The sequence below is a fragment of the Pseudomonas oryzihabitans genome (assembly GCF_032027545.1).
GTDB lineage: Bacteria > Pseudomonadota > Gammaproteobacteria > Pseudomonadales > Pseudomonadaceae > Chryseomonas > Chryseomonas oryzihabitans_F.
This window is the reverse complement of sequence record NZ_JAVSJB010000005.1, coordinates 224,815-280,182: the sequence shown is the minus strand read 5'-3', so window position 1 is coordinate 280,182 and position 55,368 is coordinate 224,815. Positions and strand designations below refer to the sequence as shown.

Annotated in this window: 53 protein-coding genes (1 of these 53 only partly in view); 27 read left to right on the top strand and 26 right to left on the bottom strand. The window is 66.6% G+C overall.

Translation table 11 applies throughout. The features are described 5' to 3' along the window. Positions 1-44, top strand: partial view of a DUF1285 domain-containing protein gene (locus tag RND78_RS10835; protein ID WP_312728619.1) — the 3' portion only. Its footprint begins 517 nt before the window's first position; the window shows 44 of its 561 coding nt (coding positions 518-561); its start codon lies off the left edge, out of view; the stop codon is at positions 42-44. A 296-nt stretch (positions 45-340) separates the two neighbouring features. Here the strand turns inward: RND78_RS10835 and RND78_RS10830 are convergent, their stop codons facing one another. Beyond that, positions 341-1,990, bottom strand: a complete 1,650-nt coding sequence (locus tag RND78_RS10830) for an electron transfer flavoprotein-ubiquinone oxidoreductase (protein WP_312728616.1) — start codon at positions 1,988-1,990, stop codon at positions 341-343. 294 nt (positions 1,991-2,284) lie between these two features. On the opposite strand from RND78_RS10830, the gene RND78_RS10825 reads away from it, so the two are divergent. The 5 genes from RND78_RS10825 to RND78_RS10805 all read left to right on the top strand — a co-directional run bounded on the left by RND78_RS10825 (position 2,285) and on the right by RND78_RS10805 (position 7,460). After that, a complete protein-coding gene (locus tag RND78_RS10825) occupies positions 2,285-3,037 on the top strand; it encodes an electron transfer flavoprotein subunit beta/FixA family protein (protein ID WP_312728614.1) in 753 nt (250 codons plus the stop codon). Beyond that, entirely contained in the window at positions 3,037-3,966 is a 930-nt protein-coding gene (locus RND78_RS10820) for an electron transfer flavoprotein subunit alpha/FixB family protein (RefSeq protein WP_312728612.1), read from the top strand. The genes RND78_RS10825 and RND78_RS10820 overlap by 1 nt, the downstream gene beginning before the upstream one ends. A gap of 220 nt (positions 3,967-4,186) precedes the next feature. After that, entirely contained in the window at positions 4,187-5,620 is a 1,434-nt protein-coding gene (locus tag RND78_RS10815) for a PLP-dependent aminotransferase family protein (protein ID WP_312728610.1), read from the top strand. A gap of 104 nt (positions 5,621-5,724) precedes the next feature. Then, positions 5,725-6,249, top strand: a complete 525-nt coding sequence (locus tag RND78_RS10810; RefSeq protein WP_312728608.1) for a hypothetical protein — start codon at positions 5,725-5,727, stop codon at positions 6,247-6,249. Between the two features lie 101 nt (positions 6,250-6,350). Further along, positions 6,351-7,460: a Gfo/Idh/MocA family oxidoreductase gene (locus RND78_RS10805; RefSeq protein ID WP_312728606.1), complete on the top strand. Its 1,110-nt coding sequence runs from the start codon at positions 6,351-6,353 to the stop codon at positions 7,458-7,460. Positions 7,461-7,726: 266 nt separating this feature from the next. On the opposite strand, the gene RND78_RS10800 is transcribed toward RND78_RS10805, so the two are convergent. After that, positions 7,727-7,894 carry a DUF2897 family protein gene (locus tag RND78_RS10800; protein WP_295461721.1) on the bottom strand — a complete coding sequence of 56 codons (168 nt, stop codon included), beginning with the start codon at positions 7,892-7,894 and terminating at the stop codon, positions 7,727-7,729. 48 nt (positions 7,895-7,942) lie between these two features. Then, positions 7,943-8,398, bottom strand: coding sequence for a multidrug/biocide efflux PACE transporter (locus tag RND78_RS10795; protein WP_312728603.1), 456 nt, complete (start codon positions 8,396-8,398; stop codon positions 7,943-7,945). 84 nt (positions 8,399-8,482) lie between these two features. On the opposite strand from RND78_RS10795, the gene RND78_RS10790 reads away from it, so the two are divergent. The 5 genes from RND78_RS10790 to RND78_RS10770 all read left to right on the top strand — a co-directional run bounded on the left by RND78_RS10790 (position 8,483) and on the right by RND78_RS10770 (position 14,127). Then, complete coding sequence (locus RND78_RS10790; RefSeq protein ID WP_312728601.1) at positions 8,483-9,358, top strand: LysR family transcriptional regulator; 876 nt, start codon at positions 8,483-8,485, stop codon at positions 9,356-9,358. A gap of 106 nt (positions 9,359-9,464) precedes the next feature. Further along, entirely contained in the window at positions 9,465-10,163 is a 699-nt protein-coding gene (pyrF, locus tag RND78_RS10785) for an orotidine-5'-phosphate decarboxylase (protein WP_312728599.1), read from the top strand. Between the two features lie 102 nt (positions 10,164-10,265). Next, positions 10,266-11,183, top strand: a complete 918-nt coding sequence (locus tag RND78_RS10780; RefSeq protein ID WP_295461713.1) for a MoxR family ATPase — start codon at positions 10,266-10,268, stop codon at positions 11,181-11,183. Then, a complete protein-coding gene (locus RND78_RS10775; RefSeq protein WP_409457039.1) occupies positions 11,153-12,136 on the top strand; it encodes a DUF58 domain-containing protein in 984 nt (327 codons plus the stop codon). Before RND78_RS10780 ends, RND78_RS10775 begins: the two co-directional genes overlap by 31 nt. Further along, on the top strand, positions 12,133-14,127 hold the full coding sequence (locus tag RND78_RS10770) for a DUF3488 and transglutaminase-like domain-containing protein (protein WP_312728592.1): 1,995 nt from the start codon (positions 12,133-12,135) through the stop codon (positions 14,125-14,127). Before RND78_RS10775 ends, RND78_RS10770 begins: the two co-directional genes overlap by 4 nt. 24 nt (positions 14,128-14,151) lie before the next feature. On the opposite strand, the gene RND78_RS10765 is transcribed toward RND78_RS10770, so the two are convergent. The 3 genes from RND78_RS10765 to RND78_RS10755 form a co-directional block, all read right to left on the bottom strand. Then, on the bottom strand, positions 14,152-14,331 hold the full coding sequence (locus tag RND78_RS10765; RefSeq protein ID WP_312728591.1) for a hypothetical protein: 180 nt from the start codon (positions 14,329-14,331) through the stop codon (positions 14,152-14,154). Positions 14,332-14,405: 74 nt separating this feature from the next. After that, positions 14,406-15,680 (bottom strand): methyl-accepting chemotaxis protein, encoded by a 1,275-nt coding sequence (locus RND78_RS10760; protein ID WP_312728588.1) that lies wholly within the window; start codon positions 15,678-15,680, stop codon positions 14,406-14,408. Between the two features lie 160 nt (positions 15,681-15,840). After that, the gene (locus RND78_RS10755; RefSeq protein ID WP_312728585.1) at positions 15,841-16,671 is read right to left on the bottom strand and encodes a TatD family hydrolase; all 831 of its coding nucleotides are present in this window, start codon (positions 16,669-16,671) and stop codon (positions 15,841-15,843) included. An 88-nt stretch (positions 16,672-16,759) separates the two neighbouring features. On the opposite strand from RND78_RS10755, the gene RND78_RS10750 reads away from it, so the two are divergent. Continuing rightward, positions 16,760-18,190, top strand: a complete 1,431-nt coding sequence (locus tag RND78_RS10750) for a transglycosylase SLT domain-containing protein (protein ID WP_312728583.1) — start codon at positions 16,760-16,762, stop codon at positions 18,188-18,190. Between the two features lie 154 nt (positions 18,191-18,344). Then, the gene (locus RND78_RS10745; RefSeq protein ID WP_295461699.1) at positions 18,345-18,650 is read left to right on the top strand and encodes a hypothetical protein; all 306 of its coding nucleotides are present in this window, start codon (positions 18,345-18,347) and stop codon (positions 18,648-18,650) included. Here RND78_RS10745 and RND78_RS10740 read toward each other — a convergent pair. From RND78_RS10740 to RND78_RS10725, 4 genes are all read right to left on the bottom strand, one after another. Next, positions 18,634-19,764 carry a GGDEF domain-containing protein gene (locus RND78_RS10740; protein WP_312728579.1) on the bottom strand — a complete coding sequence of 377 codons (1,131 nt, stop codon included), beginning with the start codon at positions 19,762-19,764 and terminating at the stop codon, positions 18,634-18,636. The genes RND78_RS10745 and RND78_RS10740 overlap by 17 nt on opposite strands. Positions 19,765-19,873: 109 nt before the next feature. Further along, the gene (gene greB, locus RND78_RS10735; RefSeq protein WP_312728577.1) at positions 19,874-20,377 is read right to left on the bottom strand and encodes a transcription elongation factor GreB; all 504 of its coding nucleotides are present in this window, start codon (positions 20,375-20,377) and stop codon (positions 19,874-19,876) included. Between the two features lie 3 nt (positions 20,378-20,380). Then, on the bottom strand, positions 20,381-22,891 hold the full coding sequence (locus tag RND78_RS10730) for an ABC transporter permease (protein ID WP_312728575.1): 2,511 nt from the start codon (positions 22,889-22,891) through the stop codon (positions 20,381-20,383). Beyond that, on the bottom strand, positions 22,888-23,562 hold the full coding sequence (locus RND78_RS10725) for an ATP-binding cassette domain-containing protein (RefSeq protein ID WP_312728574.1): 675 nt from the start codon (positions 23,560-23,562) through the stop codon (positions 22,888-22,890). The genes RND78_RS10730 and RND78_RS10725 overlap by 4 nt, the downstream gene beginning before the upstream one ends. Positions 23,563-23,695: 133 nt before the next feature. Between RND78_RS10725 and RND78_RS10720 the strand changes: the two genes are divergently transcribed. The 3 genes from RND78_RS10720 (at position 23,696) to RND78_RS10710 (ending at position 25,698) form a co-directional block, all read left to right on the top strand. Further along, positions 23,696-24,265, top strand: coding sequence for an arylesterase (locus RND78_RS10720; protein WP_312728852.1), 570 nt, complete (start codon positions 23,696-23,698; stop codon positions 24,263-24,265). A gap of 99 nt (positions 24,266-24,364) precedes the next feature. After that, positions 24,365-24,646 (top strand): hypothetical protein, encoded by a 282-nt coding sequence (locus RND78_RS10715; protein ID WP_312728571.1) that lies wholly within the window; start codon positions 24,365-24,367, stop codon positions 24,644-24,646. Between the two features lie 74 nt (positions 24,647-24,720). After that, positions 24,721-25,698 carry a L,D-transpeptidase family protein gene (locus RND78_RS10710; protein WP_312728568.1) on the top strand — a complete coding sequence of 326 codons (978 nt, stop codon included), beginning with the start codon at positions 24,721-24,723 and terminating at the stop codon, positions 25,696-25,698. A gap of 125 nt (positions 25,699-25,823) precedes the next feature. On the opposite strand, the gene RND78_RS10705 is transcribed toward RND78_RS10710, so the two are convergent. Further along, positions 25,824-26,075: an Lpp/OprI family alanine-zipper lipoprotein gene (locus RND78_RS10705; RefSeq protein ID WP_007160560.1), complete on the bottom strand. Its 252-nt coding sequence runs from the start codon at positions 26,073-26,075 to the stop codon at positions 25,824-25,826. A 442-nt stretch (positions 26,076-26,517) separates the two neighbouring features. Between RND78_RS10705 and RND78_RS10700 the strand changes: the two genes are divergently transcribed. Further along, positions 26,518-26,799 (top strand): GNAT family N-acetyltransferase, encoded by a 282-nt coding sequence (locus RND78_RS10700; protein ID WP_058790539.1) that lies wholly within the window; start codon positions 26,518-26,520, stop codon positions 26,797-26,799. Positions 26,800-26,854: 55 nt separating this feature from the next. Here the strand turns inward: RND78_RS10700 and RND78_RS10695 are convergent, their stop codons facing one another. Further along, entirely contained in the window at positions 26,855-27,934 is a 1,080-nt protein-coding gene (locus RND78_RS10695; RefSeq protein ID WP_059226708.1) for a 3-deoxy-7-phosphoheptulonate synthase, read from the bottom strand. 166 nt (positions 27,935-28,100) lie between these two features. Here RND78_RS10695 and RND78_RS10690 point away from each other — a divergent pair, with 166 nt between their 5' ends. The 3 genes from RND78_RS10690 to cysB all read left to right on the top strand — a co-directional run bounded on the left by RND78_RS10690 (position 28,101) and on the right by cysB (position 30,164). Next, positions 28,101-28,427: a thioredoxin family protein gene (locus tag RND78_RS10690; protein WP_312728562.1), complete on the top strand. Its 327-nt coding sequence runs from the start codon at positions 28,101-28,103 to the stop codon at positions 28,425-28,427. Between the two features lie 167 nt (positions 28,428-28,594). Further along, positions 28,595-29,077 carry a universal stress protein gene (locus RND78_RS10685; protein ID WP_312728560.1) on the top strand — a complete coding sequence of 161 codons (483 nt, stop codon included), beginning with the start codon at positions 28,595-28,597 and terminating at the stop codon, positions 29,075-29,077. A 112-nt stretch (positions 29,078-29,189) separates the two neighbouring features. Continuing rightward, a complete protein-coding gene (gene cysB, locus RND78_RS10680) occupies positions 29,190-30,164 on the top strand; it encodes an HTH-type transcriptional regulator CysB (protein WP_059226711.1) in 975 nt (324 codons plus the stop codon). 55 nt (positions 30,165-30,219) lie between these two features. Here cysB and RND78_RS10675 read toward each other — a convergent pair whose 3' ends face one another. Further along, positions 30,220-31,155 (bottom strand): LysR family transcriptional regulator, encoded by a 936-nt coding sequence (locus RND78_RS10675; protein WP_312728554.1) that lies wholly within the window; start codon positions 31,153-31,155, stop codon positions 30,220-30,222. Between the two features lie 102 nt (positions 31,156-31,257). Between RND78_RS10675 and araD1 the strand changes: the two genes are divergently transcribed. Beyond that, a complete protein-coding gene (gene araD1 / locus RND78_RS10670; protein ID WP_312728552.1) occupies positions 31,258-32,253 on the top strand; it encodes an AraD1 family protein in 996 nt (331 codons plus the stop codon). 152 nt (positions 32,254-32,405) lie between these two features. Then, a complete protein-coding gene (locus RND78_RS10665; RefSeq protein ID WP_312728550.1) occupies positions 32,406-33,983 on the top strand; it encodes an aldehyde dehydrogenase (NADP(+)) in 1,578 nt (525 codons plus the stop codon). A 550-nt stretch (positions 33,984-34,533) separates the two neighbouring features. On the opposite strand, the gene RND78_RS10660 is transcribed toward RND78_RS10665, so the two are convergent. From RND78_RS10660 to RND78_RS10625, 8 genes are all read right to left on the bottom strand, one after another. Continuing rightward, positions 34,534-35,682 (bottom strand): aldose epimerase family protein, encoded by a 1,149-nt coding sequence (locus RND78_RS10660; RefSeq protein WP_312728547.1) that lies wholly within the window; start codon positions 35,680-35,682, stop codon positions 34,534-34,536. Positions 35,683-35,803: 121 nt separating this feature from the next. Continuing rightward, positions 35,804-37,543, bottom strand: coding sequence for an IlvD/Edd family dehydratase (locus RND78_RS10655; protein WP_312728546.1), 1,740 nt, complete (start codon positions 37,541-37,543; stop codon positions 35,804-35,806). Between the two features lie 84 nt (positions 37,544-37,627). Next, on the bottom strand, positions 37,628-38,596 hold the full coding sequence (araH, locus tag RND78_RS10650) for an L-arabinose ABC transporter permease AraH (RefSeq protein ID WP_312728544.1): 969 nt from the start codon (positions 38,594-38,596) through the stop codon (positions 37,628-37,630). Between the two features lie 37 nt (positions 38,597-38,633). Next, positions 38,634-40,160, bottom strand: a complete 1,527-nt coding sequence (gene araG, locus RND78_RS10645) for an L-arabinose ABC transporter ATP-binding protein AraG (RefSeq protein ID WP_312728541.1) — start codon at positions 40,158-40,160, stop codon at positions 38,634-38,636. Positions 40,161-40,223: 63 nt separating this feature from the next. Beyond that, positions 40,224-41,228 carry a substrate-binding domain-containing protein gene (locus tag RND78_RS10640; protein WP_312728538.1) on the bottom strand — a complete coding sequence of 335 codons (1,005 nt, stop codon included), beginning with the start codon at positions 41,226-41,228 and terminating at the stop codon, positions 40,224-40,226. 219 nt (positions 41,229-41,447) lie between these two features. Beyond that, on the bottom strand, positions 41,448-42,317 hold the full coding sequence (locus RND78_RS10635) for an SMP-30/gluconolactonase/LRE family protein (RefSeq protein WP_312728536.1): 870 nt from the start codon (positions 42,315-42,317) through the stop codon (positions 41,448-41,450). An 82-nt stretch (positions 42,318-42,399) separates the two neighbouring features. Beyond that, positions 42,400-43,086 (bottom strand): FadR/GntR family transcriptional regulator, encoded by a 687-nt coding sequence (locus tag RND78_RS10630; RefSeq protein ID WP_312728534.1) that lies wholly within the window; start codon positions 43,084-43,086, stop codon positions 42,400-42,402. A 28-nt stretch (positions 43,087-43,114) separates the two neighbouring features. Beyond that, positions 43,115-43,867: a FadR/GntR family transcriptional regulator gene (locus tag RND78_RS10625; protein ID WP_312728532.1), complete on the bottom strand. Its 753-nt coding sequence runs from the start codon at positions 43,865-43,867 to the stop codon at positions 43,115-43,117. A 266-nt stretch (positions 43,868-44,133) separates the two neighbouring features. Between RND78_RS10625 and RND78_RS10620 the strand changes: the two genes are divergently transcribed. Continuing rightward, on the top strand, positions 44,134-45,444 hold the full coding sequence (locus RND78_RS10620) for an MFS transporter (RefSeq protein ID WP_312728530.1): 1,311 nt from the start codon (positions 44,134-44,136) through the stop codon (positions 45,442-45,444). On the opposite strand, the gene RND78_RS10615 is transcribed toward RND78_RS10620, so the two are convergent. From RND78_RS10615 to pabB, 3 genes are read right to left on the bottom strand one after another with little or no spacing between them, the layout of a single operon-like run. Then, positions 45,417-46,697: an MFS transporter gene (locus RND78_RS10615; RefSeq protein WP_312728528.1), complete on the bottom strand. Its 1,281-nt coding sequence runs from the start codon at positions 46,695-46,697 to the stop codon at positions 45,417-45,419. The genes RND78_RS10620 and RND78_RS10615 overlap by 28 nt on opposite strands. 54 nt (positions 46,698-46,751) lie before the next feature. After that, a complete protein-coding gene (locus RND78_RS10610) occupies positions 46,752-47,372 on the bottom strand; it encodes a phosphoadenosine phosphosulfate reductase family protein (RefSeq protein WP_132831947.1) in 621 nt (206 codons plus the stop codon). A gap of 48 nt (positions 47,373-47,420) precedes the next feature. Next, positions 47,421-48,764 carry an aminodeoxychorismate synthase component I gene (pabB, locus tag RND78_RS10605; RefSeq protein WP_312728524.1) on the bottom strand — a complete coding sequence of 448 codons (1,344 nt, stop codon included), beginning with the start codon at positions 48,762-48,764 and terminating at the stop codon, positions 47,421-47,423. Between the two features lie 153 nt (positions 48,765-48,917). Here pabB and RND78_RS10600 point away from each other — a divergent pair, with 153 nt between their 5' ends. The 4 genes from RND78_RS10600 (at position 48,918) to prpD (ending at position 53,260) form a co-directional block, all read left to right on the top strand. Then, a complete protein-coding gene (locus RND78_RS10600) occupies positions 48,918-49,619 on the top strand; it encodes a GntR family transcriptional regulator (RefSeq protein ID WP_312728522.1) in 702 nt (233 codons plus the stop codon). Between the two features lie 4 nt (positions 49,620-49,623). Next, a complete protein-coding gene (prpB, locus tag RND78_RS10595; protein ID WP_312728519.1) occupies positions 49,624-50,511 on the top strand; it encodes a methylisocitrate lyase in 888 nt (295 codons plus the stop codon). A 55-nt stretch (positions 50,512-50,566) separates the two neighbouring features. Then, positions 50,567-51,694 carry a 2-methylcitrate synthase gene (prpC, locus tag RND78_RS10590; protein ID WP_312728517.1) on the top strand — a complete coding sequence of 376 codons (1,128 nt, stop codon included), beginning with the start codon at positions 50,567-50,569 and terminating at the stop codon, positions 51,692-51,694. An 81-nt stretch (positions 51,695-51,775) separates the two neighbouring features. Further along, positions 51,776-53,260 (top strand): 2-methylcitrate dehydratase, encoded by a 1,485-nt coding sequence (gene prpD / locus RND78_RS10585; RefSeq protein WP_312728514.1) that lies wholly within the window; start codon positions 51,776-51,778, stop codon positions 53,258-53,260. A 113-nt stretch (positions 53,261-53,373) separates the two neighbouring features. Here prpD and RND78_RS10580 read toward each other — a convergent pair whose 3' ends face one another. Beyond that, the gene (locus RND78_RS10580; protein WP_312728511.1) at positions 53,374-53,703 is read right to left on the bottom strand and encodes a hypothetical protein; all 330 of its coding nucleotides are present in this window, start codon (positions 53,701-53,703) and stop codon (positions 53,374-53,376) included. Positions 53,704-53,729: 26 nt separating this feature from the next. Next, positions 53,730-55,325 (bottom strand): isocitrate lyase, encoded by a 1,596-nt coding sequence (locus tag RND78_RS10575; RefSeq protein WP_312728508.1) that lies wholly within the window; start codon positions 55,323-55,325, stop codon positions 53,730-53,732. Positions 55,326-55,368 lie beyond the last annotated feature (43 nt).

The window sequence follows — 55,368 nt, the reverse complement described above, 5'->3', positions numbered from 1 at the left end:
TCTGGAGTCGCGGCAGCTTCTTTCCCGTCGCGCCCGCTGAATAGCAAAAAGGGTCCCGGGAGGTAATGCCAGTCAGTTGAGGACTGATCGACACGGGGCCAGTGCCAGCCTTTTCGTGAATATCTGCTGGACCTTTACCGCTCAAGTCCTATCGCGGCCATGGGCCGCTCCTACGGGATAAATCGGTGCCTGTAGGAGCGGCCCAAGGCCGCGATAAGGCCCTCAGCGCAGCATCGGCGGGCGGCCAGGCTTCACTGTTGCCCACCACCCACTAGGCTGTTCCAGTACGCCATGCGAAGGCTTGGCTGATCGGCATTACTGCAAGGGGCCTGTTACTGGCTTACATATTGGGATAGTTGGGACCACCGCTGCCCTCCGGTGCCACCCAGGTGATGTTCTGCGCCGGGTCCTTGATGTCGCAGGTCTTACAGTGCACGCAGTTCTGGGCATTGATCTGGAAGCGCGGTTCGCCACCGTCGCGGACTACCTCGTAGACCCCTGCCGGGCAATAGCGCTGCGCCGGCTCGTCGTACAGCGGCAGGTTCTGGGCGATGGGGATCGACGGGTCCCTGAGCTTCAGGTGAACCGGCTGGTCTTCCTCGTGGTTGGTGTTGGAGAGGAACACCGAGGACAGCTTGTCGAAGCTCAGCTTGCCATCCGGTTTGGGATAGGCGATGCGCGGCGCCTCGTCGGCCTTCTTCAGGCAGGTGTGGTCCATGCGCCGGTCATGCAGGGTGAAGGGCAGGGCGCCACCCAGCAGGTTGTGTTCGACGAAGGCGAAGGCTGGGCCGAGCAGCGGCCCGAACTTGTGCATGGCCGGGCCGAAGTTGCGGCTGGCATGGAGTTCTTCCTGCAGCCAGCTGCCCTTGAAGCCGTCGACGTAGCCTTGGAGTTCGTCACCCTCACGGCCCGCGGCCAGGGCCGCGACGATGGCATCGGCAGCGAGCATGCCGGACTTCATCGCGGTGTGGCTGCCCTTGATCTTGGCCGGATTGAGGGTGCCCAGGTCGCAACCGATCAGGGCGCCGCCCGGAAAGACCATCTTCGGCAGGGAGTTCAGGCCACCCTTGACCAGGGCGCGGGCACCATAGGAGACGCGCTTGCCGCCTTCCAGGTACCGGGCCACCACCGGGTGGTGCTTGTAGCGCTGGAATTCGTCGTAGGGCGACAGGTGCGGATTGCTGTAGGCCAGGTCGACGATCAGGCCGACCACCACCTGGTTGTCTTCCAGGTGATAGAGGAAGGAACCACCCGGATTCTCCTTGTCCAGCGGCCAGCCGGAGGTATGGATCACCAGGCCCTGCTCGTGCTTGGCCGGATCGATCTCCCACAGCTCCTTGATGCCGATGCCGTAGTGCTGCGGATCGGCGCCTTCGCCGAGCTTGAATCTCTGGCCGAGCTGCTTGCCCAGGTGGCCACGGCAGCCTTCGGCGAACAGGGTGTACTTGCCGCGCAGTTCCATGCCGGGGGTGTAGACCCCTTCCTTGGGCTGGCCTTCGCGATCCACGCCGAGGTCGCCGGTGATGATGCCGCGCACCACGCCCTGCTCATCGATCAGCGGTTCCTGGGCGGCGAATCCCGGATAGATCTCCACGCCCAGGGCTTCGGCCTGCTGGCCCAGCCAGCGGCAGAGGTTGCCCAGGGAGATGATGTAGTTGCCCTCGTTATGCATCGGCTTCGGCACGAAGAAGTTGGGCACCTTGGTCGCCTGGCGCTCGTCCTTGAGCAGGTAGATGTCGTCACGCTTGACCGGGGTGTTGAGTGGCGCGCCCAGCTCTTTCCAATTGGGGAAGAGTTCGTCCAGGGCGCGGGGCTCGAAGACCGCGCCGGAGAGGATGTGGGCGCCGACCTCGGAGCCTTTCTCCACAACACACACACTGATCTCCTGGCCGTTCTCGGCGGCCTGCTGCTTGAGGCGACAGGCCGCGGACAGGCCCGCGGGGCCGGCCCCGACGATCACCACGTCGAATTCCATGTATTCGCGTTCCACGGCTCACTTCTCCTCAGGCAAAACTCACGATCTGGTTATGTATGTAGGGGTGCAACAAAAGACTTCATTATATCCGGGGTGCTTCCTGCCACCCATTCAAACGTTTGTTTAAATTTTCTGCAAGCCTGTTAGACTCGGTAGCTGCCGGCCCCTGACGGACTGCCGCGTTGACCCCTGCTGCCATGGAGGTCAACATAGGAAGAATTTGCAACAAGGTGTGGGCCGACAGGGGTCGTGTCCAACGCAAGGCCGCCTTGGCGTCCTGTTTATTCACCAGAATAAATCGAGGGATTCATGAAGGTTCTCGTAGCTGTCAAACGCGTGGTGGACTACAACGTCAAGGTCCGCGTCAAGGCCGACCAGACCGGTGTCGACCTGGCCAACGTCAAGATGTCCATGAACCCCTTCTGCGAAATCGCCGTGGAAGAAGCGGTGCGCCTGAAGGAAAAGGGGATCGCCAGCGAGATCGTCGTGGTGACCGCCGGTCCCGCCCAGGCGCAGGAGCAACTGCGTACCGCCCTGGCCCTGGGTGCCGATCGCGCCGTGCTGATCGACACCGGCACCGCCGAGCTGTCGTCCCTGACCACCGCCAAGCTGCTCAAGGCGGTGGTGGACAGGGAACAGCCGCAGCTGGTGATCCTCGGTAAGCAGGCCATCGACAGCGACAACAACCAGACCGGCCAGATGCTGGCCGCCCTGACCGGCTTCGCCCAGGGCACCTTCGCCTCCAAGGTGGAGCAGGCCGGTGACGGCCTCAACGTGACTCGCGAGATCGACGGCGGCCTGCAGACCGTGGCGCTCAAGCTGCCGGCGGTGGTGACCACCGACCTGCGCCTGAACGAGCCGCGCTACGCCTCGCTGCCCAACATCATGAAGGCCAAGAAGAAGCCGCTGGAAACCCTGACCCCGGACGCCCTGGGCGTGGCGGTGCAAGCCTCCTACGAGGTGGTCAAGGTGGAAGCCCCGGCGGGTCGCCAGGCAGGCATCAAGGTCAAGTCCGTGGCCGAACTGGTCGAAAAACTCAAGAACGAAGCTAAGGTGATCTGATGGCCATTCTCGTCATTGCCGACCACGACAACGCCAACCTCTTCGGCGCCACCCTGAACACCGTCGCCGCGGCCCAGGCCATCGGCGGCGACATCCATGTGCTGGTCGCCGGCCAGAATGCCCAGCCGGTCGCCGACACCGCCGCCAAGCTCGCCGGTGTCAGCAAGGTGCTGCTGGCCGACAACGCCGCCTATGCCCACCAACTGCCGGAAAACATCGCACCGCTGGTGGTCGAGCTGGCCGCCAACTACAGCCACGTGCTGGCCGCGGCCAGCACCAACGGCAAGAACTTCCTGCCACGCGTCGCCGCCCTGCTGGACGTCGACCAGATCTCCGAGATCATCGCCGTCGAATCCGCCGACACCTTCAAGCGGCCGATCTATGCCGGTAACGCCATCGCCACCGTGCGCTCCAGCGCGCCGATCAAGGTGATCACCGTGCGCGCCACCGGTTTCGATCCGGTCGCCGCCGAGGGCGGTGCCGCCGCCATCGAAGCCGTGAGCCTGGTCAAGGACGCCGGACTCTCCAGCTTCGTCGGCGAAGAGCTGGCCAAGTCCGACCGCCCCGAGCTGGGCGCCGCCAAGGTGGTGGTCTCCGGTGGTCGCGGTCTGCAGAACGGCGACAACTTCAAGATCCTCTACGCCCTGGCCGACAAGCTGGGTGCGGCGGTGGGTGCCTCGCGCGCCGCGGTGGACGCCGGCTTCGTGCCCAACGACATGCAGGTCGGCCAGACCGGCAAGATCGTCGCGCCGCAGCTGTACATCGCCGTGGGCATCTCCGGGGCCATCCAGCATCTGGCGGGCATGAAGGATTCCAAGGTGATCGTCGCCATCAACAAGGACGAGGAAGCACCGATCTTCCAGGTGGCCGACTATGGCCTGGTGGGTGATTTGTTCGAATTGGTGCCGGAGCTGGAAAAGGCCATCTAGGGTTCCAGGTCTGCACAAGAAGCCCGCCGCCCGGCGGGCTTTTTCATGGGCGCGGCGAACGGCGGACCAGGGCGAGTGGCGTCAGTGTCCAGGTCACTGACTCTTTGTCGTTTTTGGACATTGCCCGCGCAGGAACGGACGCGCTAAGGTCAGGCTCATCTGTACCGGTCCACTTGAAAAGTAGTCTGCTACTGTTGCGCCTCGTCCAGGAAGACGCCCCATGACCAACCTGTTGCTCTATCAGCGTATCGCCCAGCAATTGGCGAACGACATCCGCAAGGGTGTCTACAAGCCCGGCGAGCGGGTGCCTTCGGTGCGCAAGCTGAGTCAGCAACTGGGGGTGAGCCATGCCAGCGTCCTGCAGGCCTACGCGACCCTGGAGGACCAAGGGCTGATCCGTGCCCGGCCGCAGTCCGGTTTCTATGTGCACCAGACGCCGGCGCTGACCGCGCCGACGCCGGACATCGCCACGGTGGAGCGCCCGAGCCTGGTGACCCGCGCCGGCATCATCAACCAGGTGCTGGCCGAATCGCGCCGCGAAGGGGTGGTGCCCCTGGGCATGGCGGTGCCCCAGACCGATTACCTGCCGTTGCGGGCGCTGCATCAGCAGCTGTCCAAGGTCACCCGCTTCCAGGCCCGCGCAGCCTTTTCCTATCTGCATAGCCCCGGCTTCGAACCCCTGCGGCGCCAGGTGGCGATCCGTCTGCGCGATGCCGGGGTAGTGGTGGGGCCGGAGGAGGTGGTGATCACCCATGGCTGCGTGGATGCCCTGCAGATGTCGCTGCGCGTGCTGACCAAGCCGGGTGATCTGATCGCCACCGAGTCGCCGTCCTACTATGGGCTGCTGCAACTGGCCGAGGTACTGGGGTTGAAGGTGATCGAGATCCCCTGCGATCCCGAGACCGGCCTCAGTGTCGAGGCCTTGCAGCTGGCGGCCAGCCAGTGGCCGGTCAAGGCGCTGGTGGTGACGGCCCGCCTGAGCAACCCCATGGGCAGCAGCATGCCGGAGGCACGGCAGAAGCAGCTGCTCAAGCTGGCGACCGAACGCAACATCGCCATCATCGAAGACGACATCTACGGCGAGCTGACCTACGAGAGCGGCTCCAAGGCGCTCAAGGCCCTCGACAAGCAGGGACGCGTCATCTATTGCTCAAGCTTTTCCAAGACCCTGTCGCCCGGGGTACGCATCGGCTGGGTGGTGGCCGGCCCCTACCAGGACGACATCCGGCGGCTGCAGACCTTCACCACCCATTCGGCCTGCAGCGTGACCCAGATGGGAGTCTCCGCCTACCTGGAGAACGGTGGCTACGACCGCCACCTCCGGGCTATCCGCCAGGAATACCGGCGCAACATGACGGCCTTCCAGCTGGCGATCCAGGAGCACTTCCCGGAAGGCACCCAGATGAGTCGACCCGGCGGCGGTTTCATCCTCTGGGTCAGCCTGCCGGTGCGGGTGGATACCCGGCTGCTGCACCAGCGCGCCCTCGACCAGGGGGTGAGCATCGCGCCGGGGATGATCTTCAGTAACACCGATCAGTTCAACCACTGCATCCGCCTCAACTGCGGCCTGCCCTGGGGGCGCGACGCCCAGCGGGCCCTGATGACGCTGGGCCTGCTCGCCCGTCAGCTGTGCCAGGAAACCCTGGCCGCCTAGCGGCATTTCTGGAACCCGCCGAGGAGCGCTGGGTCGGTTGTAGGGACTGATCCTGCCGTGCTCGCCAAGCGGTGAGCAACGGCCCTGGCTGGGTGGTGGATCCTATGCGCGGATATCTGGCTGCGGTGGCGACGACGGCGATCCTGTTCCTGGCCGGCTGCGATGGCGATTCTCCGCCGCCTGCAGCCAGGGCACCGGCCACTCCGGTATCGCCGGTCGCCAAGGCGCCGCCTGTGGCGAGTGATAACTCTAGCAGTGCTGCCGAGTTGCGCGCCCTGCGCCTGGACCCGCTGCCTGCCAAGGCCCTAGTCCTGCCGGAGCCGCCACCGAAGAAGCAGGACCTGGCGAAGAACACCCAGCTGAAAAAGCCCGCGCCGGCCAAGGAAACCCCGGTGATCCAGCGACCGCTGGATTTGAGCGTGCCTGGCGATCTCGACAAGCCTCAGGCCCTGACCTCCCACCGTGCCGTGGGCCATGCCGGGCAGACGGTGGCCGAGTCAGGTCTGCTGCCGCAGCTGTTTCGCAGTGACGACGACCCCGGTCGCTTCCAGCTGGGCGGGCGGGTCATCAGTCGCGATCGCAGCGACGACTTCGAGGGGGCAGAGGTGGAGTTGCGCTTCCGGCGCTGAGTGCGGCCGCTGCTGAAATCGCTGCCGGAACTTCATCGGCCCCGCGCTTGCCGACAGTTCAGGTGGCGGACACAACGTCTGCCTGGATTCGGGAGCGTTCCATGCCCAGTGCGACAGGCAAGATTCGTTATGCGGTGGTCGGTGGTGGTTGGATTTCCCAGGGCGCCTTCATGCCCGGGGTGAGCCAGACGGATAACTCCGAGATGACCGCTCTGGTCACCGGCGATCCGATCAAGGCGCGCGACCTGGCGGCCAAGTACGGCCTCAAAAGCTACAGCTACGAAGAATTTCCCACCCTGCTGGCGGCGGGCGAGATCGATGCGATTTACCTCGCCACCCCCAACTTCCGTCATCTGGAATTCGCCGTGCCGGCGCTGGACGCGGGCATCCACGTGTTGCTGGAAAAGCCGATGGCGATCAGCGAGGACGAGTGCCAGGCGATCAAGGCCGCGGCGGAGCGCTCCGGCGCCAAGTTGATGATCGCCTACCGACTGCACTGCGAACCGGGCACGGTGGACATGATCGAACGGGTGCGCCAGGGCGAGATCGGTGATCCACGACTGTTCACCTCGACCTTCGTCCAGCCGCTCGACACCGCCAACCATCGCGCGCAGAACGGTTTCTGGGCCGGTCCGGTCACCGACATGGGCCCCTATCCGCTCAACGCCGTGCGTTCGCTATTCGCTGACGAGCCCATCGAGGTGAGCGCCGTGGGCGCGCGGACGCCCGGACGTGATGTCACCACCTGGGATGCCGTGAGCGTGACCCTGCGTTTTCCGGAAGAGCGTCTGGCCACTTTCACCGTCAGCTTCAGCGGACCCAATACCGAGCGCTTCCAACTGGTGGGCAGCAAGGGGGAGATCGAGGCGTCGCCTTGCTTTGGCTTCGGCGAGGGCGTTGCCATCGGCTATCGCTTGACGGTGGATGGAGAGACGCAGGAGTTCAAGGCCCCGGTGGTCGATCACTTCGGCGGCGAGACGGCCTATTTTTCCGCCTGCATCCTGGAAGATCGTCAGCCGGAGATGGATGGGGAGGAGGGCTGGCGCGACGTGCGGGTGCTGGCGGCCATAGAGCGGGCGCTGGAGACGGGGCAGGCGCAACGCCTGGAGCCGCTGCCCAAGCGGCAGGGCCCGACCCGTGAGCAGGTGCGCAACCTGCCGCTGGCCAAGGTGCCGGAGTACGTCAACACCAAGGAGCCGCTGGAGTCCTGAGAGCCTGTTCATAATCTCGCGAGCTAGAGCCAAACAAGGCCTAGGCGGCCCCGCGAAAATAGCTGAGGAAGCGGATCGGACCCGCGCTCGGGTTTACGAGTGGTAAATGAGCATTGCGACGGGGCCGCCTAGGTGGGGCTGGCCTTCCAGGCCATTTTCAACGCGGTTTGGCCGACGCGCAGCAGATTTTGAACAGGCTCTGAGACGACGAGGCCCTGCGGCACCGATGTGCGGCAGGGCCTCACTCACGAAGTCAGGATACGTGCTCAGCGATCCTGCGCCTCCTTGGCGTCCATCTCGGCATTGCGCTGCCGAATCTTGGCTTTCTGTTCGTCGGTCAGGGGTACCTTGCGGGCGGTGTCCTTGAGCATGAATAGGCCGCCGACCACGGAGCCGATGGCGACCAGCAGGATCAACCAGGCATACCAGGGCATCTGTCTTCTCCTTGAGTGGCTATGGTCGTTCGACCACGGCGGAGCTTATCAGTGCGCCCGGCAGGGGGCGTTAGCGCGTTTGAGCCAGGCGGCGTAACCCAGGTCGTAGAGCCAGTTGAACGCCAGGGTGTAGGGCAGGAAGAACAGGATCAGCCCCAGGTCCAGCAACAGGGCCTGCCACAGGCCGATGGACAGCCACCAGGCGGCCAGCGGTACCAGCACCACGATCAGCCCCGCTTCGAAGGCGAGCGCATGCAGCAGACGCATCCCCAGCCCACGGTCGAAGCCAAGGCGCTGCTGCAGGCGGTCGAAAGCCAGGTTGAACACCAGGTTCCAGATCATGGCAATGGCGGAAAAGGCCGCGGTGAGCAGGCCCATGTGCGCCAGGGAACGGTCCAGCAGCCAGGCCAGGGTCGGTGCGCAGAGCAGAATGGCGATACCTTCGAACAACACGGCATGCAGCAGACGGGCACTGGCGGGACGCTGGGTCAGATGGATGGACATGAAAGCTTCTCCCTTGATGGACAGGCTTCCAGTCTCATCGGCTAAGCTAGGGAGATCAAAGTGGTATCCATAGGCTAGGCCGATATGTATCCCAATGCCGAGGCCCTCGAAGCCTTCGTCGAAGCCGCCGCGACGGGTTCCTTCAGTGCGGCAGCACGGGTGCTGGGCAAGCGCCAGTCCAGCATCAGCGAGAGCATCGCCCGACTGGAGGATGAGCTGGGGGTGGCGCTGTTCGACCGCCAGGGGCGCTATCCCGTGCTCACGGCTGCCGGCGAGCAACTGCTGGACCAGGCCCGCGCAGTGCTTTCGGCTCATGATCGCCTGGCTAATCGCGCCACCCAGCTGGCGGCTGGCGTGGAGCCACGGCTGACCCTGGTAATCTCCGATACCTACCAGCCCACGCGTTACGAAGCCCTGCTGACGGAGCTGGACCAGCGCTATCCCGATCTCGAATTCGAGTGCCTGATCGCCGAGGATGCCGATGTGCTCAGCCTGGTGCAGTGGCGGGCCAACCTGGGCCTGCTGGCCGCCCAGCCGCCCTATCCGGCAGACATCGAGGCGGCTACCCTGGACGGCCTGGTGACGCTGGGACTTTACGTAGCGAAGGATCATCCGCTGGCCGGGTGCCAGGGGCTCACCCAGGCTGACCTCGCGCCCTATCGGCTGTTGCGCCTGAGTACCGTGACGGAGGCGCCACCGCCGGCCTGCCGGCTGCCGGATACCCGCGGACGCTGCTGGTCGGCGCCCGACTACCTGCTGCTGCTGGAAATGGCCGTGCAGGGCTTCGGCTGGGCGGAGCTGCCGCATTGGCTGGTGGCGGGCTACGGCCAGGGGCGACTGGCGGAACTGGTCGTACCCGGCTGGCCGCAACAGGTGGCGGTGGACGTGGTCTGGTCGCGTCGGCGCCCGCTGGGACCGGCGGGCAACTGGCTGCGGGAACGCCTGCTCAAGCCCAGATGAGGCGCGGGTGGACCGCTGCGCCGAGACCCGGCCGGACAGCCGACAAGTGCCCGCGCCGCGCTTTTCTGCGAAAATGCCGGCCTTTGCCGTTTTGCCGAGAGCCTCCATGTCCGCCTGTACATCTCCCATCATCGTCGCCCTGGATTTCCCCTCGTCGTCCGCCGCCCTGGCGCTGGCCGACCGGCTCGACCCCGCCACCTGCCGGGTCAAGGTGGGCAAGGAGCTGTTCACCGCCAGCGCTGCCGGTGTGGTGGAGGCGCTGCGTACGCGCGGCTTCGAGGTCTTTCTCGATCTGAAATTCCACGACATTCCCAACACCACCGCCATGGCGGTCAAGGCAGCGGCGGAAATGGGCGTCTGGATGGTCAACGTCCACTGTTCGGGCGGCCTGCGCATGATGACCGCCTGTCGCGAGACCCTGGAAGTCTTCAACGGACCCAAGCCGCTGCTGATCGGTGTCACGGTGCTGACCAGCATGGAGCGCGAGGACCTGGCCGACATCGGCCTGGACGTCGATCCCCAGGAGCAGGTGCTGCGCCTGGCCGCTCTGGCCGCTCGCGCCGGCCTGGATGGCCTGGTCTGCTCGGCCCAGGAAGCGCCGGCGCTCAAGGCCGCGCAACCCGGGCTGCAACTGGTCACCCCCGGCATCCGTCCGGCCGGCAGTGCGCTGGACGACCAGCGTCGCATCCTCACCCCGCGCGAGGCCCTCGACGCCGGCTCCGACTACCTGGTGATCGGCCGTCCCATCGCGCGCGCCGCCGATCCGGCCCGCGCCGTGGAAGACATCCTCGCCACCCTGAAATAAGCGTTAAACCTCCGGCGCGAGGCTGCCGGCAGCAGGTGCTGCTATTCTCGTTCTGCAGGCCGACGCCTTCTCGCGTCGGCGCAAGGCGAGAGACCTCAGGGTATGCACGATAGGTTGAACGCCTGTCTCAAGGCGGTAGACGGCGTTTTGTTGGGCAAGGAAACCCAGGTCCGGCTCGCGCTGGCCTGCCTGCTGGCACGGGGGCACCTGCTGATCGAAGACCTGCCCGGCATGGGCAAGACCACCCTCAGCCATGCCCTGGCCAAGGTGCTGGGGTTGTCCTTCCAGCGTATCCAGTTCACCTCGGATCTGCTGCCCGGCGATATCCTCGGCACCTCGGTGTTCGATCGCGACAGCGGCCAGTTCGTCTTCCATCCCGGGCCGGTGTTCGCCGAGTTGCTGCTGGCCGACGAGATCAACCGCGCCACGCCCAAGAGCCAGAGCGCCCTGCTCGAAGCCATGGAGGAGGGCCAGGTGACCATCGAGGGCGCCACCCGGCCGCTGCCCGAGCCCTTCTTCGTCATCGCCACCCAGAATCCCATCTCCCAGGGCGGCACCTTCGCCCTGCCGGAGTCCCAGCTCGACCGCTTCCTGATGCGCCTGTCGCTCGGTTATCCGGGCCGCGCGGCGGAACGGGCGCTGCTGCTCGGCGGTTCCGGGCGCGAGCAGCTGCCGCGGCTGGAGCCCCTGCTGGACCACGCCCAGCTGCGGCTGATCCAGGCCGAGGTGCCGCGCATCCATGCCAGCGAGGCGGTGGTGGACTACGTCCTACGCCTGGTCGAGGCGACCCGCAGCCAGGCTACCTTCGCCCTGGGCCTGTCACCCCGTGGCAGCCTGGCGCTACTGGCCGCGGCGCGGGCCTGGGCACTGCTGGCGGGGCGCGACCATGTGCTACCCGAGGACGTCCAGACAGTGCTCCCGGCGGTGGCCGGGCATCGCCTGCGCGACATCGCCGATCCCGCCGGGCATGGGGGCGGCGCCCTGGTGCAGTGGCTGCTGCGCGAAGTCCCGGCGCTGTGACCGGCAGCGCCTGGCAGCGCTATCGAGACGGCTGGCTGGCCCGGCGAATTCCACCGGCCAATCGCATCACCCTCGATCAGCGGCGCATCTTCATCCTGCCCACTCGCCAGGGGGCGGCCTTCGGCCTGGCCCTGGCGCTGATGCTGCTGGCCGGCATCAACTACCAGAACAGCCTGGCCTATGGCCTGACCTTCCTGCTGTTCTCCCTGGCCCTGGTGACCATGCTGCACACCTATCGCAACCTGGCCGGCCTGCACCTGGCGGGTGGCGGTGCCAGCCCGGTGTTCGCTGGCGAGTCGGCGGGCTTTCGGGTGCGCCTGGAAAGCGAGCGAGGGGCGCACCAGGCCATCGGGCTGGGCTGGCGTGACCAGCCGCTGGTGCTGAGTGACGTGCCCGTGGGCGAGGGGGTGGCCCTGCAACTGTTCCACCCGGCGCCGACCCGTGGCTGGCTGCGGCCCGGGCGTCTGCGGGTGGAAAGCCGGTTTCCCCTGGGCCTGTTCGTCGCCTGGAGCTGGCTGGACCTGGACGTACGCGGTCTGGTCTATCCGTCGCCCCTGCTGAACGCACCCCTGCCGCGCAGCGGGCTGGACGCGGGTGGCGAGGAAGGGCAGCGCAGCGCCGGTCAGGGCGCCGATGACTTCCAGGGGCTGCGAGCCTACCAGCCGGGCGATTCCCGCCGCCGCCTCGACTGGAAGGCGTTTTCCCGCGGGCAGGGGCTGTTGGTGAAGGATTTCAGCGCCCTGGTGGGCAGCGAACTCTGGCTGGATTTCAGCGTGCTCGATGGCGATACCGAGACCCGGCTGTCCTGGCTGTGCCAGGCGGTGCTGGACTGCAGTGCCCGCCAGCTGCGCTTTGGCTTGCGCCTGCCCGGGCTGGAGCTGGCGCCCGCTAGCGGCGAGAGCCATCGCGATGCGGCGCTGCAGGCCCTGGCCCTGTTCGGGCGGCCGACATGAGCACCGCCGTGTCGCAACCCATTCCGCGCATCGCCCTGATCTGGCTGCTGGTGGCCCAGGCGCTGGTGATCCTACCGCACCTCACCCATCTGCCGCCCTGGGTCGGCTTGCTCTGGGCCTTCTGCGCCGGCTGGCGGGTGCTGCTGTTCCGCATGCAGGTGCGGGCGCCCACGCGGATCGAGAAGGGCGGCCTGCTGCTCTTGACCATGGGTGGCATCTGGTTGTCGCGCGGCTCCTTCATCGGCCTGGATGCCGGCGCCGTGCTGCTGTTGGTCACCTTCGCCTTGAAGCTGATCGAGATGCACAGCCGGCGCGATGCCCTGGTGGTGATCTACCTGGGCTTCTTCGCCGTGGTGATCGCCTACCTCTTCGAAGACGGCCTGCTCGCCGCGCTCTACAGCCTGCTGCCGGTGACCGCCCTGGTGGCGGCCTTGATCGGCCTGCAGCAGAGCGCCCTGGCCACGCGTCCGCTGGCAACCCTGGCGGTGGCCGCCAAGCTGCTGGTGCAGGCCGTGCCGCTGATGATAGTGCTGTTCCTGGTCTTCCCTCGGCTCGGCCCGCTCTGGTCGCTGCCACAGCCGGGCGACCAGGCGCGCACCGGGCTGGGCGAGAGCATGGCACCGGGGGAGATCGCCCAGCTTTCACAGTCCGCCGAGCGGGTGTTCCGGGTCAGTTTCGACGGCGAGCGTCCCGCCCAGCGCGACCTCTATTGGCGTGCCACCACCTACGAGCGCTTCGACGGGGCCCGCTGGTCGGTCGATCCCGACACGGCCTGGAGCCCCGAGCCGACCTGGACGCCCAGTGGCCCCAGTCTAGGCTACCAGATCATCATGGAGCCGAGTGGGCGTCCCTGGCTCTACGGCCTGGACGTGGCGCGCAGCGACCAGCGGGACGTGCGCCTGGCCAGCGACTTCCATCTGCAACGCCGGCGGCCGGTGGACCAGGCCCTGCGCTACCAGGTGACCAGCTGGCCGCAGGCGGTGCGCGAGGCGGGGCGGCTGTCCGCCTCCAGCCAGCGGCGGGCGCTGCAATTACCTGCAGGCGGTGAACCCCGTACCCGCGCCTGGGTGGCCCAGCTCAAGGCGCGCGATCCGCGGCCCGCGGCGCTGGCCGAGACGATCCTCGCCTATTTTCGCCAGCAGCCCTTCGTCTATACCCTGCAGCCGCCGACCGCCAGTGTCGATGCCATCGACGCCTTCCTGTTCGATAATCGCCGTGGGTTCTGCGCCCACTATGCCGGGGCCATGACCTTCGCGCTGCGGGTGGCGGGCATCCCGGCCCGGGTGGTGGCGGGCTACCAGGGGGGCGAGTTCAACGCTGCGGGCGGTTACCTGCTGGTGCAGCAATTCGATGCCCATGCCTGGGTGGAGTTCTGGCTGCGGGAGCGCGGCTGGGTCAGTGTCGACCCGACGGCACAGGTGGCGCCCACGCGAATCGAGCGGGGCTTGCAGGAAGCGCTGGCCGCCCAGGGCGCCGCCGACGAGTTCCTCGCCGACAATCCCTTCGCTGCCAACCGCTATCGCAACCTGGCCTGGCTCACCAGCCTGCGGCTGGGCTGGGACCGGATCAACTATGGCTGGCAGCGCTGGGTACTCAACTACGAAGGGGAGACCCAGGGCGACCTGTTCAAGCGGCTGCTGGGTGAAGGCGGCCTGCAGCGACTGGGCCTGGTGCTGGCACTGCTGGTGCTGGCGGTGCTCGGGCTCATGGCGCTGCTGGTGCTGCGGCCCTGGCAACGCACCCGCGATCCGCTGTTGGCGCGCTTCGGGCAGTTCGAGCGGCTGCTGGCGCACCAGGGCGTGCGGCGCCAGGGCGGCGAGGCGGCCGGGGCCTTCGCCCGGCGGGCGATGCAGTCCTTGCCGGCGGCGCAGGCGGAGATCGCGGCCTTCACCGAGGCCTTCCAGGCGCAGCGCTATGCCGGCCGCCCGCAGGACCTGGCGGTGCTGGAACGGGCGCTGAAACGGCTGCAGCGGCAGCTGCGCGCGGGCTAGGTCTACATAGGCAGGCCCGGGCCGCTAGGCGCGCAAGGATGCGCCCGCGGGCAAGCTGTCCGGCTCCTGCAGCGCGAAGGCCACCAGGCAGACCAGGCCGGCCAGGATCGAGGATTGCGGATGGGCACTGCCCAGGGCCTGGGCGACGCAACCCAGGCCCAGGAGCAGCAGGACGGCGGAGGTGAAGGTAGTGACCGAGCGCATGACGGGTCTCCGAAAAGGTGCGGGCATCTTGCCGCCTGTCGGGCAACCGTGCGAATGCGCTCTCGCTATGGGGGCTATAGGCGCAACTGGCGGATCGCCTGGTTCAGGGTGCCTGCAAGACCGGCCAGTTCGGTGCTGGTGGCGGCCGATTCCTGCGTGAGCAGCATGGTCCTTTCGGTGACGTCGCGGATGCCTACGACCGACCTGCTCATCTCTTCCGCCACCTGGGCTTGCTGTTCCGCGGCGACGGCGATCTGGGTGTTGCTGTCGCGCATCTGGGTCACGGCGGCGGTGATGTCGGCCAGGGCTTGCCCTGCGGCGCCGGCCTGGACCACGCAGTCGTCGGCCTTGAGCGAGCTGTCGCGCATGAACTCCACGGCGTCGCGGGTGCCGGCCTGGAGGCCGTCGACCATGCGGGTGATCTCGTCGGTGGAACCCTGGACGCGCTTGGCCAGATTGCGTACCTCGTCGGCCACCACGGCGAAGCCACGGCCGGCTTCACCGGCGCGGGCCGCCTCGATGGCGGCGTTGAGGGCCAGCAGGTTGGTCTGCTCGGCGATGCCGTGGATGACGTTGACCACGCTGGTGATGCGCTCGCTGTTCTCGGCCAGCTCCTGGATCATCACCGCGGTCTGCTGCACGCCCTGGGAGAGGTCGGCGATGGAATGGCTGACGCGCTCCACCGCCTGTTGGCCGGCATTGGCCAGGCGGTCGGCTTCCTGGGACTGGTCGCGGGTACCGGCGGCGTGTTCGGCGATCTGCTGCACCGTGGCGCTCATCTCGTTGATCGCCGTGGCGGCCTGATCGGTCTCCTGCTGCTGATCCTGCATGCCGCCACGCACACCCTGCATGCCGCTGACCAGGCGCCCGGCGCCTTCGTCCAGGCGGGCGGCGCTGGCGGCGACGGTGCCGACCACCCGGGTGTAGCTGTCCTGCATGGCGTTGAAGGCCTGGGTCATCTGCCCGACCTCGTCACGCCCGCGCACCTCGACCCGGGCGGTGAGATCACCGTCGCGTTCGACCCGCAGCATGGTGTCCTTGAGCCGTTGCAGATTGCCGAGGATGAAGCGGATCAGCAGTTGCGAGGCCACCAGCAGCACCAGCATCAGTACCCCCACGGCCAGGGCGTATTCCGGCGCCCGGGCCAGGAAGACGTCGCCGAAGGTCGGGGCGCTGAAATGGGCGGCGGCCTCACCCACGGCGGCCTTGACCGCCTTGAGTTGCTCGGCGCGGCCGGCGACTTCCAGCTGCATGGCGAACAGCACCAGCAACAGGCTGGTGACGAAGGCGACGGCATTCACCGCCCAGAACTTGTACTTGAGGGAGATATCACGCAGCCAGGCGAACATAGGGGGCATCCAGTCGGCGGGGCCGCACAGCCTGACAGGCCGGCGCGCCTCGAATCTTGACTGGCGTCAACGTCCTGCAGGGAGGAGGGCGACGCCGTGGAATAAGCCCTGAGGTTAACGGCCTGCGCGTTCGCGACTTTAGCGCAGCGGCGCCTGGTACCTAGTCGAATTCCTCGACCCGCTCTGGCACGGCGATTTCCGGCAGCTCGAAGAAGGCGCGGGCGGTGGCGGTGGTGTGCAGGGCGGTCTGCTCGGGCGTTTCGTGACGCAGACGGGCCACGGTGCGCAGGATCTCCGGCAGGAAGGCCGGCTCGTTGTGGCCGTGGCGCGGCTTGGGTCTGAGGGTACGTGGCAGCAGGTAGGGGGCGTCGGTCTCCAGCATCAGCCGGCCGACCGGGATCTGGCCGACCAGCTCGTGCAGGTGCAGGCCGCGGCGCTCGTCGCAGATCCAGCCGGTGATGCCCAGGTGCAGGTCCAGATCCAGATAGCCGTAGAGTGCCTTGCGCTCGCCGGTGAAGCAGTGCACCACCGCGGCGGGCAGGTGGTCGCGGTAGTCGCGCAGGATCGCCAGCATCCGCTCGCTGGCATCGCGCTCGTGGAGGAACACCGGGCGGCGCAGCTCGGCGGCCAGCGCCAGTTGTTCCTCGAAGCAGCGTTCCTGCTGCGGACGGGGCGTGAAGTCACGATTGAAATCCAGCCCGCATTCACCCAGGGCGCGCACCTTGGGCTGGCAGGCCAGGTCGCGCAGGGTCTGTGCGGCAGCGGCATTCCAGGTCGAGGCCTCGTGGGGATGGACCCCGGCGGTGCTGAACAGGGCGTCACCGGCATCCAGGCGCAGGCAGAGATTGAGGGCGTTCTCGCTGTCCTCCAGGGTGGTGCCGGTGAGCACCAATTGCACCACGCCGGCGGCCTGGGCCCGCTCGACCACCGCGTCCACCTCCTTGAGCAGGCTGGGGTGGGTGAGGTTGACGCCGATGTCGATCAGTTGCATGGTGCGGGCCTTCTACGAACTCTATTTCCCCATTCTATCCGTAGTCCGGGTGCTATCGGCGCTGTCCCGGCCAGGTCAGGAGTCCTGGATGCCGTTTCGATTCACCCTGGCCGTGCTCGGCTGCCTGCTCGCCGGTTCCGCCCAGGCCCGTCTGGGTGCCTTGCCGCCCGAAGCCCCGCGTCACGTCGCGGCGCGCGACCTGGCCGCCATCGAGCGCGCAGGGGAATTACGCGTGCTGGTCAACCAGAGCCGCCACAGCTCCGGTGAATGGAACGGCCAGGCACTGGGCATCGAGTATCGGCGGCTGCAAGCCTTCGCTCGCTATCTCCAGCATCAACCCGGTGGCCGGCCGCTGCGTCTGGTGTTCGTACCCAAGGCCAAGGAAGACCTGCTGCCGGCGCTGCAACGGGGCGAGGGCGATCTGGTGGCACCCGGGGAGACCCTGCTGCCGCCAGCGCATTCGGCCCTGATCGCCGCGCCGGTGGCGGCGCCCACCAATCTGGTGGTGGTCAGCGGTCGTGGCCAGCGCCTACCGCGGCATTTGGAGCTATTGGCGGGGCGGCGGGTGGTCCTGCCCCAGGGCAGCGAGGCCGGTTCGGCCTTGGCGCGGCTCAATACCCAGTTGGCAAGACGCAAGCTGAAACCGGTGCAGATCGAGTGGGCCGATCCCACCCTGGCGGTGGAAGACGTGCTGGAGCTGACCCAGGCTGGTATCTATCCGCTCACGGTGGTCGAATCCGGCCTGGCCCATCGCTGGGCGCGGGTACTGCCGCGCCTGCGGGTGGCTGATCGGCTGGTAGTTGCCCATGACCAGGTACAGCTCTGGTATCTGCGCGGCCCGGCGCAGCAACTCGCCGAACGGGTGCGCGCCTTTGCCCGACAACCCCAGGCACGCGACGACGACAAGGCTTTTCGCCAGGCGTCCGCCCGTCGCTACCAGGTGCGCGATCCACTGCAGGCCCATGACCGCAAGCGACTGGCCCAGGTGCGGCCGCTCCTGCAGCGCTATGCCAAGGCTTACGACTTCGACTGGCTGACCCTGGCTGCCATGGCCTACAAGGAATCCGGTCTCGATCCCCAAGCGCGGGGCGCCGGGCGTGCGGCGGGGCTACTGCAGATCACCCCGCGGGCAGCGCGCAGCGTCGGGGTGCACAACCTGCATTCCGCCGACGACAACGTCAAGGCCGCCACCCGCTATCTGGCGCGGCTGCGGCGGGAATTCTTCGCCAGTCCGCGGCTGACCGAGCGGGAACGTCGCGCCTTCACCCTGGCGGCCTACAACCTGGGTCCGGAACGTGTCCAGGCGCTGCGGGCCAAGGCGCGCCAGCAGGGGCTGGACGGCGACCGCTGGTTCTTCCAGGTCGAACGCATCGCCGCGGAGGAGGTGGGCATTGGGGTGGTCAACTACGTGGCCAGCGTCAACAAGTACCGGGTGGCCTTCAGTCGGGAGCGCGCGCGCCTGGAGGCGCCGGCCGTGGCGGCGACGGGCGCCAAGGATGCCAGGCACGAGGATGGTTGAAGCCCGCTTGACAGGGCCGCCGGGCCCTCCCTAGGATGATCCCGCGCCGATTTAAACAGCAACTTGCGGGGCGCTCCCAAATACCGCTAAAGCGCTGGACGGAACAGGCCTCGTACTACCGCCCAGCTGGATCTACGAGGCGGAATTTCGTCCCATGCTCCCTCTCCCGCTACGCCTTACCCCGCTGACCCAGGGCAAGCTCGCCTGCCATCCCGCCATTCTCCTCGGCGGTCCCGACCAGCCCACGCTGCTGCGCTATCTCGAAGGCTGGCCCAAGCGCTGGCCCCATAGCCGCACCCTGCAGATCCGCTTCGCCGATCAGGCCGAGCAACTGCGTGCCTTCGGCAACGACAGTTTCGACTTCGCCGTGGTGCAGTCGCCCGGCCAGGCCGGTCTCGAACCCCTGGTGCGGGAGCTGACCCGGGTGGCGCGCCAGGGTGTGATCACTCGGCGACGATAACCGTGGGGTGGGCCACCCGGAAGCCGCCCTTGCCAGCCAGTTTGGCGGTGTAGAGCGCCTGATCCGCCCGTGCCAGCAGGCTCGGGCCGTCTTCCAGGGGCTGCTGCAGGGCGATGCCGATGCTCGCGTTCATACCCTGCGCCGACAGGCGTTCGAGGATGCGCTGTGCCAGCTCCCGAGCGCCCTCTTCGGTGGCGTCCTGCATCACCAGCAGGAATTCATCGCCCCCCAGGCGTCCGGCGAAATCGCTTTGCCGCACGCTGCCGGACAACAGGGCGCCGCAGGCTCGCAGGACGCGATCGCCCGCGGCATGGCCCTGTGAGTCGTTCACGCCCTTGAAGCCATCCAGATCGAGATAGAAGACCGCCACGCTAGCGGACCATGAGCGGGGCCGGCGCAGGGCGCCTTCGAGCAGAGCGAGGATGCCGGCGCGGTTGTAGAGCCCGGTCAGGTCATCATGGGTGGCGTGCCAGCGGCTATCGGCCTCGGCGGTCAGCGACCGCAGCAGATTGCGGTTGAGATTGTTCAACAGGATCCAGTTGGCACTCAGGTAAAGCGGCGCCTGCAACAGGAACAACCGCAGCATCGGTTCGGGCTGGAACAGGGTGGCCAGTTTCATCGGCACGTCGGTCAGCAGGATCTGCAGGAAGGCGTAGCGCGGGATACCCTGGTTGCGCATGGTGATGGCGCCATTCATGGCCACCGCCGAGGTACAGCCCAGCACCTGCAGCACCGCATCGCCGCTGAGGATGCAGGCGGCCGTACCCATGCCCAGGGTGGCCGTCCAGAGCAGCCCGAGTATCAAAGATATTTCGCTGAGCAGCGGCGGCGCCAGCCCCCCCATCAGCTGGATGCAATGCACCAGTACCAGGCGCGCGAGCCAGATCAGGGTATCGAGAATCATCCAGCCGATGAACACCGGGGTGGGATTCAGGAAGGCACAGGTCCAACTGATCAGCAGGCTGTTCAGGGCGCCGGCGAAGAGGGCACTGCGTGAAGAGAACGGGCCGCCCAGCAGTTGCCGCAGCAGGTTTTCATCAAGCGGATCCCGATTGGTAACGAGCCAGCGCAAGCGGCGGTTGGTGGGCAAAGCGTAGAGCGTCGGCGCTCTCATGCAGCGAATCCTGCTTGGAGATGGCGGTCCTCCGCCGTTCATGCCGCAAACTTGCCTGATTTATGTGATTTGCATCACGTTTTTCTGACGGAAGTACCTGTCGAGGCGATCAATCATTGAGGTAGTCGATCTCGACGATATACCAGCGCTGCTCGCCGGCCGGCGTCTGCAACCGCACTTCCGCGTCCACTGCCTTGCCTACCAGGGCCCGCGCCAGGGGCGAGTCGATGCTGATGAGGTTCTGCTTGAGGTCCAGTTCGTCCGGGCCGACGATGCGATAGCGCGCCTCGCTGCCCTCGTCGTCCTCCAGGGTGACCCAGGCGCCGAAATAGACCTTGCCCGGATCGGCCGGGCGCTCGCGGATCACCTTGAGATTCTCCAGGCGCTTGCGCAGGAAGCGCACCCGGCTGTCGATCTCGCGCAGCATCTTCTTGCCGTAGATGTACTCGGCGTTTTCCGAACGATCGCCCAGCGCCGCCGCCTCGCTCACCGCCTGGGTGACCTGGGGCCGGCGCACGTTCCAGAGTTCATGGAGCTCGGCGCGCAGCCGCGCCTCGCCAGCGGGGGTGATCAGGGGGGTGCCGGCGGTGCGCGGTGGTCGGTAACGGCTCATGGATCAGCTTTCTCTCAGGATCAGTAACGGACTGGCGGTGATGGCCCGCCGCGTGCCCAGCAGGCCGGCCGTGCCCACCAGCAGGGCGCCCAGCACCGGCAGTAGGAGCAACCAGGGGTGGGGCTGCCAGTCCAGGTCGAAGGCCAGCCGATAGAGCAGGGCGCTGACGATCTCGCAACCGAGCGCGGCGAGCAAGCCGCTGGCGCCGCCGAGCAGGATGAATTCGGTGCGCCGTGCGCGTTGCAGCAGTTCGCGCCGGGCGCCCAGGGCGCGCAGCAGGGCACCCTGGCGGATGCGCTCGTCGAGGGTCGCCTGCAGGCCGGCCAGCAGCACGGCGATGCCGGCTGCGAGCACGAAGAGCAGCACGAACTCCACCGCCACGCTGACCTGGCGCAGGATGCTGCGCAGTTGGTCGAGCAGGGCATCGATGGGCAGCAGGGTCACCGCCGGGAATTGCCGCGCCAGCGCCAACAGCTCGCGATCGTGGCCGGGCGGCAGATAGAAGCTGCCCAGGTAAGTCACCGGCACGCCTTCCAGGGCGCCCGGGGCGAAGATGACGAAGAAGTTGGGTTGGAAGTTGTCCCAGCCGACCTGGCGCAGACTGGTGATCCGCGCCTCAATCTGGCGATCGCCGATGACGAAGCCCAGGGTGTCGCCGAGGCCCACCCCCAGGCTGCGCGCCAGCTCGCTTTCCAGCGAGACACCGGGCAGGTCGCCCGTCGGCATCGCATCCCACCACTGGCCGGCTTCCAGCCGATTGCCGGCCGGCAGCTCGGCCGACCAGGTCAGGTTGAGGTCGCGCCGGGTGGCGCGTCCGCCGCGGGAGTCGTCTTCCAGGCCTTCCTGGGCCGGATGCCCCTTCACGCTGACCAGGCGGCCCTGGACGATGGGGTAGAGCGGGCTGGCATGGGGCGAGAGACCGGCCACTGCCGTGGCGAAGGCCTGGCGTTCGTCCGGTAGCACATTGAGGGCGAAGTGGTTGGGCGCCTCGGCCGGCAGTTGCGCCTGCCATCGCTCCAGCAATTCGCCGCGCAGCAGCACCACCAGACTCATGGCCAGCAGGATCAGGCCGAAGGCCAGGGTCTGGCCTACCGCCGCCAGGGGATGACGGAGCAGCTGGCCCAGGCCCAGGCGCCAGGCCAAAGGCGCCCCCTGCATGACCCGGCGCAGGCTGCGCAGGGCCAGGTAGAGCAGGCTGCCGAACAACAGCCCGGCGATCAGGCCACCGACCAGCAGCGCCAGGGTCAGGCGCAGATCCAGCGACAGGCGCCACATGATCAGCCCGAGGGCGAGCAGGGCGCAGCCATAGACGGCCCAAGTCCGCAGGGGCACCGGTTGCAGATCGCTGCGTAGCACCCGCAAGGGCGGCACCCGGCCCAGGGCGGCCAGCGGTGGCAGGGCGAAGCCGACCAGGGCGACCAGCCCGGTGCCTATGCCGGCCAGTGCCGGGGCGAGCCCGGCCGGTGGCAGTCGCGTCGGCAGCAGGCCATGCAGCAGTTCGAACAGCACCAACTGCGCCAACCAGCCGAACAGCGCGCCGAGCAGACTGGCTACCAGGCCCAGCAGCCCCAGTTGCAGGCCGTAGAGCGTCAACGCATCGCGCCGCGTCAGGCCGAGGCAGCGCAGCAGGGCGCTGGCATCGAAGCGCCGGGTGGCGAAGCGATTGGCCGACAGGGCCACCGCCACGCCGGCCAGCAGCACCGCCACCAGGCTCGCCAGGCCCAGATAGCGTTGGGCGCGCTCCAGGGCGTTGCCCAGCTGCCGATTGCCGTCGCCCGGCCCTTCGAAGCGCTGGTTGGCGGCCAGCTGCGGCGTGAGGGCCTGCCGGTAGGCCGCCAGGGTCGCTGGTTCGCCGCGCCAGAGTTCGCGATAGCGCACCCGGCTGCCAGGCTGGATGACGCCGGTGGCGGCCACGTCGGCGAGATTGATCAGCACCCGTGGCGTCAGGCTGTAGAAGTCGCCGGCGCGATCCGGCTCGTAGGTGAGTACCCGGGTGATGGTCAGGGACTTGCGGCCGATGTCGAGGCGGTCGCCGACCTTGGCGTCCAGCGCCAGCAGCAGTCGGGGTTCCACCCAGGCCTCGCCACTTGCCGGAGCGCCGCCCGGTTGGTCGGGCGCGTCCGGCGCCGCGGCACTGCGCACCTCGCCGCGCAAGGGAAAGTTGGCCTGGACCGCCTTGACGCTGGCCAGCTGCAAGGCTTCGGCACCCGCGGCCATGGTGCTGAAATTGAGCGTCCGGCTGTGCTCCAGGCCCAGGCGCAGGCCGGCGTCCACCTGCTCGGGGCGCGCCGGTTCGCTGCCAAGCAGCACCAGGTCGGCGGCGAGGAATTCGCTGGCGCGATTTTCCATGCCGGCGCCCAGGCGCGCGGTGAAGTAGCCGATGGCGACGCTGGCGGCCACGGCCACCACCAGGGCCAGGCAGAGCAGGCGGATCTCGCCGGCGCGGATCTCGCGCAGGCTCTGCCGCCAGGCCAGCGCGAACAGCCGTGCGAACGGTAGACCGGTCGTCCTCATGCCGCGACCTGCCGGCCGCCTTCCAGGCGCAGTTGGCGGGCGCAACGGGCGGCCAGGCGTTCGTCGTGGGTCACCAGCACCAGGGTGGTGCCGCGCTCGCGGTTGAGCTCGAACAGCAGGTCGCAGATGTGGTTGCCGGTACGGCTGTCCAGATTGCCGGTGGGTTCGTCGGCGAAGAGGATGCTCGGCCGCGGCGCGAAGGCCCGTGCCAGGGCCACCCGCTGCTGCTCGCCCCCGGAGAGCTGGCGCGGATAGTGGCGCAGCCGCTCGCCCAGGCCGACTCTTTCCAGCAGGGCGCGGGCCTCCGCGCGGGCCTCGCGTGCGCCTTCCAGCTCCAGCGGCAACATCACGTTCTCCAGGGCGGTGAGGCTGTCGAGCAATTGGAAGGACTGGAAGACGAAGCCCACTCGCTCCGCGCGTAGCCGGGCGCGGGCGTCTTCGTCGAGAGCGTCCAGGCGCTGTCCGGCAAGATGCACCTCACCCGCGCTGGGCAGATCGAGTCCAGCCAGCAGGCCGAGCAGGGTGGACTTGCCGGAACCCGAACTGCCGACGATGGCCAAACTGTCGCCGGCCCGTACCTCCAGATCCAGCGCCTGGAGGATCGGCAGGGCGCCTTCCGCGCCCGTGACGACCTTGCTAAGGTTTCGCGCCATCAAGATGACTTCGCTCATGAGGTTTCCAATGCCGTATCCGAAAGGCCCGCAAACGGGCGGTTGTGGCGAGTTAGAGTCAAAAAACCGGGCGAAGTCCAGCGCGCCTTTGCGGCAAGGCATTGCCTGGCTGCTGGCGCTGCTCTGCCTGGTCATGATGCCGCTGGCCACGGCGCGCACCCTGCTGGTGGTGGGCGACAGCATCAGCGCTGGCTATGGCCTGGCCGATGGTCAGGGCTGGGTACGGCTGCTGGAGCAGCGCCTGGGAGCGCAGAAAAGTGACTACCAGGTGGTGAATGCCTCCATCAGCGGCGATACCACCGCCGGTGGCCTGGCACGACTGCCGCCACTGCTGGCCGAGCATCGACCGGACGTGGTGGCTATCGAACTGGGTGGCAACGACGGCCTGCGCGGCCAGCCGCTGGCCCAGTTCCAGCGCAACCTCACCGCCCTGGTGCAGCAGGCCAAACAGAGCGGCGCCCGGGTGCTGCTGCTGGGCATGCGCCTGCCACCCAACTACGGGCCGCGCTACACCGATGGCTTCGCCCAGGTCTATGTCGACGTGGCCAAGGCCGAAGGGGTGTCCCTGGTGCCCTTCCTGCTCGACGGGGTAGGGGGCGATCCGGCCTTCATGCAGCCGGACGGCATCCATCCGCGGGCCAATGCCCAGCAGCGCCTGCTGGACAACGCCTGGCCGGAACTGCAGCGCCTGCTGCGCGACTGAACGCCGGACTTTTCCCCGGCGGGCCTTTCCGCTAAGGTTGCGCGCCCCCGCCGGTCCGGCCGATCGACCGCCCGGCGGAACCGCCCCTGGAGTATCCCGATGTCCCGCCTTTCCCGGTCCATGCATGGCTATCAGCTGATCCAGCCCGATGCCCAGCTCGACCTGTTCGCCTGCCGCGAGGGCCGGGTCCATATCGTCGCCCGCCAACTGGAGCTGGGCTCGCCCACCGACCGCACCCTGTGCGGCACCCTGCTGCCGGCGCGGCCCCGTCTGCATCCGCTGGATCGTCGCGCACTCGGCCTCAAGACCCTGTGCCCGGCCTGCGTGGAGCGTTTGCAGGGCGCCAAACGCGGCCTGCCCAATCCGTTACAGGCTTTTTGAGACCCTGCCGGACGCGGATCGGGGCGTGTACAATCCGCGCCTTCACCTCACTGCTCCTTGCAAGGATTCATCCCATGCCCGCGCGCGTTTCGACCCTGGTCGGTTCCCTCTCGCTGTTTGGTCTGTTGAGCGCGGGTACGGCGCAGGCATTGGAATTGCCGCTGCCGCCGCCCGGCGAAGACCTGGTCGGCGAGGTTCAGGTCATCAAGGCCGCCTACGAAGACACCTTCGCCGACCTCGGCCAGAAGTACGACCTGGGCTACAACGAGATGGTCGCCGCCAACCCGGGCGTGGATGCCTGGCTGCCGGGCGCCGGCACCGAGATCGTGCTGCCGACGCGCTTCATCCTGCCGCCGGGGCCGCGTGAAGGCATCGTCATCAACATTGCCGAATACCGGATGTACTACTACCCCAAGGGTGGCCACACGGTGTTCACCTATCCGCTGGGTATCGGCCGTGAAGGCTGGGGCTCGCCGGTCGGGGTCGCCAAGGTGGTGGACAAGATCAAGGACCCGGCCTGGTATCCGCCGGAGTCGATTCGCGCCGAACACGCCGCCGAAGGCGATCCGCTGCCCAAGGTGGTACCGCCCGGTCCGGACAATCCCCTGGGACCCTACAAGATCCGTCTGACCATGCCGGGTTACCTGATCCATGGTTCGGACCGGAAGTTCGGTATCGGTACCCAGACCAGCCACGGCTGCTTCCGCATGTACAACTTCAATGTCACCGAGCTGGTGGGCATGCTGCCGATCGGCACCCCGGTGCGGATCATCGACGAGCCCTACAAGTTCGGCGTGAGCCAGGGCAAGCTCTACCTGGAAGCTCACCAGCCGGTGAACCTCAAGGGCGACCCGACCGAGATCGACCGCCAGGCCGCGGTGGTCAACGCGTTGATCAAGCGTGACGACCTGCTGCAAGCCAACAGCGCGGTGAACTGGAATACCGTGCGTGACGTGGTGCAGGGCCAGGACGGCCTGCCGGTGGAAATCGCCGACCTGCCCGCCGGGGTGGCTCCGGGAACGGTGGCCAAGGCGCCTGCCAAGACCCTGTGATCCAGGCCGGAGGCGCCTAGCGCGGCGCCTTCGAGCAGCCAAACAAAAAGCCCGCCATGAAATGGCGGGCTTTTTGTTTGCTCCGTGAAAGGCGACTGTTGCCACTCGCCTCCCAGCCGGGGCGCTTACTTGCGGCTGGCTTTTTCCAGCATACGCAGGGCGCGCTCGTTGGCTTCGTCAGCGGTCTGCTGAGCTTTCTGAGCGGCGGCCAGGGCCTCGTCAGCGTGACGGTAGGCTTCGTCAGCACGAGCCTGAGCGCGGGCAGCGGCGTCTTCGGTAGCGGTCAGGCGAGCTTCGCTTTCCTTGTTAGCGGTGCTGCAACCAGTGGCCAGAGCAGCGGCCAGAGCCAGGGCGGCGAATTTCAGAGCATTGTTCATCGTAAACCCCTTGAGGTAGACATCCTGTTTTAAGGTCAATTTTCCAAGTGGAAAATTGCGGCTACATACTACTCATTACCGGTCGTAAGTAAACTGAACGAACCCGTTGAAGGAGGAATTTTTGCGGAAATTCTTCTCTCAGGCTCCGCGCGCTCGCCAAGCAGGCTTGCGACCGGTATCAGCCACAGCTTTGAGGGCGGAAAGCCTCGAACGTTTCAAAACGTTAGAGGATGGACGAAAGATGTCAAGCGGGTAGAGGCTACGTCCGGGCGAAGGCGCCTGTTATAGTCGGTTTTTACGGTGCGACAGCTGGTTAGAACCTGTCTCTTCCGTGGGGGTCTGACGCGCTGTGGCTCAGTCCTGCACAGGAAGGGTGCGTTCTCGTCTTCGGGTATCATCGATAACAATGGATAAGGCGGAGCCAAACCGCCAAGGAGTAGTCATGAACGAGTCCCTGCACGTGGAGCACGATGAGGCCAATCATCAATTCCACCTTTCTGTCGACGGCCAGCGCGCCTATCTTGCCTACATGGATCTGGGCAAGCAGACCATGGATTTCTATCGCACCTTCGTCCCCGATGCCCTGCGTGGGCGCGGCCTGGCAGCGCGGCTGACCGAGCACGCGCTGAACTACGCCGAGAGCCGCGGCTACAGCGTCATTCCCTCCTGCTCCTACGTCGAGCACTACCTCGAACGTCGCGGCCAGGTGACGCCGCTGGCCTGAAGTAGAACGCAAAAAAACGCCGGGCTTGGCCCGGCGTTTTCGTCTGTACCGTCGATCAGTCGCGCGCGCGACGCGGCAGCACGTCCTTGAGCTTGCGGTGCATGTCGAGAATGCTCTTCTCGGTCATGGCCCAGTCGATGCAGGCATCGGTCACCGAGACGCCGTACTCCAGCTGCGACAGGTCCGCCGGGATCGGCTGGTTGCCGAAGCCCAGGTGGCTTTCCACCATCAGGCCGACGATGGAGGTGTTGCCCTCGACGATCTGGTTGGCGACGTTGTCCATCACCAGCGGCTGCAGGGCGGCGTCCTTGTTGGAGTTGGCGTGGCTGCAGTCGACCATGATGTTGGGCTTGACCTTGGCCTTCACCAGCGCCTGTTCGCAGAGGGTGACGCTGACCGAGTCGTAGTTCGGCTTGCCGTTGCCACCGCGCAGCACCACATGGCCGTAGGGGTTGCCCTTGGTCATCACCACCGAGACCTGGCCGCGCTGGTCGATGCCGAGGAAACGGTGCGGGCTGGAGACCGACTGCAGGGCGTTGATGGCGACCGTGAGGCTGCCGTCGGTGCCGTTCTTGAAGCCGACCGCGGAGGAGAGGCCCGAGGCCATCTCGCGGTGGGTCTGGGATTCGGTGGTGCGGGCGCCGATGGCCGACCAACTGATCAGGTCCTGCAGGTACTGGGGGGAGATCGGGTCCAGGGCCTCGGTGGCGGTGGGCAGGCCCTTTTCCGCCAGGTCCAGCAGCAGTTGGCGACCGATGTGCAGGCCGTCCTGGATCTTGAAGGAGTCGTCCAGGTAGGGATCGTTGATCAGGCCCTTCCAGCCCACGGTGGTGCGGGGCTTCTCGAAGTAGACGCGCATGACCAGGTAGAGGGTGTCGCTGACCGTGGCCGCCAGGGTCTTGAGCCGCTCGGCGTATTCGTGGGCGGCCTTGATGTCGTGGATCGAGCAGGGGCCGATCACCACGAAGAGGCGATGGTCCTTGCCGTCGAGGATGTCGCGGATGACCTGGCGACCCTGGGCGACGGTGTCGGCGGCGAGATCGCTCAGCGGGATCTCCTGCTTGAGCTGCTCGGGGGTGATCAGCGGCTCGTTGGCTTCGATGTTGAGGTCGTTAAGGCGGGGCTGTGCGGCCATGGTGCTACTCGTCGGTCACGGCGCTGCGACAGGTCGGGGCCCGTGCAGGCAAAATGCAGAAGGAAGGGTGGGGCACCTTAACGCTTGTACCGCCCGCTCACAATGGCTACGACGCGATTGGCAGCGCCAATGGCGTGCTTTGGCGATGATCGCACCGGGGTTGGCGATGGAACTGGATGATGGGACGGCGGATGCCGTGTTGCTGGCGGCGCCGGGGCGCTCCTTGCTGATCTTCACCAGTGTCGGCTGCGCCAGCTGCCGTGTGGCGCGCCAGGTGCTGCCGGCCGCGCGGCTACCGGTGGAGCGACTGTACTGGGTGGATGCCGAACGCAGCGGCGGCCTGGTGCAGCGCTATGGCGTCTTTCACCTGCCAGCGCTGTTCCTGGTGCGCGACGGCGACTTCCTCGGCCCGGTGCAGGCGCCGCTGCGGGAGCCGGCGCTGGTGGCAGCCATCGAGGTGGCTGCAGGCCGCGAGCCGGAGGAACTGCCCTGAGCGGCTGCCTCGGTTCGGGGGTTGGCCGGACCGCGATAGCCCTTGACCGACGAGCGCCCGAGGGCCTCTAGGGCGTGGCTCCCGGCGAAACTGGCAATAGGCTGCTAGGCTGAAAGAGCTATCCCGCGTCGGACCGGTCAGGTTGGGTGACCTTGCCAGGAGGAATCGTGATCCGTTCCCTGCTCTACGCCACGGACCTGGGCCTGTGTTCGTCCTATGTCTTCCAGCACGCGTTGAACCTGGCTCGCATCCACCAGGCGCGGCTGTATGTCGTCCATGTGGTGGAGCCCCTTGGTCTGCTGGCCTCCACCCTGCTGCAACAGCACCTGGACGGGGAATCCCTGGATCGCCTGCGCAATGGCGGCCTGGACCTGGTGCTGGAGACCATCGAGCAGCAGGTCTTCGAATCCCTGCGCCAGGACCTCCTGGAGACCCCGGCGACCCTGGGCCTGGTGCGGGCCGTGCGGGTACTCCAGGGGGATCCGCCGGTGATCATCCTCAAGCAGGCCCAGGACTTCGCCGCCGATCTGCTGGTGATCGGCAGTCGCAGCCAGGGCGACGATCAGGTCGCGCCGCTGGGGCGGACGGCCAGCCGCCTGTTGCAGACGGCCCGTATCCCTATCTACCTGGTGCCGCTGCGTCAGGGCTGATCGGTGGGCGGTCGCTCATGCCTGTATGCGACTTAATTCGATTTCGGTCTAGAAAAAGCTGAAGGGCTGCATTACTGTTATATGCTTGCGCACGGGTTAGCGAGGAGCCGGCATGAAGCTGCAACAGTTGCGATACATCTGGGAAGTCGCCCACCACGATCTGAATGTTTCCGCCACCGCCCAGAGTCTCTATACCTCGCAGCCCGGCATCAGCAAGCAGATCCGCCTGCTCGAGGACGAACTGGGCGTCGAGGTGTTCGCCCGCAGCGGCAAGCACCTGACGCGGGTGACGCCCGCGGGCGAGCGGATCATCCAGACCGCCGGTGAGATCCTGCGCAAGTGCGAGAGCATCAAGCAGATCGCCCAGGAATTCTCCAACGAGCGCAAGGGCACCCTGTCCATCGCCACTACCCACACCCAGGCGCGTTACGCCCTGCCGGACGTGATCAGCGAATTCATCAAGCAGTACCCGGACGTGGCCCTGCACATGCACCAGGGTTCGCCAACCCAGATCGCCGAGATGGCCGCCGATGGTACCGTGGACTTCGCCATCGCCACCGAAGGCCTGGAGCGCTTCAACGACCTGGTGATGATGCCCTGCTATCGCTGGAACCGTTGCGTGATCGTGCCGCAGGGCCATCCGCTGGCGAAGGTGGAGAACCTGACCCTGGAGCAGCTTGCCGAGCAGCCACTGGTGACCTATGTCTTCGGCTTCACCGGTCGTTCCAAGCTCGACGAGGCCTTCGCCCGCCACGGCCTGGAGCCCAACGTGGTGCTGACCGCCGCGGATGCCGACGTCATCAAGACCTACGTACGCCTGGGCCTGGGCGTGGGGATCGTCGCCGACATGGCGGTGGATCTCAAGGCCGATGCCGACCTGGTCTGCCTGGATGCCAGCCATCTCTTCGAAGCCAGCGTGACCAAGATCGGCCTGCGCCGCGGCACCTTCCTGCGCGGTTTCATGTGCGACTTCATCGGCCGCTTCGCGCCGCACCTGACCCGTGACGTCCTCACCGAGGCCATGCAGACACCGTCGCGGCAGGAGCTGGAGACCCTGTTCCATGGGGTGACGTTGCCGACGTATTGAGTTTTTCCCTCGCTGGTATCGCGGCCATGGGCCGCTCCTACAGGGCCTGATGCTTTTACCTAACCACCTCACCTTCCATCCGCCATTGCTGCAGCAGCAACTGCGCCGCCGCCGACAGTCCCGCGCCCTGGCGCACCAGGATCGAATAGGGTTCGTTGCGGGTGCGTTGCACCACTGGCAGGCGCTTGAGCAGGCCGTGTCTTTCGCCGAACTGGGCGATGTCGCTGGGCAGCATGGCCACCTGATTGGCGTCTTCCTGCAGCAGGCCAAGCAGGGTGAAGGTGGAGGAGGTCTCTACCGGATAGCGCGGGAACTCCAGTTCCGCCGCGCGAAATTCCCGTTCCAGGGTCAGGCGCATGGGCAGGTTGGCCGGATAGACGATCCAGCGACTGTCGACCAGCTCGGCCAGCCCCAGCGTCTCCGACTCCGCCAGCGGATGACGGGGATGGCAGACGATCTCCAGCCGCTCTTCGCGCACCTCCAGGCAGTCATAGGCATCCGGCCGGCGGCTGACGCTGCTGCGGCAGATGGCCACCTCGATGCGGCCGGCGTCGAGCAGGTCGAGCAGCCGCACACTGGTGTCCTCGATGATCTCGATCCCCAGCTGGGGTTGCGCCGCACCCAGGCGCGACACCGCGGCGATCAGGCGGGGCACGGCGCCCATGATCACCCCTACCGCCAGCCGGCCCCCTTCGCCCTGGAGAATGCCGAGCATCTCTTCGCGCAGATGGGCCAGGTCGCTCTCGATCAGCCGCGCATAGCGGATCACGCAGCGGCCCAGGTCATTGGGCTGCAGGCCCTGATGGGTGCGCAGGAAGAGGGTGGCGCCCAGGGTACTCTCGATTTCGTGCAGGGCCTTGGTGGCGCCGGGCTGGGAAATGGCGATGCGCTCGGCGGCCTTGTGCAGCGAGCCTTCCTCGTCGAGGGCGATCAGCAGGCGCAGTTGCCGCAGGCGCAGACGGGAGGCGATGGAGCCCAGGGATGGCAGCATGGGAATAACCGTTGGTTATCGCGGGATAGGGAGCTCTCATTAGGCAGGCCCTATAGCGCCGAGTAAAGTCTCCTTCAGGCGATAACCAACAAGGAGAATGCCATGCACCTGATTCAGTTCGAAGACCAACAGGGCCAGCGCTGCGTCGGCGTGGTCGAGCGCGGCGAGGTCCAGCAGGTCCGCGGTGCCACCAGCACCCGGACCCTGGCGCTGCAGGCCATCCGTGCCGGCGTTTCGCTGGAGTCTCAGGTGCAGACCCTGGGCCTGGAGCCCGGCCCGGCCTACGCCGAGCTGGTCGATGGCGGTCGGCTGTTGCCGCCGCTGGACCACGAGGATCCGGCGCACTGCCTGGTCACCGGGACCGGTCTGACCCACCTGGGTAGCGCCGCTACCCGTGACAAGATGCACCAGCAGAACAGCCAGGAGGAGGCCAAGCTGACCGACTCCATGCGCATGTTCAAATGGGGCGTGGAGGGCGGTCGGCCCGCGACCGGCACGGCCGGTGCCCAGCCGGAATGGTTCTACAAGGGCGACGGCGGCATCCTGGTGCGTCCCGGTGCCGACATCCCGCTGCCGGAATTCGCCGAAGACGCCGGCGAAGAGCCCGAGCTGACCGGTCTCTATGTGATCGGCGACGACGGCAAGCCCTATCGGCTGGGTTATGCGGTGGGCAATGAATTCTCCGACCACGTGATGGAACGCAAGAACTATCTCTACCTGGCCCATTCCAAACTACGCTACTGCAGCTTCGGTCCGGCGCTGCGCACCGGTGAGCTGCCGCGTCATCTGGCAGGCACCAGCCGTATCCGTCGCGGCGAACAGGTGCTCTGGGAAAAGGAATTCCTCTCCGGCGAGGACAACATGTGCCACAGCCTGGAGAACCTTGAGTATCACCACTTCAAGTACGCCCAGTTCCTGCGGCCGGGTGATGTCCATGTGCATTTCTTCGGCACGGCGACGCTGTCCTTCGCCGACGGTGTGCGCGTCGAGCCGGGCGACAGATTCGAGATCGCGGTGCCGGAATTCGGCGAGCCGCTGAGCAATGGCGTCAAGGCCGGCACGGCAGCCTTTCAGCCCGGGCAGGTCCGGCAACTCTGATAGTTGTATGATGACTGCTGACTATGCGAATGCTAGAGTGGGTATCGCACAGGCTGGCCCGGCTGCTCGGACACTGAGCGTGCCACCCTTTCGAAGACCTCCCCTTGGCGGGTGGTCTTCCCTGAACCCCTAGGTATAAGGAGTCGAGAACAATGCAGATCCAAGGCAAGAACTACATCGGTGGCGCTCGCAGCGGCGAGGGCGAGGTGCGGGTCTACAGCATCGACGCCACGACCGGCGAGAAACTGCCCTACGAATTCTTCCAGGCGTCCGCGGCCGAGGTCGATGCCGCCGCCCGCGCCGCCGAGCAGGCCGCGCCCCTGTACCGCAAGCTGAGCGCCGAAAAGCGCGCGGCCTTCCTCGATGCCATCGCCGACGAACTGGATGGCCTGGGCGAGGACTTCGTCCAGCTGGTCTGCCAGGAAACCGCGCTGCCGGCTGGTCGCATCCAGGGTGAGCGCGGCCGTACCAGCGGCCAGATGCGCCTGTTCGCCAAGGTGCTGCGCCGCGGTGACTTCCACGGTGCACGCATCGACACCGCGCTGCCCGAGCGCAAGCCGCTGCCGCGTCCTGACCTGCGTCAGTACCGCATCGGTCTGGGTCCGGTGGCCGTGTTCGGCGCCAGCAACTTCCCGCTGGCCTTCTCCACTGCCGGTGGCGACACCGCCGCGGCCCTGGCCGCCGGTTGCCCGGTGGTGTTCAAGGCCCACAGCGGCCACATGGTCACCGCCGAATACGTGGCCGACGCGGTGATCCGCGCCGCGGAGAAGACCGGCATGCCCAAGGGCGTGTTCAACATGATCTATGGCGGTGGCGTGGGTGAGCAGCTGGTCAAGCACCCGGCCATCCAGGCAGTGGGCTTCACCGGCTCGCTGCGCGGCGGTCGTGCCCTGTGCGACATGGCCGCGGCTCGTCCGCAGCCGATCCCGGTGTTCGCCGAGATGTCCAGCATCAACCCGGTGGTGATCCTGCCCGAGGCGCTCAAGGCCCGTGGCGAGGCCATCACCGGCGAACTCGCGGCGTCCGTGGTCCTGGGCTGCGGCCAGTTCTGTACCAATCCGGGCCTGGTCATCGGCGTGCGTTCGCCCGAGTTCAGCAGCTTCCTCGAGCGCCTGGCCGGTGCCATGAACGAGCAGGCGCCCCAGACCATGCTCAATCCGGGCACCCTGAAGAGCTACGAGAAGGGCGTCGCGGCGCTGCTGGCCCATTCCGGTGTGCAGCACCTGGCCGGTGCCAACCAGGAAGGCAACCAGGCGCGTCCGCAGCTGTTCAAGGCTGATGTGAGCCTGCTGCTGGAAAACGACGAGCTGCTGCAGGAAGAAGTTTTCGGTCCTACCACCGTAGTGGTCGAGGTGGCTGACGAAGCTCAGCTGCAGCAGGCGCTGCAAGGCCTGCACGGCCAGCTGACCGCCACCCTGCTGGCCGAGCCGGCCGATCTGCAGCGCTTCGAGGCCATCATTGGCCTGCTGGAGCAGAAAGCCGGTCGCCTGTTGCTCAACGGCTATCCCACCGGCGTGGAAGTCTGCGATGCCATGGTCCATGGCGGTCCCTATCCGGCAACCTCCGATGCCCGCGGCACCTCGGTCGGTACCCTGGCCATCGACCGCTTCCTGCGTCCGGTGTGCTACCAGAACTACCCGGACGCCTTCCTCCCGGAAGCCCTGCAGAACGCCAATCCGCTGGGCATCCAGCGTCTGGTGAACGGCGAGAACACCAAGGCGGCGATCTGATCGCGGGGTCTTGAGCTGTGGGAAGACCCGGCGTCGCGAGACGCCGGGTTTTTTATTGGGTGGTGGAAAGGGCCAATGGCAGGACAGTGGAAAAGGCTGCGCCGTTTTCCACGCTACGGGCTGTTCGAAGACCCGGCGTCGTGAGGTGCCGGTTTTTTATTGGGCGGTGGAAAGGGGCAGGTGGCAGGACAGTGGAAAAGGCTGCGCCGTTTTCCACGCTACGGACTGTTCGAAGACCCGGCGTCGTAACGTGCCGGGTTTTTTATCGGGTGGTGGAAGGCGCGGTGCAGGACAGTGGAAAAGGCTGCGCCGTTTTCCACGCTACGGGCTGTTCGAAGACCCGGCGTCGTGAGGTGCCGGTTTTTTATTGGGCGTTGGAAAGGGGCAGGTGGCAGAACAGTGGAAAAGGCTGCGCCGTTTTCCACGCTACGGGGCTCAAGCACGCTCCGAATCGCCTCCCTCTGGGAGAGGGTTGGGGTGAGGGAAACGGGGCGACCAAAATCCAAAGGCCGCTCCTGAGGGCGGCCTTCTTCACAAGAGCCAGGCAGCCCTATTTGGCAGAGAACTTGAAGATCGTTGTCTGGGTGTAGGTCTGGCCAGGGTCCAGGCGGGTGGTGGGGAAGTTCGGCTGGTTGGGCGCATCCGGGTAGTGCTGGGTTTCCAGGGTGAAGGCACCCCAGTGGCCGTAGGTCTTGCCGGCCTTGCCCTTGATGTTCCCTTCCAGGAAGTTGCCGGTATAGAACTGCACGCCCGGTTCGGTGGTGTAGAGGGTCAGGGTGCGACCGGAGCCCGGGTCGGTCACCACGGCGGCGGCTTTCTCGAGATCGCCAGCGGTGTTGAGCACCCAGTTGAAGTCATAGCCACCCTGCTTGGGTTCGGCGTACTTCAGTTGCTGGTTGTCGTCGGCGATGTGCTTGCCGATGGCGGTGGGCTTGCGGAAGTCCATCGGCGTGCCGGCCACGGGCGGCAACTCGCCGGTGGGGATCAGCTTGGCGGTCACTGGCGTGTATTTGTCGGCATTGAGCATCGCCACCTGCTTGAGCACGGTGCCGCTGCCGGCGCCCGCTAGGTTGAAGTAGCTGTGGTTGGTCAGGTTGAGCACCGTCGGCTTGTCGGTGGTGGCGCGGTACTTGAGGGTCAGCTGGTTGTGTTCGTCCAGCTGGTAGGTCACCTGGGTGGTGAGGGTACCGGGAAAGCCCATCTCGCCATCCGGGGAGACATAGCTCAGGGTTACCCCAACCCAACCGTCGCCCTTGGCTGGCTCGGCCTTCCACACCTTGGTGTTGAAGCCCTGGGGCCCGCCGTGCAGGGCGTTGGTCTTGTCGTTCTGCGGAATCTGGTAGCTCTTGCCGTCGAGGCTGAAGCGGCCCTCGGCGATGCGGTTGCCGAAGCGGCCGATGGTGGCGCCAAAGAACACGGTGGGGTTGTCGAGATAGCCCTGGACGTCATCGAAGCCCAGGACCACGTCTTCGCTGTGGCCCTTGCGGTCGGGTACCTTGAGCGCTTGCAGCACGCCACCGTAGGTGATGACGGTGGCCTGCATGCCGTGGCTGTTGGTCAGGACGAACTTCTCGATGGGGGTGCCATCGGGCAGCTTGCCGAAGCTCGACTGCTGGCTGCTGAGGCCTGCCGCCTGGGCGGTAAGGGTGCTGATCATGAGTGACAGTCCAAGTCCGGTGAGGGCTAACGTGCGTTTCATCTCGACCACCTTTTCGGTTTGTTGTTGTGCAAGAGTGGGTCAGGCGACCCGGGAGCCGGAGGAGGGGCGGTAAAGACCCCTCACCCCAACCCTCTCCCGGAGGAGAGGGGGTGGAAGCCGATCAGTGGGAGTGCCGCGGTACCTCGGCGCCGCGGCAGCCGACCAGGAAGTCGAAGTCGCAGCCTTCGTCGGCCTGCAGCACGTGGTTGACGTAGAGGCGGCGATACCCGCCGGCCAGCAGTTGGTCGGCCGGCGGTTGCCAGTCGGCCAGGCGCGCCGCCAGTTCTTCGTCGGGGATGTCCAGGTGCAGGCGGCCGGAGGCGCAGTCCAGTTCGATCATGTCGCCTTCGCGGACCACCGCCAGCGGGCCACCGGCCGAGGCCTCGGGTGCCACGTGCAGCACCACGGTGCCGTAGGCGGTGCCGCTCATGCGGGCGTCGGAGATGCGCACCATGTCGGTGATGCCCTTGGCCAGCAGCTTGGCCGGCAGGCCCATGTTGCCGACCTCGGCCATGCCCGGATACCCCTTGGGTCCGCAGTTCTTCAGCACCATCACGCAGGTCTCGTCGATGTCCAGGTCCGGATCGACGATGCGTGCCTTGTAGTCTTCCAGGTTCTCGAACACCACGGCGCGACCGCGGTGCTGCATGAGCGCCGGGGTGGCGGCCGAGGGCTTGAGCACCGCGCCCTTGGGCGCCAGGTTGCCGCGCAGCACGCAGATGCCGCCGTCGGCGCGCAGCGGGTTGTCCAGGGCGCGGATGACCTCGTCGTCGCCGTAGATGGGCGCCTCGACGCAGTTGGCCCAGAGGCTCTTGCCGTTGGCGGTCAGGGCCTCGGGGTGAGGCAGCAGCTTGGCTTCGCCCAGGCGGCGGATCACCGCCGGCAGGCCGCCGGCATAGTAGAACTCTTCCATCAGGAAGCGGCCGGAGGGCTGCAGATCGACGATCGTGGGGGTGCCGCGGCCGACCCGGGTCCAGTCATCCAGCTCCAGGTCCACGCCGATGCGGCCGGCGATGGCCTTGAGATGGATCACCGCGTTGGTGGAGCCGCCGATGGCGGCGTTGACGCGAATGGCGTTCTCGAAGGCTTCCTTGGTGAGGATCTTCGACAGTCGCAGATCTTCTTCCACCATCTCGACGATGCGCATGCCGGACAGGTGCGCCAGCACGTAGCGCCGCGAATCCACCGCCGGAATGGCCGCGTTGTGCGGCAGCGAGGTGCCTAGGGCCTCGGCCATGCAGGCCATGGTCGAGGCGGTGCCCATTGTGTTGCAGGTACCGGCCGAGCGCGACATCCCGGCTTCGGCGGAGAGGAATTCGTTGAGGTCGATGGCGCCTGCCTTGTAGGCCTCGTGCATCTGCCAGACGATGGTGCCGGCGCCGATGTCGCGGCCATGGTGCTTGCCGTTGAGCATGGGGCCGCCGGTGACGACGATGGCCGGCACGTCGCAGCTGGCGGCGCCCATCAGCAGCGCCGGCGTGGTCTTGTCGCAGCCGGTGAGCAGCACCACGGCGTCCACCGGGTTGCCGCGGATGGCTTCTTCCACGTCCATGCTGGCCAGGTTGCGGGTCAGCATGGCGGTGGGCCTGAGGTTGGATTCGCCGTTGGAGAATACCGGGAATTCCACCGGGAAGCCGCCGGCTTCGTAGATGCCGCGCTTGACGTGTTCGGCGATCTTGCGGAAGTGGGCGTTGCAGGGGGTCAGCTCGGACCAGGTGTTGCAGATGCCGATGACGGGCTTGCCCTGGAATTCGTGGTCCGGGATGCCCTGATTCTTCATCCAGCTGCGGTACATGAAGCCGTTCTTGTCGTTGCTGCCAAACCACTGGGCGGAGCGGAGCGGGCGTTTGGGTGTGGTCATTGTCTTGTCCTCGGGCATTTCACGGGCAAAGCGGTCCCCGGCACGGCGCGCCTGGCGCCGTGGGGGCTGTCTCGGTTGCTGGAATTAGCGCTGCTTGAAGCGGTCGATGACCACCGCCAGCAGCAGGATGGTTCCGCGGATGACGTACTGGTAGAAGGTGTCGATGTTCTTCAGGTTCATGGCGTTCTCGATGATCGCCAGGATCAGCACGCCGGCGATCACGTGGCGGATCATGCCGATGCCGCCGGCCAGGGAAACCCCGCCCAGCACGCAGGCGGAGATCACCGTGAGTTCGAAGCCCTGGCCGATCATCGGCTGGCCGGAGGTCATGCGCGAGGCCAGCACCACGCCGGCCAGGGCGCCGATCACCCCGTGCATGGCGAAGATGATGATCTTGGTACGATCGACGTGGACGCCGGCCAGCAGCGCGGCTTCCTCGTTGCCACCGATGGCCATGGTGTTGCGGCCGAAGGTGGTGTAGTTGAGCAGCCAGCCGAAGAACAGGATGCACAGCAGGGTGATGACGATGGGCACCGGCAGGCCGAACAGCTGGCCATTGCCGAACACGAAGAACTGCTCCTGGGAGACGCCCACTGCCTTGCCGTCGGAGAAGATGTAGCCCAGGCCGCGCACGATCTGCATCGTCGCCAGGGTGGTGATCAGGGCATTGATTTTCAGCTTGGCGATCACCAGGCCGTTGATCAGGCCTACCACCAGGCCCATGGCCAGGGCGGCCATGACGCCGAGGAAGACGCTGTCGAAGTCCCGCATCACCACCGCCGCGACCACGCCGGCGCAGGCGATGACCGACCCTACCGAGAGGTCGAAGTGCCCGGACGCCAGACAGAACAGCATGGTGCAGGCGGCGATGCCGACGGTGGAGATCGCCAGCCCCAGCCCGCGCATGTTCAGCGGCGAGAGGAAGTTCTGCACGAACAGCGCGCAGAGGGTGAAGATGACGACGGCGGCCAGCATCATGGCCCAGTCGTCGAGGAAGCGACGCATGTCGAAGCCGCGGCGCGGCGGGGTCAGGCTGTGGGGTTGGGCGGACATGGGCTGGACCTCTGTTCTTGTCTTGTTGTCAGGCCGTTCAGGCACGGGTACGGGGCAGGGCGAGCTGCAGCAGGCGCTCGTCGTTGAACTCGGCGCGGGCCACCTCGCCGGTGATGGCGCCTTCGCTCATCACCAGGATGCGATCGGCCACGCCCATGACTTCCATCAGGTCGCTGGACACCACCACCACGGCGATGCCGCGGGCGGCGAGGTCATGGATGATGGCGTAGATCTCCGACTTGGCGCCCACGTCGATGCCGCGGGTGGGTTCGTCAAGCAGGAGCACCTGCATGGGCATCGACAGCCAGCGACCGAGGATGGCCTTCTGCTGGTTGCCGCCGGAAAGATTCTTGATCTTCTGCCCGGCGTGGGGCGTCTTCACGTTCAGTGCGCGAATCTGCTTTTCAGCGTTGGCCTTTTCCCAGCGACCCTGGATCAGGCAGCCGAGGCTGGCGTGATGGGCGCGAGCGCTGATGTTGATGTTCTCGGCCACGCTGGCCAGGGGCACGATGCCTTCCTTCTTGCGATCTTCCGGGCAGAGCAGGATGCCGGCGGCGATGGCGTCACGCGGCGACCTGAGGCTGACCGGGGCGCCCTTGAGGCTGAGGTTGCCGGCCTTGTGCTTTTCCAGGCCGGCCAGCAGGCGCAAGAGTTCGGTGCGACCGGCGCCGACCAGGCCGAACAGGCCGAGGATCTCGCCCTGGCAGACCTCGAAGCTCACCGGTTGGTGCAGGCCCTGGCCGAGCAGGCCTTCGACCTTGAGGCAGCCACCACCGACCGCGCGCGGGCGGTAGTCGTAGATGTCGGCGAGATCGCGGCCGACCATCAGGGTGATCAGCTGGTCGGGGGTGATGTCGGCCAGGCGCTCGATGGTGCGCACGTGGCGGCCATCCTTGAACACCGTCACCGCGTCGCAGATGCGGAAGACCTCTTCCATGCGGTGGGAGACATAGAGCACCACCCGGCCTTCGTCGCGCAGCCGGGCGATGATGGTCATCAGCCGGTCCGTCTCGCGGGCGGACAGCGAGCTGGTGGGCTCGTCGAAGGCGATGACGCGGGCGCCGCGGGAGAGCGCCTTGGCGATCTCGACCAGCTGGCGCTGACCGAGCGACAGGCGCCCGACCTTGGTGTTGGGGTCGATCTCTTCGGCCAGGCCCTTGAGCAGCTCCAGGGCCTGGCGGCGCAGGTGGCCGCGATTGACGATGCCGTAGCGCGCCGGCAGGTGCCCGAGAAAGAGGTTTTCGGCGACGGTCATCTCCGGCACCAGCTGCAGTTCCTGTTGGATCACGGCGACGCCGGCACGGATGGCTTCGGCGGTGCTCTTGAACACCAGTTCCTGGCCGTCGATGTTGAGGTGGCCGGTGGTGGGGGCGTGGTAGCCGCTGAGGATCTTCAACAGGGTCGACTTGCCGGCGCCGTTCTCGCCCATGAGGGCGTGCACCGAGCCGGGACGAACCTTGAAGGAGATGTCGGCGAGCGCCTTGACGCCGGGAAAGGTCTTGCCGATGCCGACGAAACCGAGGCTGTCGGCGCTCTGGGCGGTGGTTTGTTCCAGGGCTGCCATGAGGAGGCCACTCCTGTCAGAAAGAAGAGGGTGGCGGCGCCAGCACGGGCGCCGCCGGGGTCATCACTTCCAGAGGCCGATCTTTTCCAGCTCTTGCTGGAAATTGGCGCGGGTGATGAGGGTGACCTTGTTCATCGCGGTGTACTTGGGCGGTTCCTTACCGGTAGTCACCCACTCGTACATCATGCTGGCGGTCTGGTAGCCCTCTTCGTGGGGGCTGGGCAGCATGGAGCCGAAGAAGCCACTGTTGGGTTTCTTCAGTTCGCCGATGGCATCGGTGCCGTTGATGCCGATGCCGATCACCTGCTCGGCCTTGAAGCCGGCGCTTTCGGTGGCGCGGACGCCGCCCAGCACGGTGTTGTCGTTCATGCCGCCGATGATCAGGTGCTTGGCGCCCGACGGCAGCTTGACCAGGGCGGAGGTAGTGGAGTCCATGCTGCCGGGCACGTCCAGGGTCTTCTGCGGCGCGAAGATGATGTGGTCGGCGGGTAGGCCGGCCTTCTTCAGGGCTTCCACCGAACCGTCGGTGCGCATCTTGCCGGTATCCAGCTCGTTGTAGGTGTTGATCACCGCGTAGGTGTCATCCCACTTCCAGCCACGCTTCTCGGCTTCGGCGGCCATGGCGGCGCCCTGCTGCTGGCCGACCTCGAAGGCGGCCATGCCCAGGTAGGGCACGTCTTCCATGAACTTGCCCTTGGCGTCGACGAAGCGGTCGTCCACGGCCATGACCTTGAGGTCGTTGAGCTTGGCCTTGGCCACGATGGCCGGGCCGAGGGAGACGTCGGGCGGGCAGATCACGAAGCCCTTGGCGCCGTTGGCGGCCAGGCTGTCGATGGCGGCGAGGGTCTTCTCGCCATCCGGCACGGCGATCTTGAGCAGCGTGAAGCCCTTGTCCTTGGCGGCTTTCTCGGCGAAGGCCCACTCGGTCTGGAACCAGGGCTCCTCGGGTTGCTTGACCAGGAAACCGATCTTGACCGGATCGGCGGCGAAGGCGGAAAGAGACAGGCTGACGGCACCGGCGGCGAGGGCGGCACGCAGCAGGGAACGAACTCCCGGGACGCGGAACATAGCTGGAACTCCTTGTTTTTATTGGTGTGGCCAGGCAATGCGAGGCGGCGGGCCGTCGTGGTGGAGGTCAGACGACGCCGCTGTTCATTGATATTATGATTGGATGGGGGCGGACGCAAGGAAAAGGTGACTAAGTTTTTCGTCACCTCTGTCACCGCTTGGTTACAATGGATCGGAGCCAGGAGCGGCGCTTGGCCGCGCCTGGCTCGGTACGATGAATCAGCCGGCGAAGCGGTGGCAGGGCATGCCGGAAACCGGCGCGGTGGCCATTAGCACGGCGCCGTCGAGGGCGCCATCGGCGGCGGCACTTGTGACGAACAGGGTGCGCAGGTCCGGTCCACCGAAGACGCAACTGGTGGGACGCTGCACCGGCAGTTCGATGATCTCCAGCAGGTCGCCGTCCGGCGAGAAGCGCAGCAGGCAGTTGCCGTCCCAGCGCGCGTTCCACACACAGCCTTCGCTGTCGATGGCCGAGCCGTCCGGCGAGCCGCGTTCGTGGGGGCCGGCCCAGACGCTGGGTTCACCGAGGTTGCCGGCGGTATCCAGTGGGTAGCGGTAGAGGGTGTCCTTCAGGGTGTCGGCGCTGATGACATGGTTTTCCGCTGCGCTCCACACCAGGGTATTGGCAATCCCCAGGCCACTCGCGTGACGGGTGACGCTGCCATCGGGATCGATGCGAAACAGACCACCCGAGTGCCGGTCGATGGCCACGTCGCCGCCCTGGGCATCGAGGTTGTTCTGCATGGTGCCCAGCCACAGACGCCCCTGGGCGTCACAGCGGGCCTCGTTGCCGCGATTGCCCGGATCGGGATCGGCGACGCAGAAGAGTTCCAGGGCGGGACGCTCTGGCGGGGAATCGAGATCCAGGCGAAAGACGCCGTCCGGTAAGGTCACCAGGGCATCGCCGCGTACCGTCGGCACGAAGGCCGAGCAGGGGCGATCCAGTTGCCATTCCTGATAACGCTCGCCGTGCAGACGGCAGGCCTTGAAGCGGGCGATGTCCACCCAATAGAGCGCCTTGCTCTGCTGATCCCAAAAGGGACCCTCGGCCAATTTGTAGCGTTGGGGAAGCAGCGGCTGCCAGTCCATCGTTCACCTCTCTTGTTGTGGCAGGGCGGGAAATCCAGGCATAGGAACCTGGATGAACGGGGAGGTTGCGTCGCGCGGAAGGTCAGTCGGTGTAACGCGCCAGGGTCACGGCCGCGCTGTCGATCAGCATCATGCAGGCCCAGACGGCGCGGGCAGAATCGCGGGAGGCGATGCCGTTGGCCAGGTCCTTGTGCAGGGGGAGGGTGCGCCGCAATTCGGCAGGATCGGCGGACGACAGGGTGAAGGAGGCGGCCAGCAGGGCGCCGAGTGCGGGCACCATCTGCTCGATGAACTGGTTGTGGCTGGCGGCCAGGACGCATTCGTGGAAGCGTTGGTCGGCGGTGTTGTAGTCGCCGCCGTCGAGGGAGGCCTCCAGGTGCTGGTAGGCGACCTGGATCGCCTGGACCTGCTCGGGCGTGGCTCTTTCGCAGGCCCAGCGCACGGCGGCCGGTTCGATGGCGTGGCGCAGGTCCAGCAGGTCCTTGACGAAATGGGCGGGCAGGCCGCCCGTGGCCAGCCAGGCCACCACCTGGGTGTCGAACAGATTCCAGCGACTCAGCGGCAGCACGCGGGTGCCGACCTTGGGGCCGACTTCCAGCATGCCCTTGGCCGCCAGGGTCTTGATGGCTTCGCGCAGGATGGTACGGCTCACGCCGAGTTCCTGGCAAAGATCCGCCTCTACCTTGAGCGCGCTACCCGGAGGAAACTGCCCGGCCGCGAGACGCTGGCCGAGCTGTTCGACGGTAGAGGCATGGTAGCTGCTGGACATGAGGTCGTACCGCTAGAGGATTCTTTCCTCAATGATCATACGAAACATCGTCCTTGGACAAGGGCTCCGACCGCATGACCTCGGTGACCAGGTTGTCCACCCCAGCCAGCTGGGCGATGGCGGCATGGCGGGCGCAGAGCGGATCGCGGTGCTGGATGGCCGTGAGGATCGCCTTGTGCCGAGGAACCAGCAGACTCAGGGCGTCCTTGTCGAACATCGTCGCAGAATTCTCGAGGTAGTCGCGCACCGGCAGTAGCAGGACGCAATAGAGGTGGATCAGCAGCTCGTTGTGCGTCGCGTTGGCGATGGCCATGTGGAAGTCCATGTCCGGTTCGGCCATGCCGACCAGGTCTTCCGCGAGCTCCATCCGGGCGTAGGCCTCTTCGATGGTCGCGATGTCTTCCGGCCGGGCATTGGCAGCGGCCATGGCCGCGACTTCCGGCTCGACGATGTTGCGTACCTTGATCAGGGTTTCATAGAAGCTGTGCCGCGAATCGCTCTGCAACAGCCAATGCAGGACGTCCGGGTCGAGCAGGTGCCACTCGTGGCGAGGCTTCACGACGGTGCCGACCTTGGGTTTGGATCTCACCAATCCCTTGGCAACCAGCACTCGAGTGGCCTCCCGCAAGACGGGGCGGCTGACGTCGTAATCGGCGCACAGTTGAGCCTCGGGGGGCAGACGCTGCTCGGGCTGGAAGCGGCCCGAGACGATCTGGGTTCCCAGCTCATTGACGATGCGGGCGTGTCGGCTTTTACGCGGCAACGGGGTCTGGTAATTCATCGAAAGGCATCCGAATCATCGTGCCATCACTATAACACCATCAGCGCGATAACCGTTGGCGTGGAGGGCTGGACGGCTCTGGAATGGGGATTAGCGGATGTAAAGATGTATGATTTCCTAATTCGTAACTCTATTTTTGTCGTATCAAAGCTGCGAAATTTGGCAGTAATTGGCGATAGAAGGCCATTCCATACCTTAATGATATTACGTTAGTCTTTTCCTGGTATCGCTCTTGTCCGCATAAAAACAACAAGTCGGAGACCGCCATGCGCCCTGAGTCCGTCCTCATCCGTCGGATCACCTCGAAGCTGATCCCCTTCCTCGTACTGCTCTATCTCGTCGCCTACATCGACCGCTCTGCCGTCGGCTTCGCCAAGCTGCACATGGGCGCCGATGTCGGCATCGGCGATGCCGCCTACGGCCTCGGTGCCGGCCTGTTCTTCATCGGCTACTTCCTCTTCGAGGTACCCAGCAACCTGCTGCTGGAGCGGTTCGGCGCGCGCCGCTGGTTCGCCCGGATCCTGGTGACCTGGGGTGCCATCACCATGGGCATGGCCTTCGTCCAGGGACCCACCAGCTTCTATGTCATGCGCTTCCTGCTGGGCGTGGCCGAAGCCGGCTTCTTTCCCGGGGTGCTCTACTACCTCACCCAGTGGTTCCCGGTCCGGCATCGCGGCAAGATCATGGGCCTGTTCATCCTCTCCCAGCCCATCGCCATGCTGGTGACGGGGCCGCTGTCGGGCATGCTGCTGCAACTGGACGGGGCGCTCGGCCTGCACGGCTGGCAGTGGCTGTTCCTCTGCATCGGCGCGCCCGCGGTGCTCTTGGCCTGGCCGACCTTGACCCGGTTGCCGGACGGCCCGCAGCAGGTTGCCTGGCTGGACGCCGACGAGAAGCGCTGGCTGGCCACGGAGCTGGAGAAGGACCTGCACCTGTTCGACCAGACCCGCCACGGCAATCCGCTGCATGCGCTCAAGGATCGCCGCGTCCTGTTGCTGGCGCTCTACTACCTGCCGGTGACCCTGAGCATCTATGGGCTGGGCCTGTGGCTGCCGACGCTGATCCACCAGTTCGGCGGCAGCGATCTCACCACCGGCTTCATCTCGGCGATCCCCTATGCCTTCGGCATCCTCGGCCTGCTCATCGTGCCGCGCAGTTCGGATCGCCTGGGCGATCGCTATGGGCACCTGGCGGTGCTCTATGCCGTAGGCGCCCTGGCCATGGCCGGCAGTGCCTGGTTCGGCACTGCGGTGCTGCAGCTGGCGGCGCTGTCGGTGGTGGCCTTCTGTCTGTTTTCCCTCACCGCGCTGTTCTGGACCCTGCCCGGACGCTTCTTCGCCGGGGCCAGCGCTGCCGCCGGCATCGCCCTGATCAACTCGGTGGGCAATCTCGGCGGTTATCTCGGCCCCTATGGCATCGGTGCGCTCAAGGCGGCCACCGGTACCCTGGCGTCGGGCCTCTATCTATTGGCAGCGGTCCTGCTGTTTGGCCTGCTGCTCACTGGCATCGTCTACACACGGCTCGAACGCCAGAGCCGCCGTGACGAGGTTTACACGGCGGAACGTTCCGCCGGCTGACGACCCGGACAGGTCTCGGCGGCGAACCAGGCGGCGCCGAGACAGACCAGGTTGGCCACCAGCAGATAGGCGGCCGGTGCCATGCGATCCCCGGTGGCACCGAGCAGCCAGGTCACCACGATCTGGGCGGTACCGCCGAAAACCGCTACCCCCACGGCATAGACCAGCGAGAAACCGGTGGCCCGGACGCGCTGGGGAAAGCTTTCCACCAGCAGCACGATCAGCGCGGCGCCGCTCATGCCGTGCAAGCCGGACATCACCGCCAGGGTCAGCAGGAAGGTGCCCGTGCCAGGCGCCTTGGTGATGAGTTCCAGCGCCGGATAGAGCAGCACCAGCAGCAGCAATCGCGGCAGGATGAGCACGATGCGTCGACCGTAGCGATCGCTGAGCACACCGCCCAGGATCGAGCAGACCGCCATGGCCGCGCCCATCACCAGGGTGGCGAGCATGGCGATCCCGGCGGGCAGCTTCAGCTCCACCAAGGCGAAGGTGGTCATGTAGTTGAGGAAATACTGGGTGATGGTGCTGCCGGAGAGGATCAGCAGCCCCAGCAGCAGTGGGCGCCGCTGGGTGGCCAGCACCTCGCCCAGCACCGCTCCGGTACCCCGGGTTTCGCCGACGTGGGTATCCACCAGGCCACGCCGGATATAGAGGCCGATGGGCAGGATCGCCAGGCCCAGCAGGAAGGGCAGGCGCCAGCCCCAGGCCAGCAGTTGCTCGGGCGTCAGCCAGAGGGTCAGGCCGTAGCCGATCAGCCCGGCGGCCACCGCGGCGAGCCCCTGGGCCACCACCTGCCAGCAGGCATAGGTGCCGCGCTTGTGCAGGGGCGCGACTTCGAGGATGTAGGTGGTCGCCGGCCCCGCTTCGCCGCCCCAGGCCAGACCCTGCAGCAGCCGCGTCAGCACCAGCAGGATGGGCGCGGCGATGCCGATCTGCTCGTACCCCGGCAGCACGGCGATGCCGCCGGTGCCCAGGGCCATCAGCACCATGGTCAGCAGCATCGCCGGCTTGCGCCCGACACGGTCGGCCCAGGCGCCGATGAGGATGGCGCCCAGGGGCCGGACGACGAAACCGACGCCGAAGGTGATGACGCTGGCCATCAGGCTGGCGAAGGCGTTCTCCGAGGGAAAGAACACCTGGCCGATGAGCACGGCGAAGGTGGCGTAGACGCCGAAGTCGAAGAATTCGACGGCGTTGCCGAGCACCACGGCGAAGACACCCTTGCGGGCGTGGAGCGGGCGGGAAGTGGTCATGGGCAGGGTATCAGGCAGCGCGCGCGCCCGGAGCTGGGCGCGCGAGGGATCGACTCAGTGGGCGAGGTGCAGGCCGCACTCGCGATTCTCGTCACCCTTGGTGGGGTCGAAGTAGTCGAATTCGTTGGGCAGGTCGTGGGCGGTCAGGTACTGATAGAGGTCCTTGGAGGTCCAGTGCAGCAGCGGCGCCACCTTGATCAGGCCGTCCGGGTTGACGCTGACCGGGTCCATCTGGGCGCGCACGGCGGTGTCGGTGGCGCGCAGGGCGGTGAACCAGACCTCGGGTGCGGTCTCGCGCAGGGCGCGGGCGAAGGGCTCCAGCTTGACCTCTTCGGTGAAGGCGGCGTGGCGCGGATCGTCCAGCCCCGGCACCGGACCGTCGATGGCCTCGCGGTGGGCGCGCGAGCGCTTGGGCAGGTAGGTCACCAGGTTGAGCTTGAGCTTGCGTACGATCTCGTCGGCGCAGCGATAGGTCGCGGGAGTGTTGTAGCCACTGTCCATCCAGACCACCGGGATGTCCGGCTTGACCTGGCTGACCAGGTGCAGGATCACCGCCTCGAAGGGGCGGAAGTTGGTGGTGACGATGGCGCTTTTACCCAGCCCCAGGGCCCAGGCGACGAGTTTTTCGGGGTCGCGGCCGAGGTCGGCGTTGATGCGGGCGAGATCGAGGGACATGGCGGGCTCCAGCCGGCGAGAGGATGACCCCATGGTAGCAAAGCCGGATCAGCTGTGGGCTTCCAGCGTTTCCAGCAGCACCCGCACCTTGGCCAGGGACTCGGCGTATTCGTCGGCCCAGTGGGAATCCATGACGATGCCGCCGCCGCCCCAGCAACTGAGCATGCCGTCTTCGGCGAGCAGGCTGCGGATCAGGATGGAGCTGTCGCTCTCGCCGCGCACGTCCAGGTAGAGCAAGGAACCGCAGTAGGGGCCGCGGCGGGTCTCTTCCAGCTCGTCGATGAGCTGCATGGCGCGGATCTTCGGCGCGCCGGTGATGGAGCCGCCGGGAAAGCTGCCGGCCAGGAGGTCCAGGGCATCCAGTCCCGCGGCCAGTTCGCCGGTGACGGCGCTGACCAGGTGATGGACGTTGGGGTAGCTTTCCAGGGCGAAGAGTTCGGGCACCCGCACCGAGCCGATCCGGCAGCTGCGCCCCAGGTCGTTGCGCAGCAGGTCGACGATCATCAGGTTCTCGGCGCGATCCTTGGAACTGGCCAGCAGCGCTTTGGCTTCGGCGACATCGGCGGCGGGATCGGTGCGGCGCGGGCGGGTGCCCTTGATCGGCCGGGTCTCCACCTGGCCGCGGCTCACCCGCAGGAAGCGCTCCGGCGAATGGCTGAGCAGGGCGCCGCGCTCCAGCGCCAGGTAGCCGGAGAAGGGCGTCGGGCAGGCCGCGCGCAGGGCCCGGTAGGCACTCCAGGGCGACCCCTGGAAGGGCGCGCGAAAGCGCTGGGCAAAGTTGACCTGATAGCAGTCGCCCGCGGCGATATAGGCCTGGATGGCCTCGATGCGCTGGCGGTAGGTGTGCTCGTCGATGTCTGCGGCGAAGGGCGCGGTCAGGCTAAAGGCGTCGGCCTTGGGCAGTGGCTCCGCTTCGAACAGCGCGATCAGCCGTTGGCGTTCCGCCTCGTCCAGCGCGGGGTGGCAGACCAACTGGCTGGTGCGTGCCTGGTGATCGCTGACCAGCGCCCAGGCATAGAGGCCCAGGCGGGCATCGGGCAGTTGCAGGTCGGCCCGCGCGCCTTCCGGCAGGCGTTCCAGGCGCCGGCCGAAGTCGTAGCCCAGATAGCCCAGCAGGCCACCGGCGAAGGGTAGCTCTGTCCGCTCCGGCAATTCCGCGCGGCCCAGGCTGGCTAGGGCCGCGCGGGCGCGGGCGAAGAAGGCGCGGCCGTCCTCGCCCACGTCCGGCTGCAGCACCTGCAGCGGCCAGGCTGCCATCAGGTCGTAGCGACCGCGCTCGGCCAGCGGGCGCCCCGAGTCCAGCAGCACCGCGCCCGTCTCGCCGTGCAGCAGGGCGAAACGCGCCGTGGGATCGGCGTGGTAGGGCAGCGGATGAAGGTGGCAGAAGGGCATGGCGAGGTTGGCTGGGTGGGCGGCGCGCTAGTGTAGCGAACCGCCGAGGGCGACGGCGAGATACTGGCTGTCACAGGTGGATTGTCGACAAGTGTTGACTAATAAGGCGTTCAGGGGTAGTTATTCAGCCCATAAACACAAAAGGTGTCGACAATGATCGATAGCCCCCTCCAGACCGCAGCGCCCGAGACCGACAGCGGGACCCTCTCCGAGCAGGTGTTCCGCCGGATCCGCGAGGCCATCGTCCGTGGCGACGTGGCGCCGGGCAGCAAGATTTCCGAGCCGGAGCTGGCCCGGACCTACGGCATCAGCCGGGGTCCGCTGCGCGAAGCCATCCACCGGCTGGAGGGTCAGCGCCTGGTGGTGCGGGTGCCCCATGCCGGCGCCCGGGTCGCCGCCCTGAGCCTGGCCGAGCTGGTCGAACTCTACGAAATCCGCGAATCCCTCGAAGGCATGGCCTGCCGCCTGGCCGCCGAGCGCCTCACGCCCCAGGGCATCGACGAGTTGCGCCAGCTGCTGGACACCCACGAGCGCGATCCGGCGTTCCAGGCCGGCACCGGCTACTACCTGCAGGAAGGCGATCACGACTTCCACTACCGCATCATCCAGGCCAGCGGCAACGGCATGCTGGTACGGCTGCTCTGCGGCGAGCTCTATCACCTGGTGCGCATGTACCGGCTCAAGGTCTCCGCCACCCCCAACCGGCCGCGCCAGGCCTTCGCCGAGCACCACCGCATCCTCGATGCCCTGGCCGAGGGCGACGGCGAGCTGGCCGAACTGCTGATGCGCCGCCACATCGCCGCTTCCAAGCGCAATCTGCAGCACCATCCCCTAGTCCAAGCCCTGCCGAGGTAAAGCCATGCCTGTCGTCAGTCCCGGCCAGAAATTCCGCGCCGCCGTCGCCGTCGAACGCCCGTTGCAGGTGGTCGGCACCCTCAATGCCAATCACGCGCTGCTGGCCAAGCGCGCCGGCTTCCAGGCCATCTACCTGTCCGGCGGTGGCGTCGCGGCCGGTTCCCTGGGGCTGCCGGACCTGGGTATCAGTGGCCTGGAAGACGTGCTGATCGATGTCCGCCGCATCACCGATGTCTGCGACCTGCCGCTGCTGGTGGATGTCGACACCGGCTTCGGCGCCTCGGCCTTCAACGTGGCCCGCACCACCCGCTCGCTGATCAAGGCCGGCGCCGCTGCCATGCACATCGAGGATCAGGTGGGCGCCAAGCGCTGCGGCCATCGGCCGGGCAAGGAGATCGTCAGCCAGCAGGAGATGGTCGACCGTATCAAGGCGGCGGTGGATGCCCGTACCGATCCCGACTTCGTCATCATGGCGCGTACCGATGCCCTGGCCGTGGAGGGCCTGCAGGCCGCCATCGACCGCGCCTGCGCCTGCGTCGAGGCCGGTGCCGACATGATCTTTCCCGAGGCCATGACCGAGTTGCCCATGTACCGCCAGTTCGCCCAGGCGGTGGGGGTGCCGATCCTGGCCAACATCACCGAATTCGGTGCCACCCCGCTGTTCACCACCGAAGAACTGGCCGGCGCCGACGTCGGCCTGGTGCTCTACCCGCTGTCGGCCTTCCGCGCGGCCAATCGCGCGGCCGAAAACGTCTACACGGCGATCCGCCGCGATGGCACCCAGCAGGCGGTGGTCGACACCATGCAGACCCGCGCCGAGCTCTACGACCGCATCGATTACCACCGCTACGAGGACCAGCTGGATCGCCTGTTCCAACAACAGAAACACTGACGCTCCACCCTGAACGCCCACTTTTTCGCCTAACAAATCCAAGAGGAGCGAGACGATGGCAGACAGCAAATCCCTCGGCGGCGCCGGCCTGCGTGGCCAGGTCGCCGGCCGTACCGCGCTTTGCACCGTCGGCAAGACCGGCGCCGGCCTCACCTATCGGGGCTACGACATCCGCGACTTGGCCGCCGGGGCCGACTTCGAGGAAGTGGCCCACCTGTTGCTCTATGGCGAGCTGCCTACGCAGGCGCAACTGGACGCCTATCGCCAGCGGCTGGCGGCCCTGCGCGACCTGCCGCAGCCGCTCAAGGAAGGCCTGGAGCGCATTCCTGCCAGTGCCCACCCCATGGATGTGATGCGTACCGGCGCCTCGCTGCTCGGCACCCTGGAGCCGGAACGCAGCTTCGCCGATCAGCAGCTGGTGGCCGACCGCCTGCTCGGCGCCTTTCCGGCGATCCTGCTCTACTGGCATCACTTCAGCCAGCGCGGCACCCGCATCGACTGCAGCAGTGACGCCCCGGACATCGCCAGTCACTTCCTGACCCTGTTGCACGGCCAGGCGCCCAGCGAATTGCACGCGCGGGTAATGAATGTCTCGCTGATCCTCTATGCCGAGCACGAATTCAACGCCTCCACCTTTACCGCCCGGGTCTGCGCCTCGACGCTGTCCGACCTCTATTCCTGCGTCACCGGCGCCATCGGCTCCCTGCGCGGCCCGCTGCATGGCGGCGCCAACGAGGCGGCCATGGCGCTGATCGAGCGCTTCGCCTCACCCGAGGATGCGGTCACCGGCCTCAAGCAGCTGCTCGAGCGCAAGGAAAAGGTGATGGGCTTCGGCCACGCCATCTACCGCGACAGCGATCCGCGCAACGAGGTGATCAAGGACTACGCCCGGCAACTGGCGGCGGAGGTGGGCGACCGCGTGCTGTTCCCGGTGTCGGAAGCCATCGACCGCACCATGAAGGAAGAGAAGGGGCTATTCCCCAACGCCGACTTCTACCATGCCTCGGCCTATCACTTCCTCGGTATCCCGACGCCGCTGTTCACCCCGATCTTCGTCTGCTCGCGCACGGCCGGCTGGTGCGCCCACGTCTTCGAGCAGCGCGCCGACAACCGCATCATCCGCCCCAGCGCGGACTACATCGGTGTCGAGCAGCGACCCTTCACACCGATTGCTAATCGTTGATCGCGGCCATGGGCCGCTCCTACTGGAGCACCCGTGGCAGTCCGTAGGAGCGGCCCATGGCCGCGATATAAAGGAAACCCCATGAGCGCCAACGTCGATCTAAACAACCGGCCCGACTACGACCCCGTCATCCAGGACCTGGCCGATTACGTGCTGACCTACCAGGTCACCTCCCGCGAGGCCCTGGACACCGCCCGCAACTGCCTGATGGACACCCTCGGCTGCGGCCTGCTGTCCCTGCGCTTCCCCGAGTGCACCAAGCTGCTCGGCCCCCAGGTGGAGGGCACCGTGGTGCCCCAGGGTGCGCGGGTGCCGGGCACCAGCTATCGCCTGGACCCGGTCAAGGCGGCCTGGGACATCGGCTGCATCATTCGCTGGCTGGACTACAACGACACCTGGCTGGCCGCCGAGTGGGGCCATCCTTCCGACAACCTCGGTGCCATCCTGGCGGTGGCCGACCATCTCTCCCAGCGTCGCGTGGCCCAGGGTGAAGCGCCTCTGACCATGCGCCAGGTGCTGGAAGCCATGGTCATGGCCCACGAGATCCAGGGCGTCTTCGCCCTGGAGAACTCCTTCAACCGCGTCGGTCTCGACCACGTCTTCCTGGTCAAGCTGGCCTCCACCGCGGTCAGCGCCAAGCTGATGGGCGCCAACCGCGAGCAACTGCTGGCGGCGCTGTCCCACGCCTTCGTCGATGGCCAGGCGTTGCGCACCTATCGCCATGCGCCCAATGCCGGCAGCCGCAAGTCCTGGGCCGCCGGTGACGCCTCCAGTCGCGGCGTGCGCCTGGCCGATATCGCCCTGCGCGGCGAGATGGGCATCCCCGGCGTGCTCAGCGCACCCCAGTGGGGCTTCTACGACGTGCTCTTCAGCCACACCAACAAGGACCTCGCCACCAAGCCCGCCGACCAGCGCCAGTTCCGCTTTCCGCAGGGCTTCGGCAGCTACGTGATGGAACACGTGCTGTTCAAGATCAGCTTCCCGGCGGAATTCCATGCCCAGACCGCTGCCGAGGCCGCGGTGATCCTGCATCCCCAGGTGCGTGACCGGGTGGATGAGATCGAGAAGATCGTGGTGACCACCCACGAATCGGCCATCCGTATCATCTCCAAGCAGGGTCCCCTGGCCAACGCGGCCGACCGCGATCACTGCCTGCAATACATGATCGCCGTGCCGCTGCTGTTCGGCGACCTGGTCGCCGAGCATTACGAGGATGCCTTCCACCAGGCCCATCCGCGCATCGACCAGCTGCGCGAGAAGATGGAGATCGTCGAGGACGAGCGCTACAGCCGCGAGTACCTGGAAGCCGACAAGAGGTCCATCGCCAACGCCCTGCAGGTGTTCTTCACCGACGGCAGCAGCACCGAGAAGATCGCCGTGGAATATCCCATCGGCCATCGCCGGCGCCGCGAGGAGGGTATTCCGCTGCTGGAGCGCAAATTCCAGAGCAACCTGGCGACGCGCTTCCCGGCCGGTCGCTGCGCCCAGATCTTCGAGCTGTGCAAGGACCAGGCGGGACTGGAAGCCACCCCGGTGCATCGCTTCGTCGATCTGTTCGTCCTATAAAGAGAAGAGGTGACTCGCATGGCCCTGCAGGGCCATGCAGGATCAGGCGAGTCACCTCATAGGTGGGGCAGGCGCGTCGGGTGGTCAACTACCCGGCGCGCCCTTTTTCATGGCTAGCAGTAGCGATCCACATAGGCCGGCTGTTGCTGCCGACCGGCCAGGCGCCAGTGTTCCTGCAGGGCGGCGTGGACGCTCCTGATGAAGTTATCGTCCGCCGCCGCTGACTTGCCGACGTAGCCGCCGCCCTTGTTGTAGGTCTTGAAGCGGATGCGCAGGCTGGGGTGGCGCTCCTCGAACTGCTCGGGCGTCTCGCCGCCAGGCAGGCGGTCGATATGCACCGCGCCGCTCTCGCAGACCCAGAGGATATGGGTGTGGTTCTTGTCCTTGAGCCGGGCGAAGAGTTGCTTGAGATCGTCCAGGCTGGGGTTGTCGTTCAGGTTCATGAGCGTGTCCTCCACAGTGGCCGTGATCAATGGAACTGGTTCATGGTGTTGTCCTTGCCCGCCGCCTTGAGCGCGGCTTCCCCGGCAAAGTATTCCTTGTGGTCGTCGCCCAGGTCCGAGCCGGCCATGTTCTGGTGCTTGACGCAGGCGATGCCCTGGCGGATCTCCTGGCGCTGCACGCCCTTGACGTAGGCCAGCATGCCTTCCTCGGCGAAGTAGCCCTTGGCTAGGTTGTCGGTGGACAGGGCTGCGGTGTGGTAGGTGGGCAGGGTGATCAGGTGATGGAAGATGCCCGCCTCTCGTGCTGCATCGCGCTGGAAGCTCTGGATGCGTGCGTCGGCCAGGCGACCCAGTTCGGTGTCGTCGTAGTCCACGCTCATCAGCTTGGCGCGGTCGTAGGCGGAGACGTCCTTGCCCTCGGCCTGCAGGGCGTCGAACACCTGCTGGCGGAAACTCAGGGTCCAGTTGAAGGAGGGGCTGTTGTTGTAGACCAGCTTGGCGTTGGGCACGACTTCGCGGATGCGGTCGACCATGGCCTTGATCTGGCCGACGTGGGGCTTCTCGGTCTCGATCCACAGCAGGTCGGCGCCGTTCTGCAGCGAGGTGATGCAGTCCAGTACCACCCGGTCCACGCCGCTGCCGGCGCGGAACTGGAACAGGCCGCTGGGCAGGCGTTTGGGCCGCAGCAGCTTGCCGCCGCGGCTGATCAGGACATCGCCGTTGCCCAGTTGGCTGGCGTCCACCTCGTCGCAATCGAGGAAGCCGTTGTACTGGTCGCCCAGGTCGCCCGGCTGCTTGCTCACGGCGATCTGCTTGGTCAGGCCGGCGCCCAGGGAGTCGGTACGGGCGACGATGACGCCCTCGTCCACGCCCAGCTCGAGGAAGGCGTAGCGCACGGCATTGATCTTGGCCAGGAAGTCCTCGTGGGGCACCGTGACCTTGCCGTCCTGGTGGCCGCACTGCTTCTCGTCGGAGACCTGGTTTTCCAGCTGGATGCAGCAGGCTCCGGCTTCGATCATCTTCTTGGCCAGCAGGTAGGTGGCCTCGGCGTTGCCGAAACCGGCGTCGATGTCGGCGATGATCGGTACCACGTGGGTCTCGTAATTATCGATCCTGGCCTGGAGGGCGGCGGCCTTGGCGTTCTCGTCGGCGGCACGGGCGGCGTCCAGCTCGCGGAACAGCATGGCCAGTTCGCGGGCGTCGGCCTGGCGCAGGAAGGTGTAGAGCTCTTCGATCAGCGCCGGCACGCTGGTCTTCTCGTGCATGGACTGATCGGGCAGCGGGCCGAATTCCGAACGCAGTGCGGCGATCATCCAGCCGGACAGGTAGAGGTAGCGGCCCTGGGTGCTGCCCAGGTGCTTCTTGATGGCGATCAGCTTCTGCTGGCCGATGAAGCCGTGCCAGCAGCCCAGCGACTGGGTGTAGGCGCTGCTATCGGCGTCGTAGGCGGCCATGTCCCGGCGCATGATGGCCGCGCAGTGGCGGGCGATGTCGAGACCGGTCTTGAAGCGATTCTGCAAGCGCATCCGGGCGGCGTATTCCGGATTGATGGCGCTCCAGTGATTGCCGGGGGTGGTCTTGAGGGCGGCGATGGCCTGAACGTCGTTCTGGTAAGCGGACATGAGTCGATCCTTCTCGATGAGGTTGGCTTGGGTACCAGTCTTT

Excerpts from the sequence above, each read along its gene's own strand:
- RND78_RS10790 (WP_312728601.1), top strand. The coding sequence starts at position 8,483 with ATGTATCCCAATGCCGAGGCCCTCGAAGCCTTCGTCGAAGCCGCCGCG.
- RND78_RS10710 (WP_312728568.1), top strand. The coding sequence starts at position 24,721 with ATGCCCGCGCGCGTTTCGACCCTGGTCGGTTCCCTCTCGCTGTTTGGT.
- RND78_RS10755 (WP_312728585.1), bottom strand. The coding sequence starts at position 16,671 with ATGCAACTGATCGACATCGGCGTCAACCTCACCCACCCCAGCCTGCTC.
- RND78_RS10600 (WP_312728522.1), top strand. The coding sequence starts at position 48,918 with ATGATCGATAGCCCCCTCCAGACCGCAGCGCCCGAGACCGACAGCGGG.
- RND78_RS10630 (WP_312728534.1), bottom strand. The coding sequence starts at position 43,086 with ATGTCCAGCAGCTACCATGCCTCTACCGTCGAACAGCTCGGCCAGCGT.
- RND78_RS10815 (WP_312728610.1), top strand. The coding sequence starts at position 4,187 with ATGACCAACCTGTTGCTCTATCAGCGTATCGCCCAGCAATTGGCGAAC.
- prpD (WP_312728514.1), top strand. The coding sequence starts at position 51,776 with ATGAGCGCCAACGTCGATCTAAACAACCGGCCCGACTACGACCCCGTC.
- RND78_RS10750 (WP_312728583.1), top strand. The coding sequence starts at position 16,760 with ATGCCGTTTCGATTCACCCTGGCCGTGCTCGGCTGCCTGCTCGCCGGT.
- araH (WP_312728544.1), bottom strand. The coding sequence starts at position 38,596 with ATGTCCGCCCAACCCCACAGCCTGACCCCGCCGCGCCGCGGCTTCGAC.
- RND78_RS10620 (WP_312728530.1), top strand. The coding sequence starts at position 44,134 with ATGCGCCCTGAGTCCGTCCTCATCCGTCGGATCACCTCGAAGCTGATC.
- RND78_RS10695 (WP_059226708.1), bottom strand. The coding sequence starts at position 27,934 with ATGGCCGCACAGCCCCGCCTTAACGACCTCAACATCGAAGCCAACGAG.
- RND78_RS10655 (WP_312728546.1), bottom strand. The coding sequence starts at position 37,543 with ATGACCACACCCAAACGCCCGCTCCGCTCCGCCCAGTGGTTTGGCAGC.
- RND78_RS10765 (WP_312728591.1), bottom strand. The coding sequence starts at position 14,331 with ATGCGCTCGGTCACTACCTTCACCTCCGCCGTCCTGCTGCTCCTGGGC.
- RND78_RS10820 (WP_312728612.1), top strand. The coding sequence starts at position 3,037 with ATGGCCATTCTCGTCATTGCCGACCACGACAACGCCAACCTCTTCGGC.
- RND78_RS10780 (WP_295461713.1), top strand. The coding sequence starts at position 10,266 with ATGCACGATAGGTTGAACGCCTGTCTCAAGGCGGTAGACGGCGTTTTG.
- RND78_RS10640 (WP_312728538.1), bottom strand. The coding sequence starts at position 41,228 with ATGTTCCGCGTCCCGGGAGTTCGTTCCCTGCTGCGTGCCGCCCTCGCC.
- araD1 (WP_312728552.1), top strand. The coding sequence starts at position 31,258 with ATGCACCTGATTCAGTTCGAAGACCAACAGGGCCAGCGCTGCGTCGGC.
- RND78_RS10660 (WP_312728547.1), bottom strand. The coding sequence starts at position 35,682 with ATGAAACGCACGTTAGCCCTCACCGGACTTGGACTGTCACTCATGATC.
- RND78_RS10810 (WP_312728608.1), top strand. The coding sequence starts at position 5,725 with ATGCGCGGATATCTGGCTGCGGTGGCGACGACGGCGATCCTGTTCCTG.
- RND78_RS10690 (WP_312728562.1), top strand. The coding sequence starts at position 28,101 with ATGGAACTGGATGATGGGACGGCGGATGCCGTGTTGCTGGCGGCGCCG.
- cysB (WP_059226711.1), top strand. The coding sequence starts at position 29,190 with ATGAAGCTGCAACAGTTGCGATACATCTGGGAAGTCGCCCACCACGAT.
- RND78_RS10625 (WP_312728532.1), bottom strand. The coding sequence starts at position 43,867 with ATGAATTACCAGACCCCGTTGCCGCGTAAAAGCCGACACGCCCGCATC.
- RND78_RS10745 (WP_295461699.1), top strand. The coding sequence starts at position 18,345 with ATGCTCCCTCTCCCGCTACGCCTTACCCCGCTGACCCAGGGCAAGCTC.
- araG (WP_312728541.1), bottom strand. The coding sequence starts at position 40,160 with ATGGCAGCCCTGGAACAAACCACCGCCCAGAGCGCCGACAGCCTCGGT.
- pabB (WP_312728524.1), bottom strand. The coding sequence starts at position 48,764 with ATGCCCTTCTGCCACCTTCATCCGCTGCCCTACCACGCCGATCCCACG.
- RND78_RS10730 (WP_312728575.1), bottom strand. The coding sequence starts at position 22,891 with ATGAGGACGACCGGTCTACCGTTCGCACGGCTGTTCGCGCTGGCCTGG.
- prpC (WP_312728517.1), top strand. The coding sequence starts at position 50,567 with ATGGCAGACAGCAAATCCCTCGGCGGCGCCGGCCTGCGTGGCCAGGTC.
- RND78_RS10665 (WP_312728550.1), top strand. The coding sequence starts at position 32,406 with ATGCAGATCCAAGGCAAGAACTACATCGGTGGCGCTCGCAGCGGCGAG.
- RND78_RS10760 (WP_312728588.1), bottom strand. The coding sequence starts at position 15,680 with ATGTTCGCCTGGCTGCGTGATATCTCCCTCAAGTACAAGTTCTGGGCG.
- RND78_RS10580 (WP_312728511.1), bottom strand. The coding sequence starts at position 53,703 with ATGAACCTGAACGACAACCCCAGCCTGGACGATCTCAAGCAACTCTTC.
- RND78_RS10700 (WP_058790539.1), top strand. The coding sequence starts at position 26,518 with ATGAACGAGTCCCTGCACGTGGAGCACGATGAGGCCAATCATCAATTC.
- RND78_RS10795 (WP_312728603.1), bottom strand. The coding sequence starts at position 8,398 with ATGTCCATCCATCTGACCCAGCGTCCCGCCAGTGCCCGTCTGCTGCAT.
- pyrF (WP_312728599.1), top strand. The coding sequence starts at position 9,465 with ATGTCCGCCTGTACATCTCCCATCATCGTCGCCCTGGATTTCCCCTCG.
- RND78_RS10720 (WP_312728852.1), top strand. The coding sequence starts at position 23,696 with ATGATGCCGCTGGCCACGGCGCGCACCCTGCTGGTGGTGGGCGACAGC.
- RND78_RS10575 (WP_312728508.1), bottom strand. The coding sequence starts at position 55,325 with ATGTCCGCTTACCAGAACGACGTTCAGGCCATCGCCGCCCTCAAGACC.
- RND78_RS10800 (WP_295461721.1), bottom strand. The coding sequence starts at position 7,894 with ATGCCCTGGTATGCCTGGTTGATCCTGCTGGTCGCCATCGGCTCCGTG.
- RND78_RS10615 (WP_312728528.1), bottom strand. The coding sequence starts at position 46,697 with ATGACCACTTCCCGCCCGCTCCACGCCCGCAAGGGTGTCTTCGCCGTG.
- RND78_RS10740 (WP_312728579.1), bottom strand. The coding sequence starts at position 19,764 with ATGAGAGCGCCGACGCTCTACGCTTTGCCCACCAACCGCCGCTTGCGC.
- RND78_RS10635 (WP_312728536.1), bottom strand. The coding sequence starts at position 42,317 with ATGGACTGGCAGCCGCTGCTTCCCCAACGCTACAAATTGGCCGAGGGT.
- RND78_RS10805 (WP_312728606.1), top strand. The coding sequence starts at position 6,351 with ATGCCCAGTGCGACAGGCAAGATTCGTTATGCGGTGGTCGGTGGTGGT.
- RND78_RS10825 (WP_312728614.1), top strand. The coding sequence starts at position 2,285 with ATGAAGGTTCTCGTAGCTGTCAAACGCGTGGTGGACTACAACGTCAAG.
- RND78_RS10725 (WP_312728574.1), bottom strand. The coding sequence starts at position 23,562 with ATGAGCGAAGTCATCTTGATGGCGCGAAACCTTAGCAAGGTCGTCACG.
- RND78_RS10715 (WP_312728571.1), top strand. The coding sequence starts at position 24,365 with ATGTCCCGCCTTTCCCGGTCCATGCATGGCTATCAGCTGATCCAGCCC.
- RND78_RS10675 (WP_312728554.1), bottom strand. The coding sequence starts at position 31,155 with ATGCTGCCATCCCTGGGCTCCATCGCCTCCCGTCTGCGCCTGCGGCAA.
- RND78_RS10770 (WP_312728592.1), top strand. The coding sequence starts at position 12,133 with ATGAGCACCGCCGTGTCGCAACCCATTCCGCGCATCGCCCTGATCTGG.
- RND78_RS10705 (WP_007160560.1), bottom strand. The coding sequence starts at position 26,075 with ATGAACAATGCTCTGAAATTCGCCGCCCTGGCTCTGGCCGCTGCTCTG.
- greB (WP_312728577.1), bottom strand. The coding sequence starts at position 20,377 with ATGAGCCGTTACCGACCACCGCGCACCGCCGGCACCCCCCTGATCACC.
- prpB (WP_312728519.1), top strand. The coding sequence starts at position 49,624 with ATGCCTGTCGTCAGTCCCGGCCAGAAATTCCGCGCCGCCGTCGCCGTC.
- RND78_RS10610 (WP_132831947.1), bottom strand. The coding sequence starts at position 47,372 with ATGTCCCTCGATCTCGCCCGCATCAACGCCGACCTCGGCCGCGACCCC.